The sequence below is a fragment of the Psychrosphaera aestuarii genome, from assembly GCF_017948405.1.
Classification (GTDB): Bacteria; Pseudomonadota; Gammaproteobacteria; order Enterobacterales; family Alteromonadaceae; genus Psychrosphaera; species Psychrosphaera aestuarii.
Genome location: NZ_CP072844.1, coordinates 1,787,819 through 1,845,489 on the forward strand (window position 1 = coordinate 1,787,819; position 57,671 = coordinate 1,845,489).

Below are 57,671 nucleotides of genomic sequence, written 5' to 3' on the forward strand. Positions count from 1 at the left end.
AAGGGTGGTCGGGATACTTTAGAGAGTTTATGTTCCATAGTATGTTAGCCCAACAAGGTTATGTCGTCATGGACATGGATTATCGTGCGTCTAAAGGTTACGGCCGAGACTGGCGTACAGCAATATACCGTCAAATGGGTACACCAGAAATCCAAGATTTGGTCGATGGTGTTGATTGGTTGGTTACGAATGCGAATGTCGATAGACAGCGCATTGGAACGTATGGCGGCTCATATGGTGGTTTCATGACGTTTATGGCGCTATTTAAAGAGCCTGAGTTATTCCAAGCAGGTGCTGCGTTAAGACCTGTATCTGACTGGGCTCATTATAATGATGGCTATACTTCTAACATTCTAAACAGACCTGTAGACGATATGATTGCGTACCGTCGTAGTTCACCAATATACTTTGCTGAAGGTTTACAGAAGCCACTGTTAATTAACGCCCCTATGGTAGACGATAATGTCTTTTTTGTTGATGTTGTTAGGCTTGTGCAACGTTTTATAGAGTTGGAAAAACAAGACTTTGAAACCGCTATCTACCCGGTTGAGCCGCATGGCTTTGTGCAACCGTCTAGTTGGTTAGATGAATACAGAAGAATCTATAAACTATTTGAACAAAATCTTTAGCAAATAGTCTTATTTAATATGGTTATAAAGCCCTTTGTGATAATTCATAAAGGGCTTTTTTATAGCCAGAAAAATCAATATACCCGTCACTACCCCAAAAGCATGAGCATCAACTGCGACAGCAGCGCCAATAAGCTCGGCGGTACTAGAAGCCGCCCCAAATGTATTTTCGTAAGCCACTTTTAATATTAGGCCTATTATTAATAACCAACCCGTTTTATCTCGCTTGCTGATATCAATTAATGCGCCAAATGCCAAAAGAAAGTGCAACACACCAGAAAATCCAGAATAACTGCCGGTTTGGCTAAAAAACGTGACAAGTAGACCAACACATACAACACCAATAATACTAAGAGCAGGAAGGGCATAAGGACGGTAGTGGTCGCCATGCAGCGCCCAGACCAAAAGTAACCCAGCTAAGTTCATATAAAGATGGGCGGTATTAGTATGCACCAATTGTCCGCTTATAATTCTCCACAACTGACCATCTTTAACTTCGGCAGGTATCAAAGCAAGTTGTGATTGGATATCGGGCGCTAAAAGTCCAAATAAAATTAATATGACTGAAATAAATATTGGTCCTTTAATAAAGAACCACTGTGTTGGAAAACCTAACAAAAATGACACCTCTTAAAATATTGCTTATTGATGGAAAACCCTGTGTGAAATAACTTAGGTTTTGGTAATATCATTCTATTCGTTATACATATGAGAGAGTTATGCGCATATTTAGTCTTATTCCTATATTGTTTGCAAGTTATGTTTTAGCCGATGAGCCGTCGCGTGCTGTTCCTGAAGCATTTACTGGATTAAATTATACAAAAAGCGCAACAACCAAAAACGCAATGGTTTCCGCTGCAAATCCCCATGCAGTTAATGCGGCTTTAGCAATGTTAAAGCAAGGTGGTACGGCAACGGACGCAGTCATAGCTGCACAACTTATGTTAACGTTGGTCGAGCCTCAGTCCTCAGGAATAGGCGGTGGCGCATTTATACTCGACTATAATGCCGAATCTAAACAACTAAAATCATATGATGGGCGTGAAACTGCACCACTCGCGGCTTCACCGTCGTTGTTTTTGGATAAAGATGGTAAACCGGTAAAGTGGATAGACGCGGTTGTTGGTGGTCGTTCAGTGGGTACTCCTGGCGTACTACGAATGTTGTCTGACCTTCATATTAAACGCGGAAACTTAGCTTGGGCTAAACTTTTTGAACCTACCATCGAACTTGCCGAGCGTGGTTTTATCGTAAGCCCGAGACTCGCGTCTCTAGTTAAAATGGAAATGAATCCTGGCTTAAAGAAGTTATCGCCTGCTAAAGAGTATTTTTATCCAAATGGTGTCGCAATAAAGGAAGGGCAATTATTAAAAAATAAGGAATACGCAAACACGCTAAGGCGTATAGCCAAAAATGGTGTTTCAGAGTTTTACAATGGCCAAACTGCAAAAGATATTGTTAATGCGGTGCAAACATCATCTATAGCACCTGGTTTATTAAGTCTGAAAGACCTAAATAGCTATAAATCTAAAGAACGAGACCCAGTTTGTGTTACTTATGACGCACAGGATACATTTGACATTTGTAGTATGGGACCACCAAGTTCAGGCGGGATCACAGTGCTGCAGATTTTAAAAATGTTAGAAGCCGTTGATTTTAAGGGACAAGCAATAGACAGCGCAGAAACGATTCATAAGTACACGCAAGCGGCCAAGCTTGCTTTTGCCGACAGAGATCGTTATATCGCCGATAGTGATTTTGTTTCTGTACCCGTTACTGAGATGTTAGATGAAAAGTATCTTTTAGAACGTGTAAAGCTTATTAAAGACGATACCGATTTGGGCATTGCTAAAGCGGGACAGTTTAACGCATCGTCGTTTGCTTCAAATGTATCTATTGAACAGCCTAATACAAGTCATATATCAATTGTCGATCAATTTGGAAACGCAATTTCTATGACAACCAGTATTGAAATGGGGTTTGGGTCAACAGTAATGACCAATGGTTTTTTACTTAATAATCAATTAACCGATTTTTCACTCAAACCAGAGTCTAATGGTAAACAAATAGCTAATCGAGTTGAAGCTGGAAAACGACCTAGAAGCTCGATGACACCAGTAATTGTTTTCAAGGATGGAGAAGTATTTGCGGTATTAGGTTCGCCTGGTGGTAGTCGAATAATTAACTACGTTGGATATGCTTTACTCGGTTTACTGGAATATGGCCTAGACATGAAGACCGTCGTCGAAATGCCGCGAGTTTCTAACCGAAACGGATACACATCTTTAGAAAACAGACCAAGCATGCATAACATTAAAATCGAATTAGAGAAGAAGGGCCACAAAGTAAAATTATTAAATCTAACTTCCGGTATTCATGGTGTATTAAAAAGTAAAGAAGGCTGGCAAGGCGCCGCAGACCCAAGAAGGGAAGGGACTGCAGAGGGATTTTAACTAAATCCTATTGGCGGGCGTATGGGTCGCCCGCTATTTTAGCAATTAACCATTTACCATCTACTTTTTCAAAATTGACTTGTCTTAAATCGTTTATCTTGTTGCCATGATAAAAACCAGAAAACAGAATATTTACCGTTGTTGTTTGTTGCGCGTCAGTTTCCACCTGGCTTAACGTTCTATCAATTTTTAAATCAACGCCGGGATCAAACTGTAGATTTAGAACATAACGAGCATAGCCTTTTGTACTGCCATAGGACTTTATGATTCTAGCGTGCTGTTCAGTAGAATACTTTAGTGCTAGTTCTAAGTTGTTGTTGTTATAAAGTGCATCAAAAAACGTCAACGCTCGGTATTCAGGCGCATTTGGATTGGCAAAAGCAGGGATGTTATCGCTCTTTTTTTCACAACCGACAGTAAATATTAAAACAAAAGCTAAAAGGCATTTTTTTATCACTTGTAGATATCCTTTATGATGGGACAGCTACAAGTGTAAACATAAAAATAGCCTATGGAAAGTCTTTGAGATTATTGAACAAGTTCTTCCTCATCAAATTCACCCGAAAAAAGTGGAGATGACAAATAACGCTCTGCCGAACTCGCTAATATCACTACAATGTTTTTATCTTTATTTTCTGGACGTTCAGCAATACGTTTTGCCGCAACAACAGCTGCACCCGAGGAGATACCAGCCAAAATACCTTCTTCTTTCATCAATCTATGTGCCATTGTCATTGAGTCGTCGTTGCTAACTTGCTCAACGCTATCTAGTAAAGACAAATCCAAATTTTTTGGGATAAAGCCAGCACCAATGCCTTGAATTTTATGAGGACCTGGTTTCAATTCCAAACCAGCTAGTTTTTGCGTAATAACTGGGGAGTCACTTGGCTCAACCGCGACTGATTTTACATCTAATCCTTTTTCTTTCTTTAAATATCTGGAAACACCAGTAATGGTTCCTCCCGTGCCAACGCCAGCTACAAAGAAGTCGATATTTCCTCCAGTGTCGTTAAAAACTTCAGGACCGGTTGTTTCAAAGTGTATTTGTGGATTTGCAGGGTTTTCAAATTGTTGAAGCAACACATACTTTTCTGGGTCGCTAGCAACAATTTCATTTGCCTTTGCGATTGCGCCACCCATGCCTTTTGGTCCTTCGGTGAGAACTAACTTCGCTCCCAAAGCCTTCAATAATTTACGTCTTTCTAAACTCATAGTCTCAGGCATAGTTAACGTAAGTTTATATCCTCGTGATGCCGCCACAAACGCTAAAGCAATACCAGTGTTACCAGAAGTAGGCTCTATTAGCTCTTTCCCTGGAGTTAATCGGCCATTTTTCTCAGCATCCCATATCATATTCGCACCAATACGACATTTGACACTAAAAGAAGGGTTTCTCGCTTCTATTTTTGCATAAACGTTACCTGAAGTGACGCGATTTAGTTTTACTAAAGGCGTATTGCCAATACTTTGAGAATTGTCAGTAAGTATTTGTGCCATAATTGTCCTAATTTAATAATACCTAATACTGCAAAGGTAGGCGCTTTCTAACCATTATAGAAATTATAATTGCTTATATAATATTACTTTTTAACAATCATTATTATTAATATTAATGCGTTGTTGATACTGGTCAGCTATGTTTTAGATGTTATATAAATATTCTAGTGGTACACTCACTTCAATATTTCTAATGACAAAAAAAAATAATGGCTCGTAGATTACCTCCACTTAATTCACTTAAAGCTTTTGAAGCAGCTGCACGTAACTTGAGTTTTACTAAAGCAGCGGAAGAGCTGTTTGTTACTCAAGCAGCGATTAGCCATCAAATTAAATTATTAGAAGATCATCTAAGTATAAAGTTGTTTATGCGAAGAAACCGTTCCCTTTTACTCACAGAAGAAGGGCAAAGTTACTATCTCGACATCAAAGATATTTTTGTTAATTTACATGATGCTACTGAACGTCTATTAAGCCGCGGCGCGAAAGGTTCAGTGAGTATTGCATTGACGCCTAGTTTCGCTATTCAATGGTTAGTACCTCGCCTTAGTGATTTTGCGGCGCATAATTCTGACATTGATGTAAGGATAAAAGCCCAAGATCATGACGATAACTCGTTAACGGATGATGTTGATGTCGCGATTTATTATGGCAAAGGACACTGGAGTGGAACCCATGCTGACAAACTACACACAGAATATCTAATACCTGTTTGCTCACCTCTGCTACTGTCACTAAACAACGGTCTTAAAACACTAGAAGATTTACGTAATTTTACCTTGCTACACGATACTACTAGAACTAACTGGAAAGATTACCTTAAGTCCGTAGGAGTTCAAGATATTAACGTTAACCAAGGGCCTATATTTTCGCATTCTTCTATGGTGTTACAAGCTGCTATTCATGGCCAAGGTATCGCGTTAGCACATAGCGTGTTAGCACAACCAGATATCGACTCTGGTCGCTTGGTAGTGCCATTTACACAGGCATTGATTAGCGAACGAGCCTATTATTTGGTTTGTCGAGACTCACAAATAGATAGCCCTAAAATAAAAATATTTAGAAATTGGTTATTGAATAAAGTAAAAAAAGAATCACAAGGTTTAGAGTTTGATAAGCATTGATAAAACGTCGTTAGAGAGAACGATATATACTCCTGAAAAAATAAAAGCGATTGTAATATTAGCTCACGGTGCAGGTGCCGGTAATCAGCACGAGTTTATAGTCACGCAAGCTATGTCCCTAGCTAAAAACGGTTTTCAAGTTTTCGCTTTTAATTTCCCTTATATGCAAATCAGTTATGAGCAATCTAAACGTCGACCGCCGAATAAAGCTGAAGTATTGACAGCTCATTTTGTCAACGAGGTTAAACTTGTAACAGCCTCCAACACAAATAATTACCCTGTTTACTTAGTTGGAAAAAGTATGGGAGGACGAATTGCAAGTATGGTTGCTACTAGTCCGGAAATTTCTATTAACGGTGTGATCGTACTCGGTTATCCTTTCATACCGCCCGGTAAACCTGAAAAACTCGAAGGGAGAACCGCACATTTTGAGCGTATGTTAACCCCCATGTTTATTATTCAAGGTGAGCGCGATACTTTTGGTGGAAGAGCGCTATTAAGCGAGGTTACTCTGCCAATAGACACAAAATTAGCGTGGATACCAGATGGTGATCACAGCTTTAAACCTAGAAAATCATCTGGTTATAATGAAGAGTCAAACAATATGCTTGTAACTTCACACATAGTAAGTTTTATTAATAGCGGTCTAAACAATGAAAATTGAAAACAGATTTATGTTTAATTTTGCTGTTTGCTTAGGCCTCTTAGTTGTTGTACTAGGAGCGTTTGGAGCGCATGCTCTAAAGGCTATATTGTCTCCGTATGAACTATCTGTTTGGCAAACAGCATTACAATATCAAATGTTTCATACGCCCGTTATATTAGGTCTATCATTTGTACCGACAAATAAGTACCTAGATAAAGCGCTAATGTGTTTTGTCAGCGGAATTATTATATTTTCCGGATCGCTATACATACTTGCGATAAGCGGTATAAAAATACTTGGAATGATTACGCCAATTGGTGGTGTTATCTTAATAGTAGCTTGGATACTTTTGTTTGTTGCGGCAAATTTAAATAAGACTACTTGATGGGCTAATATTCTCTATTAGCTTTTGATATAGACTCTGTAACTCCGTTGGTAAAATGCCAACGTCCTTAATTGTACTGTTAATTTCGTTTATGTTTCTAATTTTATGTTCGCCTCTCAACCATTGAGTTAATACCCACTCAGAAAGTATCAATGAAGCGACTATTTTTTTGGTCTTATTTGGCAAGCTACTAAGTGCTAAACGCCCTGATTTAACCTCAAAAAAACTTGTAGTACTTGATAGATATAACTTTGGGAGTTTCCATTTGGTTGCCAACTGCTTTGATGTTTTGAACCAAGATTGAGCGTCTGCTTGCCCAAACGCTGTATTTAGAGAAATGGTCATTTCGTCGTTGGCGCCCAATAACGTGGAAACGCTAGCGGCATAACGACTCTTTGGAATGAGCATCAAACCTTGAAATAAAACTCTAGCTAATAGCTCTACGTATTCAGGAATGTCGAAGCTAAAAGTCTTAGTGATAATATTGGCGACTTTTGCGAACATCTCTTCCTTGTTAATAATTTCATATTCCCCAAAAGCTAAATTTTGTGATTCTGCAACCTGCATTTCAGATATGCAAACAACAGGAAATATTCTTATCATACCTAATAAGGCAATAGCGTGCTTTACACTAGAAATTGGTTGCATTACACGAGTACTATGTTGAGCATACTGCATAACCAAACTAGAACGCATAGAGTCTTGTGATAAGTAATCTGCAATTAATTGGTTAGTTTCAGACAATAACGCCTTAGACGCACTTTCTAAATGTGATGGAGGCATATAACGAGTTTTGCTTTCGTATATTAGCGGCTTATTATCGATAGGCAGGTCTAATGTACATTGTAGCCAATTTGACGATATGCTCGTAAAGTCAATCGCCTGTTGCGGCAGAACAAATCGGATCATGTTTTGAGTTATCGACAGCCCTTTTGCTATTTGATAGATACCTTTTGATTTTATATAAGGAACACAATGAATATCTCTTTTAGCAACATTATTGATAAAGTCATCATTCACCCATTGTTGACCGACAATAACAGCAGTGCCGTTGGCAAGCACACATAGTTTTCCTGAAGCTAACAAAGGTAGCACTCCAATAAAATTATTTGTGTACATTGAGGTAAAGGGTTTAGGGCAAATATAATTCTTTAAAGTGAGGCTTCTCATTAGGGCATTATCAGCCGTTAATGCTGTCGAGCCAAACACACCAGAATTGGTTGTTATCGAGCTATTTAAACCGACTATCACAATGGACTGACATAATTGATTTTTACTACTAAACTCGTTGATGTTAGCAATTTGCGAAATAAGACGAAGAATGTCAGGCTCTTTGATATAAATGTTTTTGATTTGTTTAAAACAATGACTCGCTGCATGCTTAAAAGTATTTACATAGCGGTAAAAGAGACTAGGATTCTTTCGCACACTTAATAGATAGGGCGTTATTGTATATAAAATTAATAAACTGGCAGTAACTAACCGCCTTGCCGTAGTTTTACCGTAGCGACTATGCAAGCTCAATAGTGAAGTAATAAGAACAGTTTTTAAAATTGTGTTTGTTAAAAAGCTACGATGTTTGTCTCGTAAGTTGAGCAGTAATAATGTTGTATCAGTTGAAGTTTCCAAAGATAACGTTAACGACTCGAATAGATCGTATATAGCTTGTTGTAACCGTGCGGAGTCTTGCGTCTTGAATATAGTCGCACAGGCGCTCGCTCTTTCGATCAACGAGCGCACATCTGGTGTGGAGTGATTTAGTAATGGATTATCTATATTCAAAGTTTAATAGAGTCAAATTGTTCAAAGGCTGATATACCCCAAGCAATGAGCTTGCCATCTTTGAAAAGTAACGGTGTACATTCGTCCTTTGTCGTAATGCCATCTGACTTTTGGTGGTTCGTCCGATAGAACATAACTTGATAAGTTTCACTATCGAGTATTTTTGCTTCAGTTATATCAGGCGAGCCTAACGTTTTGATAATTTTTTCTTTAGTTAGAGGAACATCTATTGATAACTGATTAATGTACTTTTTGTTATAGGCTTGCCTATCGTCCCATCTCATCTGTTCTGGGTCGTCTTCATATAAAGTTAAAACGCCCGCAGCCAACACAGCATATAGACCAAACCCTATTAAAGAGTATTTAACTACTTTATTACTCATTTTGAATCCAAAAATATTAAAAAGCCTTTATCATTATAACGATAAAGGCCATTTGATTGTCAAAACTAACTTTGTAAAAATTTGTTGTTTTAAGTTTTAATTTTATAACAAGGTTCATAGTGTGAACCAGGTAACTTCATTCGACCTTGTTTAACAAACGCTTCTAGAAGTTTGTCCATCTTTTCCATAAGAACATTATCACCCGAAAGTTCAAACGGACCATGCTCTTTTACAGACAGCAGACCTTCTTCTTTAATATTTCCGGCAACGATACCAGAAAAAGCTCGGCGTAAATTTGCCGCCAATGACTCTACTGGTTGGTCTAAGTGTAAATTTAAACGCGCCATATTCTCGTGCGTAGGATCAAAGCTCTGCTGGAAAGGCTCAGGAATTTTTAATGTCCAATTGAATTGGTAGGCATCACCAATAGTCTTTCTGTGAATTCTAAGCGGTTCCATCTTAGATTTAATCAAAGACGCTACTTCAATTGCATCATTCGGAATGATTGTAAGTAAATCTCTAGCCTTTTTACCTAACACACTTTCAACAAAGTCAGCAATTTCTTCAAAATATGCAATTGATGATTTAGGTCCAGTTAAAATAATAGGTAATATCTGTTGTTCATTTTCAGGATTTAACATTAATCCAACAATGTATAACAATTCTTCGGCTGTTCCTGCACCACCAGGAAATATAACGATTGAGTGAGCTACGCGAACAAAGGCTTCTAAGCGCTTTTCGATATCAGGTAAAATCACTAATTCATTTACAATTGGGTTTGGTGCTTCCGCAGCGATGATACTAGGCTCAGTCAATCCTAAGTAGCGACCGTTTTTAATACGCTGTTTGGAATGGGCTAACGCGGCACCTTTCATTGGCCCCTTCATAGCGCCTGGGCCACAACCCGTACATATATTTAATCCACGGAGTCCAAGTTGATAACCAACTTCTTTTGTATAGTCATATTCCTCTGGGCCGATTGAGTGCCCACCCCAACAAACGACAAGGTTCGGCGCGTCAATAGGTTGCACTACACCCGCATTTCTAAGCATGTCAAAAACATTATTTGTTATTTGCTTATGCTCTGGAATATTCAGGGCAGGTTGGTGCTGATATTTGTTGGCGTTAAATAAAATATCTCGTATTACAGCTTGTAAGTGTTCTTGAATACCGACAATTATTTTGCCGTCAACAAATGCTGATTCAGGTGGATTGATTAATTCAATCTTTATTCCACGTTCTTTTGAAATTAAATGAATATCAAAGTCTTTATATTTATTATAGATTTCAGCGCTATCATCTGTTTCGCTGCCTACATTCAATACTGCAAGGGCACAACTTCTAAAAAGTCTATATAAATCACTGTTTGACGACTTCTCTAATTGTTTTACCTCGATTTGAGACAATAAATTCATTCCATCGAGCGGGCTTAATACTATCCGCATAACTACTCCTTTATTTTTTATAACAAACCTTATTACGTCCAGAATGTTTGGCTTCGTATAAGGCTTTGTCCGCTCGGTCAAAAGCGGTATGTACATTGTCAGCCGCTAAAAATGCGGTAAATCCAATAGATATTGTAATATTTAATGGCGTATCTTTAACTTTAAATGGTATTTTTTCAACCGCCATTCGTAATTTTTCTAGTGGTCCTGCCACTTTGTTCGGATCGCTGTTAATCATTATGACAACAAACTCTTCGCCGCCATAACGGGCTAAGAAATCAGTTTTCCGTAAGTTTTTTTGCAATGTGTTAGCCACAATTTTAAGTGTTTTATCACCGACACTGTGCCCGTAGTTGTCGTTTATTTTTTTAAAATGATCAATATCAATAACAGCAATAGTCAAAGGCTGAGGTTGTCTTAACCAACGTTGGTATTCCTCTTGTATACGGTTGTCGTATGCGCCTCTGTTTGGTAAGCCAGTTAAAGTATCTATACCGTTTCTTACCTTTTCTTCCAACCACTTGTTCCTGTAGTAGTCAGTCCGCTGCTCTAATCCGCCTAACTTTGCTTCCATTGCATTTAAAGACTTCTGTAATTTATCAGAACGCTGTTGTTCTATGTCATCTCGCTTTTTAATAGACGTATTTATTACAGAAAGTTTTTTGTCTATTACAACCTGTAGCTCGTTTAACGACGTCGCTGTGCTCGTGCTTTCCGAGAGCTCTTTTATCTGTTTGTCTATTTGTGAGTTAAGTGCCCGTAATTGCTTATCATAACCCTTTGAACTCTTAAGCGACTCAATTAAAGTAGTGTGTACATCTGCTAATGCTTTATTAATATTAACAATTAATGATTGCGTCTGAGTAAACTCTTCACTGAATCGTCCAACGACATCTTCGAAAAAACCAAGGCAAATATCTAACTTTTGTTCATCACTATTAGAAATACGTATTCTATCGCTGAATGAATCAAGGCTGGGCTTAATAACATCCTTTTGAGACAGCTGAACTAAACCAGATATTAACCTCTCTATCATGTTATTACTCAAGCCGGTGGTTTCTGGTTTACTAATTTTGGAATTTGAACCTGGGGCGTTAATAGAAATTAATATTTTAACAAGCTTTGTTATATTTGGCTGTATCTCTGTAAGGATGCTGGAGTCGGTTGCTTTAATTTTATTTAAAACCATTCTTAGGTTGCGGCGCAGGTCGGCGTCCATACCTTTTATCGATTGTAATGATTCGCCAATATCTAACATGTCTTGTTTGATATTACGTAGACACGTGGAAAACTCCGACTCAAACCCTTTTAAGCTCTGATTAACAGAAGTTATGTGTAAACTTAAGTCATCGCCCGTTGAGGTTTGTTTTATAGCTTTTCTTAAACCAGCTAATTTATGATCAAGCTCTTTTTGGTTCCCTTTAAGCAAAGTCCCGAATCGCTCAACAAGTTTAAAGGACTCAGTGAGGTTTTTATCGAGCGAAGCGTTTACATCAAGAAGTTTGGTCACTTCTGAATTTGATTTAGTACTCATATAGTCGCTTGTAATAGGTGAGTTTTAATATTTGGGATATGGAGTAACTATAATTGTAAATAAAAAAAAAAGCCATGTAACATGACTTTTTCTATTGGTCGTACAGCTTATTTGTCTAGATAACTTACTGTAACAAGTATCTTATTTTAACAGATAATAAGGCAACCAGTTCGGCTCTTGTTTGTACTCGTCGTTCATAATGACTCTCCATAAATAGCAATTTAGGCTTATATGTTCAAATATAAACCACAACACCAATTAATGAAAGCTGTTTTGTATGATTACAACTCGAATTACAGAAATTGGTTGCCTCGTCAGTATATACAGATCAAATAGCCAATAACCATCTACATTAAGAGGATGCAAACATAGTGTTGTACAACCTTATCGCTTGGCTGTCTGACATGTTTGCTAGATAATCGCAGATCTCTCGACGTTGCTCTGTTTGCGAATTTAACTGTTCAAAACGAACTAAGGTGGCAGAAGGTAAGAGACGTTGCGGATCAGAAAGAAACGCTAAAAACAGCTTAACCAACATTTGTTGGCCTTTAAACTCAGCTTGCTGAATTGCAGGTGTCTGAATAACATTGTTAAAAACAAATCGTTTTAATAGTTGTAAAATTGGCTCTGCCATTTCATTTAACGCGACGTTGTATTTAAGTAAAGGATCGATAAAGTCTTCTGATACTTGTTTTATTTCGATGCTGGTAATTAAATGATTAACTAAAGCGCCAATAGCATTTTTCCTCATAGACGGTGTACCGCTAAACAGCATGTTTGTTAATTGTTCAGCATGCTTTTTTGCCCATGGATTATCAATCGTTTTCAGTTCATATAAAACGTCCGTTTCCCATTGATGTTGTTGAACATTTTCAAGCACGATAGCATCTTCTAAATCATGCACGGCATAAGCAATATCATCGGCCGTTTCCATTAAGGACGAGTCAAAAGATTTATAAATAGTTTTCTTTTGTTGATAAGGGGTTTCTTTGGTTTTTGAAATGTTACTGGTTGTGCAAAACAAGTTTTTATCTTTGTCATTTAAAAGCGAAAATACCCAGTCTGCTACATCTTGATCGGCGCTAAATAGGCCTTTAGTTGGCTTCCATAGACTGGTATTCAAAAATGGAATGGACTTATCATTATTATGGTTAAAGTTTACGTTACTGCTTATAAATTGAGGATATTTTATAAGGCCTAAAACGGTTCTACGAGTCAGGTCCATGCCATGATGTTCAGTATACGGTTCTAGCTTAGAAACTATTCTTAGTGTTTGCCCGTTAGCTTCAAAGCCTCCAGCGTCAAACATCATATAATTTAGAGCAATTTCACCGCCGTGCCCAAAGGGTGGATGACCAATATCATGAGCAAGACAAATTGATTCTACTAATGCGTCGGGGGGTAAGATGTTTTGTAAAGTAGCGTTAGCTATGACTTGTTTACTTTGTTTTAATTGCGCCAGTAGGCCAGTGCCAATTTGTGCAACTTCTAGTGAGTGGGTGAGGCGAGTTCGGTAAAAATCATCTTGCCCGACGCCCACAATTTGAGTTTTGGCTTGTAACCTGCGAAAAGCAGCAGAATGTAAAATTCGAGCTTTGTCTCTTTGATAAGGCTCGCGGTGATCGTTTGGTCTTACGTTGTTGTTATGTGAGCGTCGTTCGGTCCAAGCTTTCATTTGTTTACTCATTACAAGGGTTGAGATATTTCATCAAAGCTGAGTGAAAAACTAGGTAAAAAAACGTCGATAAAATAACGTAATTCTTCAGTTTGATATTTCTCTAATGACTTCTCTATATTTTTTTTTGCTTTTTCAAATTCGTGATTTCCAGCGGCTATTTCTTCAATTGCTTTGATATAGCCACATACTACATCAGCAGACTTTACTATAAATGCGACGTCTTCTGGTATTTTGTGATGATCAATTAATGGTAGAAACTCTTCTTGAAATTCTTCAGGTAGCATGGATATGAGTGACTGCTCAGCAATGTTTTCTATTTTCTTGTATGCGCGAGCTATTTCCTCGTTGTGGTATTTAATAGGACTTGGAAGATCGCCCGTTAAAACCTCGCTAGCGTCATGGTACAAAGCGACAACGGCCACTTGATAAGGATCGAGATTGCCGCCAAACTTCTTGTTTTTTATTATTGCTAACATATGTGCAACAGTCGCAACTTGATGACTATGCTCTTGAACATTCTCCGGTGTCACGGTTCTCATTAATGGCCATCTAAAAATGAGTTTTAATCGTGACATGTTCGCAAAAAAGTGACTTTTTTCCATAACTTAACTTCTTCTTATAAATATGAGACAAGCATAGCAGTATTTTATTTTCAGTTCGATTGTCATTAGTTACATTTTGTTGCACAAAAATACATCTATAATTAAACACATGTGACATTGTATACGTAAGTGTGTTTGTAAATTAACCAAAGAGTATTTTATGCCTTTACCTCTAATAGCGTTGGCGACAGTCATTGGTACAGCATTAGCTAACGAAAATGCTAAAAAGTATTATCGCCGACTTGATGATCAACGTTCACAAGGTGACCATGATTTAAATCACCCGCGTACTGTTAAAATGCCATCAAGCTATTGTAGCGGAAACTACAGTAAAGAACCTGCTCCGGGAAGTGTAGTGTGCTGTGAAGTATTTAATGCATTAGATCACACCGGTGTATGGATCGACCGAGACACTATAATAGAATTTAGCAATTCAGGACTGGTAAAGGCCGTGTCAGCTGAGCGCTTTTTAAAAGAGCGTTCGGGAAATCACATTTACGTTGCCAATGATAAAACTGGTCAATCAATTCAGTTTGAGGGATTAGCCGATAGGGCAGTTAAGCGCGTGTTTACATATAATGAATATGATTTAGCAGAGAATAATTGTCATAACTTTGTATACCAATGTATAACAAATAGTGACGATAAAATAACTTTGTTTTCGTCGCTAACAAGCGCGATATCTAACCTAAGCGGTAGCCACGTTTACTGGGATAAAGTTAAGGTATAACGCGCTTAATTGCTATGCTAAAATATTAATAAATAATTTGATAATATTTTAGGTGTTTATGCACAATCCTTCAAAGTCTAATCTGGTCAGTCGTTTACTAACAATATTTATAGTTTCTACATTAGCGGCTTATCCATTCTTTAATCATCCTGATAAGGTTGATGAAGACCAACAAGATGAAATCGTGGCAGAGACCAATATCGTTTACGAAAATGAACATTTACCGGACTTTTCAGCAATTAGTGATGTTCGAGAAAAGAAAAAGGCATTTTTCTCGTACTTACAGCCTCTCGTAGAGCAAGTTAATTACGAAATAGAGCAGCAACGTGATTTTATTTTGAACTTGGATAAGATGCCGGTATCCAAAAACGAAAAAGCTAGACTAGCAAAAATATTAAAACGTTATGACGTTTCTAGTGATCTACCATTTGCTGAAATGAAAAAACGTTTATTGCGTAGAGCCGATACGTTACCCGTAGCGTTAGTATTAATGCAGGCTGCAAATGAGAGTGCATGGGGAACGTCAAGATTTGCGTTAGAGGCAAATAATCTTTTTGGCCAATGGTGCTTTAAGAAAGGTTGTGGTGTTATACCAACAGGTCGCCCAGAAGGGAAAACTTATGAAGTGCGCCTGTTTAAGCATCCGATAGCATCAATACGTAGTTATTTTAATAACCTTAACACGGGCCATGCTTATGTTTCTTTACGTACTGTACGAGAGCAACAACGAAATCAACAAGAAGAGTTAGACCCGTCAATCTTAGCAACGGGTTTATTAAAGTATTCTATTAGGCGCGAAGCTTATGTTGAAGAAATACAAACAATGATCCGTGTTAACAATAAGTATATAGATTAATTCATGAACAAAACCTTAATCAGCACACTATTGCTATTGGTTCTAGTTGTTCCGGTAGCAGCAGCTAATAATAAGTTTTTATCTCTAAGTTATGATGGTTTTTTTGACCGAATAGAAAAACTAGATAAACCTGAGTTTCAGAATGTGAAACTAGCTTTTTATCTCAAAGAGATGACAAGTGGCCAACCGTGTGAAATCAATTCGGTAAAACTAAAAACCAAACTAAAGTCATTAGATGTTTACTTCTATGAAGATGGAGAGGTCATTCTTCCTTTTGATAAGCAGTTTGATTTAGATAAGGCACAGGTTGTTATTAATAAAAAGAATGATGATAATTGTGGTTTAGATATGCGCTTAGAAAGTGTGTTGCTTTTTGGTGAAGAAGTGTCTGGTCAACAAATTCATAATATGACAAACACATTTGATGAAGCATTAAAAAAGCAAACTGGTATGATGTCTTTTTTAGCGCCTGACGTTGTCGGTCTTACGTTTCTTGGGAAAGCAGGTACCAAGCTGCAAATTCAAACCCCAGGCGTAGGCGTTTGCAATGATTTAGGTTGTACGATCACCAAAATAGAAATGACCGACCCTTCTAAGAAAGTACGCTTTAATGAAAGACCCAATAAAGTAGTACCTTACATAAAAAAATAGAGCTTACAAAAGCTCTATTTCTATATCTTCATTAGGTTGACTACAGCAAGTCAAGATCTCACCTTTGCGAACAAAGGCCAGTGGTTCATTTAAATATTCAACTGAACCACTTTTCAACTTACATCTACAAGCGCCACAAAAACCTTCTCGGCAATGATACAGCATGTCTACGCCATTAGACTGTAATGAATCGAGCAACGTTTTATCTGAGCTTGTATACTCAAAATCAGTATCAGCTTTGTCACTTCGAGTTACATGAACTTTTGCCATATAAAGAATTGTAATTGATGACTCAATTACAATTCAAAACCGTCAAACGCTGCCGCGTTTACTTCAGAGTCGATTTGACCCACCAAGTAAGAGCTAATTTCAGCTTCTTGTGGAGCAACTTGTACGTTATCTGATTCTAAGTATTTATTCATCCATGGCAATGGGTTGCTTTTTACATCAAACATAGTCGGCATACCAATAGCGGCCATACGATGATTTGCGATGTATTCAACATACTGACAAAGAATCTCTTCATTTAAACCTATCATTGAGCCATCTTTAAATAGGTAAGTCGCCCATTCTTTTTCTTGCTCAACTGCTTTAAGGAAGATTTGCTGTGCTTCAGCAAAACACTCAACACTGATTTCTTGCATTTCTGGATCGTCTTGCCCATCAGCCCACAAGTTAATGATGTGTTGCGTAGAGGTTAAATGAAGGTTTTCGTCACGCGCGATCAAGCGAATAATTTTTGAGTTGCCTTCCATGATTTCACGTTCTGCGAATGCAAAAGTACAAGCAAAGCTTACGTAAAAACGGATAGCTTCAAGCGCATTAATAGAATTTACAGCAAGATAAAGCTTTTTCTTTAATTCGCGAGTTGTAACATTATACTCAACGCCTTCAATAGTATGCTTGCCTTCACCTAGTGTTTGAAATAACTGTGTGTGAAATATTAAATCATCGTAATATTGAGATATATCAGTAGCACGCTTGAGTATCTCTTCATTTCTAACTATATCATCAAAGATCGGGCTAGGGTCGTTAAACAAATTTCGAAGGATGTGTGTATATGAACGTGAGTGAATAGTTTCACTAAAAGACCATGTTTCAATCCAAGTTTCTAATTCTGGTAAAGACGTTATTGGTAAAAGAGCTACGTTAGGGCTTCGACCTTGAACAGAATCTAACAGCGTTTGATACTTTAAATTAGAAATAAAGATATGTTTTTCACTTTCTGTCATAGACTGGAAATCGGCTCTGTCACGACTTACGTCAATCTCTTCTGGACGCCAGAAAAAAGAAAGTTGTTTTTCAATTAGCTTCTCGAAAATGGAATGACGTTGCTGGTCGTAACGAGCAACGTTGACCGTTTCGCCAAAAAACATCGGCTGCTCTAGTGGATTAACATCTTTTTGATTAAAAGTGGTATAACGCATTATCTTTACTCTATTTAATTAGGTTATGAATGGCGTGTAATTAAATTTTACACGCACCGCCTTCACAGTCTTCATCGTCTTCAATTACAACTGTTGTTGGAGGCTCTACCGATTTTGTTTTGCCACCATCAGTTACCGTACCAGCTTGGTCACGAGTGTTATGGTAGTAAAGTGTTTTTACGCCATATTTATAAGCCATCAACAAGTCTTTCAATAACTGCTGCATAGGCACTCTATGATCAGGGTAATTGCTTGGATCATAATTTGTGTTTGCAGATATCGTTTGGTCAATAAACTTCTGCATAATACCGACAAGCTGCAAATAACCAGTGTTATTTTCTAGGCTCCACAACAATTCATATTGGTCACGTAATGTAGCAATTTCTGGTACTACTTGCTTAAGAATACCGTCTTTACTTGCTTTTATAGAAATCAAACCACGCGGTGGCTCAATACCATTAGTAGCATTTGAAATCTGTGATGAAGTTTCAGAAGGCATCAATGCAGAAAGTGTAGAATTACGTAAACCATACTTAACCATGTCTGCGCGCAAGCCTTCCCAATCTAAATGTAAAGGCTCATCACAAAACTCATCTACTGCTTTTTTATAAGTATCTATTGGTAAGATACCTTGAGAATAGGTGGTCTCATTAAACTTAGGACAAGCCCCTTGCTCTTTTGCTAAAACATTCGATGCTTTTAATAGGTAATACTGAATGGCTTCAAAGGTTCTGTGCGTAAGGTTGTTGCCAGAACCATCCGAATACTTAGCACCATTCTTGGCTAGGTAGTAGGCCATATTAATAACGCCTATACCTAGAGTACGACGACCCATAGTTGCATTTTTAGCAGCAATTACTGGGTAATCTTGATAATCAAGTAAGTTATCTAAAGCACGAACAGCAAGTTCTGCCAACTCTTCTAATTCATCTAAAGAGTCAATGGCTCCTAAGTTAAATGCAGACAGTGTACACAAGGCAATCTCACCTTCTTCATCATTAATGTGCTGAAGCGGTTTAGTTGGCAATGCGATTTCTAAACAAAGGTTACTTTGTCTAACTGGCGCTAATTTAGGATTAAAAGGACTGTGTGTATTACAGTGATCGACGTTCTGTAAATAAATACGGCCTGTGCTAGCACGTTCGTTTAGGAACAAGCTAAATAACTCAATAGCTTTTATACGTTTCTTACGAATACTTTCATCGTTTTCGTATTTTACATATAACTCTTCGAACTTGTCCTGGTCTTCGAAGTAAGCATCGTATAAGCCAGGAACATCAGATGGACTGAACAACGTAATGTAATCATCTTTAATCAAACGAGAATACATAGTGCGGTTAAACTGTACGCCGTAATCTAAGTGGCGAACTCGGTTTTCTTCAACACCGCGGTTGTTTTTAAGTACTAAAAGAGACTCTACTTCTAAGTGCCAAAGTGGATAGAATAGGGTAGCGGCACCACCACGTACACCACCTTGCGAACAACTTTTAACGGCTGTTTGAAAATGTTTGTAAAAAGGGATACAGCCTGTATGGAAAGCCTCGCCGTTTCTAATAGAGCTACCTAGGGCTCTAATACGACCAGCATTGATACCAATACCAGCGCGTTGGCTTACATACTTTACTATAGCGGACGACGTTGCGTTAATTGAGTCCAAATTATCGCCAGCTTCAATTAGAACACACGAGCTAAATTGACGAGTTGGTGTGCGCACACCAGACATAATCGGTGTTGGTAAAGAAATTTTAAACTGTGAAGCAGCATCATAAAAACGACGAATGTAATCTAATCGAGTGTCTGCTGGATACTTAGCAAAAAGGCAAGCTGCTACAAGGACATATAGGAACTGTGCACTTTCATAAATTTCACCGGTAACTCGGTTTTGAACTAAGTATTTCCCTTCTAGTTGTTTTACCGCTGCATAGCTAAAATCAAGATCGCGGTTATGGACCATAAACTCGTCCATCGCATCGAATTCTGCTTCGGTAAAGTCTGCGAGCAAATGCTCGTCATAACGCTTATCTGCAACCATCTTTTTAACATGATCGTACAAACGAGGTGGCTCAAACTGACCATACGCTTTTTTACGTAGATGAAACACAGCTAAACGCGCTGACATATATTGATAGTCAGGGCTGGTTTCTGAAATCAGATCTGCGGCTGCTTTGATAATAGTTTCATGGATGTCTTCTGTTTTAATGCCGTCATAAAATTGTATATGAGAGCGAATTTCAACTTCAGATACAGATACATTATCTAGACCTTTAGCGGCCCAAGTAATGACTCTATGGATTTTATCTAAGTCGAGAGGTTCTTTAGAACCGTCTCGTTTGCTAACAGAAAGGCTGGTATTCATCTGGCCTGCTTGTCCTTTATTTTTATTGTATGCGCACGGATTATGCTAATCGTATTAACATTAACCAATTATTTTACCCATTGGATAAAAACACATCATATAGTGTTTTAATTATTACAGTGCCACAAGATAGAGTGTGTTGAGTCTCAATGCAACCCTAAATGTTGTGGTAAATATAGCCACTTTTTTACAGGGTAAGTGTTCCCTAACGCTATGACAATTACTGTCAAATACCGACAGAAAAAATCTAGTTAAAAACTAAAAAAAGATCTTTTTTTTTATTCGAAAAAATTCATAAAAAAGGGCTCAAAACGAGCCCACTTTAGTTACAGTTTTTCACAGTAGATTAAATAGTTTACATCTACTCCAGGTTTAATCTTAAACTGCTCGGTAAACGGATTAAAATGTACACCTACTGCTTCTTTTACCTTTACACCATGCCGTTCAGCCCATCCAATGAGTTGGGCTGGTTTTATAAACTTATCAAAGTCATGCGTTCCGTCAGGAACGATTTTTAATAACTTTTCTGCGGCAATAATCGCTAATAAATAACTCTTTAATGTTTTATCAAGCGTTGAGAAAAATACCTTTCCTCCAGGCTTACATAATGTAATCGCCGCACGGACAACAGACTCGGGATCAGGTACATGTTCGAGCATTTCCAGACAGGTAACTATGTCATACTTGTCTGGGTATTCATTTGCGAATTGTTCTGCGCTAGCTTTTATATACTCTACATTCGCTATTTTAGATTCCATAGCATGAAGTCGGGCAACATTTAGCGAGTCATCAGCGAGATCGATACCAGTGACATCAGCACCTAACTTAGCCAATTGCTCAGCAAAAATACCACCACCGCAACCAATATCTAAAACAACTTGTTGGTCGACACCATTTGTTTTTTCTTGGATATATGCAACACGAGTAGGGTTCAATAAATGTAGAGGTTTAAAGTCTCCTTCTTTATCCCACCAAGCCGCTGCTATAGAGTTAAACTTATTGATTTCACTATCATCAACATTAGTTACATTTTGAGGATTCTGTTCAGGCTTCATTTTGATCCATTAATTTATCGCCACCAGGGTAAGATGACACAACTAAAATTTATTATAAAGATGGATCAAGGATCTTTGAAGTAGAAAAATTTTGTTTTTGTATAAAAAAGTTATAGATTGATGTTTAATTAGATGTCGGACAAATTACTAATTTAAACTAGCCAGTTATCGTCATTGTGTTACAATCGCGAGCTGACTTTATAACAATAAAACTTCATTAAAGTAGTTGCAGGGAACAGTGCGTTTATGACAGATCTTGCCAACAATATTAGCCCGATTAATATTGAAGAAGAATTAAAAACCAGTTACCTAGATTATGCGATGAGCGTAATTGTAGGTCGTGCATTACCAGATGTTCGTGATGGATTAAAACCAGTACATCGACGTGTATTATTCGCAATGAATGAATTGCGCAATGACTGGAACAAGCCTTACAAAAAATCTGCTCGTGTAGTAGGTGATGTAATTGGTAAATACCATCCACATGGTGACAGCGCCGTATACGATACAATTGTACGTATGGCTCAGCCTTTCTCTTTACGTTATACATTAGTTGATGGCCAGGGTAACTTTGGTTCAATTGACGGTGATTCAGCGGCTGCCATGCGTTATACCGAAGTACGTATGGAAAAACTAGCTCACGAGCTATTAGCTGACTTAGAAAAAGAGACAGTTGATTTTGTTCCAAACTATGATGGTACCGAATTTATTCCAGCGGTGTTACCAACCAAGGTTCCTAACTTACTGATCAATGGTTCGTCTGGTATCGCTGTTGGTATGGCAACAAACATTCCTCCACACTCATTACGTGAAGTTGTTGATGCTACTTTAGCCTTATCACATAACCCTGACATGGACCTAGAAGAGTTGATGACTCATATTCCAGGCCCTGATTTCCCAACGGGTGCTATTATTAATGGCCGTAAAGGCATTGAAGAAGCATACCGTACCGGTCGTGGTAAAGTTTATATTCGCGCTAAAACAGAAATCGAAACGGATGAAAAAACGGGTAAAGATACAATCATTGTTAACGAAATACCTTATCAAGTTAACAAAGCCCGCTTAATTGAAAAAATTGCTGAATTAGTAAAAGATAAAAAGCTAGAGGGCATTTCTGCACTTCGTGACGAGTCTGATAAAGACGGTATGCGTATCGTTATTGAACTTAAACGTGGTGAGCCGACTGAAGTAATTCTAAATCACTTATTTGCATTGACTCAAATGCAAACCGTGTTTGGTATTAACATGGTTGCGCTTGACCATGGTCAGCCAAAGATATTCAACCTAAAAGAAATGCTTGAAGCCTTCTTGTCGCACAGACGTGAAGTTGTTACTCGCAGAACAGTATTTGACTTACGTAAAGCTCGTGATCGTGCACACATACTTGAAGCTCTAGCCATTGCATTAGCAAACATCGACGAAATTATTGAGCTAATTAAGACGTCTCCAACGCCAGCTGAAGCAAAAATTCGCTTAACTTCTCGTGGATGGAACTTAGGTTCTGTTGCAGCCATGTTAGAACGTGCAGGTGATGATGCAGCGCGTCCAGAGTGGCTAGAAGATGAGTTTGGTATTCGTGACGGTCAGTACTTTATGACTGAACAGCAAGCTCAAGCAATTTTAGAACTTAGACTTCATAAGTTAACCGGTCTCGAACACGAAAAGATCCTTGGTGAATATGCTGAGCTTTTAGAGCTAATAGCAGAATTACTTGAGATTTTAGGTAGTCCAGCACGTTTAATGGAAGTTATTCGTGAAGAAATCGAGTTAATACGTGCGACTTACGGTGATGAACGCTGTACAGAAATTCGTGATGCGTCACATGATATTAATTTAGAAGACCTAATTAACGAAGAAGATGTTGTTGTAACACTTTCTCATGAGGGTTATACCAAGTATCAGCCGTTAACAGACTATCAAGCTCAACGCCGTGGCGGTAGAGGTAAGTCTGCAACTAAAATGAAAGATGAAGATTTCATCGAGAAGTTATTAATTGCAAATACACACGATACTATTCTTTGTTTCTCTGACTTTGGTCGCTTGTATTGGTTAAAAGTTTATCAATTACCACTAGCAAGTCGTCAATCTCGTGGCCGTCCAATTGTAAATATTTTACCGTTAGACACAGATGAGAAAATTACGGCTATTTTGCCTGTACGTGAATTTGAAGAAGGTAAGTTTGTCTTCATGGCGACAGCCAACGGTACCGTTAAGAAAACAGCCTTAACAGAATACTCTCGACCTCGCTCAAACGGTATTATTGCCGTAAACTTGAATGAAGGCGATAAATTGATTGGCGTTGACATCACTAATGGTGAAGACGAAATTATGTTGTTCTCTCAAAACGGTAAAGTTGTTCGTTTCCATGAAAATCAAGTTCGTGGAATGGGACGTACAGCAACGGGTGTGCGTGGCATTAAGTTAACAGACGATGCGAAAGTAGTGTCACTTATTATCCCTAACCATGAGGATAACATCTTAACCATTACTGAAAACGGCTTCGGTAAACGTACACCACAGCATGAGTACCCGGCTAAGAGTCGAGCAACTCAAGGCGTTGTTTCTATTAAAGTTAGTGAACGTAATGGCTTGGTGGTAGGTGCAACTCAAGTTGCTGATAATCATGAAATAATGATCATCAGTAATAAGGGCACTTTAGTTAGAACAAGAGTCGAAGAAGTCTCTGTTGTTGGCCGAAACACACAAGGCGTTCGTTTAATTCGAACAATTGAAGGCGAACTTGTTGTTGGTCTAGCTCGTATTGAAGAAATCGAAGAAGAAGTTGAATTGGACGAAGATGGAAATCCAATCATTGCTGAAGGTGCAGACCTAGAGCAAGATTCAACGGAATCAAAGGTTGACTCATCAGAAGGCGAAGGCACCTCAAATGTTCCTGCCGACTCAAAAGATGCAGCTGAAGACGACGAAGTGTAAACAGTTACTTAAATATTTATATAAAAAGGCTCCTTAAAGGGGCCTTTTTTGTTTTTCATTTAGATATTTATTAAAATTGAGTGCGTTAAAACAACAAGGTGAGACTGTTCCATTTCGATTATGAAATTATATGTAAACCACCACAAAATTGAGTTGAGAAATTGGTTTCATAGAGTTAGAGTCTTTATTCAACTTTTCCGTTCATTTCTTTTGAGAACACTATGATTAAATATAACTTTTGCGCGGGTCCGGCAAAGCTTCCAGATGATGTTTTGAAAATTGCGCAAGCTGAGTTACTCGACTGGAGTAACACGGGTTGCTCAGTAATGGAAATGAGTCATCGTAGCAAAGAGTTTATTAACGTTTATAACGAAGCGGTCGAAGGCCTAACACGTTTACTCAATATCCCTGAAGACTATAGTGTTTTATTTATGCATGGTGGCGGTCGAGGCCAATTTTCAGCAGTACCATTAAACTTATTGAAGCAAGGTAGCAGTGATGGCGCCCATTATGTCACAACTGGTTCCTGGTCTGCAGATGCAGTTAAAGAAGCCGAGAAGTTTGGGCAAATAAAAGAAACAAAGCCGGTCATAAATAACAATAATCTTTATTCGGTTCTCCCTGTCGAACAATGGCAATTAGATGACGAAGTAGACTTTGTTCATTATTGTCCAAATGAGACAGTAGATGGTATCGAAGTATTCGAATCACCAAAAAAAGTATCGCGTAACTTATGTGTTGTTGCCGATATGTCATCGACTATTTTATCTCGTGTTATTGATGTTAATGATTTTGACCTGATTTATGCTGGTGCACAAAAAAACATTGGTCCGTCGGGACTTACCATTGTAATCATTAAAAACGCGTTACTAAAACGAAGCCAAAATAATGTTCCGTCCATTTTTAATTATGCGTTAACCGCTGAAAAAGAAAGTATGTTTAACACACCGCCTACGTTTGCCATTTATTTAGCAAACTTGGTATTCAAGTGGTTAATAGCCAAAGGCGGTGTTTCTGAAATAGAAAAAGTAAACATCGAAAAAGCAGCGCTGTTATACAAAGCAATTGATGACTCGCAGTTGTTTTATAGTAAAGTAGCAGCGCAAAACAGATCTAGAATGAATGTTACCTTTTTCCTAAAAAATACTGATTTAGAAAGTAAATTTTTAGAGCAAGCGGAGCAAGCTGGGCTTCTCGCATTAAAAGGCCACAGAAGTGTCGGTGGAATCCGCGCTAGCATATACAACGCTATGCCAATTGAAGGGGTTCAAGCTTTGGTAAACTTCATGAACAAATTCGAATCAGAAAATACCTAGTCTCAGGGAAATTATGTCTGCAGTTATTGAACAATTAGTTATGCCTCATATAAAAGAATTTCGAGGCGATGTTACCGTACCAGGCTCTAAAAGCTTATCAAATAGAGCATTGTTAATGGCGGCCTTGTGTGAGGGTGAAACGCGCATTACCAATTTATTAGACAGCGATGACATAAAGCACATGTTAGTGGCACTTGAACATCTCGGTGTAAAAACAAAACTGAGTGACGATAAGACAGAGTGCACTGTTATTGGTAATGGTGGTGTATTTAGACAACCAGACGCACCGCTGTTTTTAGGTAATGCAGGAACGGCTATGAGACCATTAGCCGCAATATTAGCTGTTAGCAATATATCTTCCACCTTGGCGGGTGAGCCACGTATGTTTGAGCGTCCAATTGAGCATTTAATTGACGCTATGCAGCCACTTGGCATAGACGTTAAATATATGAACGACCACGGTTTTCCACCGTTAGCTATTTCGCCATATGTTAAGTGCTTAGACGGTTCCGTCGATTTAGAGATAGACGGAAGTGTTTCAAGCCAATTTTTAACTGCGCTACTTATGGCAGCACCACTACTTAAGGTAAATGTTACTATTAAGATCATTGGGGAATTAGTTTCTAAACCTTATATCGATCTGACAATAGCGATTTTAGGTACATTTGGTGTTCATGTTAAAAATAATAATTTCTCGGAATTTGTTATTGATGACAACCAATGCTACGTGTCACCAAAAAAATACATGGTAGAAGGTGATGCCTCTTCAGCGTCTTACTTTTTGGCCGCCGGTGCGATATCAGGTGGTCCAGTTAATGTGTATGGTGTTGGGAAAAATAGTGTCCAGGGTGATATTCGATTTGCTGACGTACTAACCGATATGGGCGCAGAAATTACCTATTTTGATGATCACATCCGAGTTTCATCGAATAAAAACTTAGTCGCCGTTAACCAAGACATGAATCATATCCCCGACGCTGCGATGACGATTGCCACTACAGCTTTATTTTCTAAGGGTACAACCACGATTTCGAATATCTATAATTGGCGTGTAAAAGAAACAGATCGTTTATTTGCAATGGCGACCGAATTAAAAAAGGTAGGGGCTGATGTTGTTGAAGGCCACGACTTTATAACCATAACTCCGCCGTTAACGATACAACATGCCGATATCGACACTTATGATGATCATCGTATCGCTATGTGTTTTTCGTTGTTAGGGTTTGCTGCAAATAGCGTAACTATTAATAACCCTAAGGTTACGAGTAAAACTTTTCCGGATTATTTTGAACGGTTTACACAATTAATCATAAAGTAATAAAAGTGGCTGACCGGTAAAATTAAATTAATTTAAATTTACTCAGATTCAAGTATAATACCGCCCGCAATTTCAGCGAGTGGAGTATTTATGCAAGAATCAGTACCGGTCATCACTATAGATGGACCAAGCGGCGCAGGGAAAGGCACTGTATGTCGTCTATTGGCCTCTACACTAGGGTGGGAAATCTTAGATAGTGGCGCCATTTATAGAGTATTAGCCTTAGCTTCAATACACCACCAAGTCGATCCTTCTGACGAAGAAAGTTTAATTCCTTTAGCAGCACACCTAGATGTTCAATTCCTCTCGGCAGAAAACACCTCGAAAATAATTCTCGAGGGCGAAGAGGTTACTCTGTCCATCAGAAACGAAGAAGTAGGCGGCGTTGCATCTCAAATTGCTGCTTTACCAAGAGTAAGAGAGGCTTTATTAAGACGCCAACGAGCTTTTAAACAATTGCCAGGCTTGATTGCGGATGGACGTGATATGGGTACCGTTGTATTTCCAGAAGCTGAAGTAAAAGTGTTTTTGACCGCGAGCGCAGAAGAGCGTGCAGACAGAAGATTTAAAGAGTTGAAAGAAAAAGGCCACGATGTTAAAATCGGCGACCTTTTGAGCGATATCAAGGCTCGTGATGAACGAGACATGAACAGAAGTGTAGCGCCTATGGTGCCTGCAGAAGATGCAATATGCATTGACTCGACTTCTTTATCGCCACAAGAAGTATACGAACAACTTATTCAAGTAATTGAAAAAAAGTTCGAAATTTAATTTAGACAGCCTTGTTAGCATGGATGTAACAAGTTAAAAATCAACCCCTTTGTCGCAGGAACGCCGCACTGGAACTAATGAAGAAAACTCATGACAGAAAATTTTGCACAATTATTTGAAGAAAGCCTTCAAACTATCGAAACACGCCCTGGTTCAATCGTTAAAGGTACTATCGTATCTATCGAACGTGACCTTGTATTAGTTGACGCTGGCCTTAAGTCAGAATCAGCGATCCCTGCATCACAATTTAAAAACCACGCTGGTGAATTAGAAGTTAGCGTTGGTGACCAAGTAGACGTAGCTTTAGACTCAATCGAAGACGGTTTCGGTGAGACTATTCTTTCTCGTGAAAAAGCTAAGCGTTACGAAGCTTGGGTTCGTCTTGAAAAAGCTTGCGAAGAAGAAGAGATCGTTACAGGTCTTATCTCTGGTAAAGTTAAAGGTGGTTTCACTGTTGAAGTTGAAGGCATCCGTGCATTCCTACCTGGCTCTCTTGTAGACGTACGTCCTATTCGTGATACTTCTCACTTAGAAGGCAAAGAGTTAGAATTTAAAGTAATTAAGTTAGACCAGAAACGCAATAACGTTGTTGTTTCTCGTCGTGCGGTAATCGAGACTGAAAACTCAGCAGAACGCGAACAATTACTTGCTAACCTTGAAGAAGGTTCAGAAGTTAAAGGTATCGTTAAAAACCTTACAGACTACGGTGCATTCGTAGACTTAGGTGGTCTTGACGGTCTACTTCACATCACAGACATGGCTTGGAAACGCGTTAAGCACCCAAGTGAAATCGTTGCAGTTGGCGACGAAATCGATGTTAAAGTTCTTAAGTTTGACAAAGAGAAAAATCGTGTATCTCTTGGTCTTAAGCAACTTGGTTCAGATCCTTGGGGCGACATTGCTGCTCGTTACCCAGAGTCTTCACGTCTTAAAGGTCGTGTTACTAACCTTACAGACTACGGTTGTTTCGTTGAAATCGAAGACGGCATTGAAGGTCTTGTTCACGTTTCAGAAATGGATTGGACAAACAAAAACATCCACCCATCTAAAGTTGTTAGCTTAGGTGACGAAGTTGAAGTACTAGTTCTTGAAATTGATGAAGAACGTCGTCGTATTTCTCTTGGTCTTAAGCAATGTAAAGACAACCCATGGGAAGTATTCGCTAAGTCACACAACAAAGGTGACCGCGTTTCAGGTAACATCAAATCAATCACTGACTTTGGTATCTTCATCGGTCTTGACGGTGGCATCGACGGTCTTGTTCACTTATCTGACATTTCTTGGAATGCTTCTGGTGAAGATGCAGTTCGTGAATTCAAGAAAGGCGACGAAATCGAAGCTGTTGTTCTACAAGTAGACCCTGAGCGTGAGCGTATCTCTCTAGGTGTTAAGCAAATGGATTCTGATCCGTTCTCTGAATACTTAGAAGCGAACAAGAAAGGTTCTTTAGTTAAAGGTCTTATCAAAGACGTTGACGCTAAAGGAGCAACTGTTGAGCTAGGTACTGACGTAGAAGGTTATATCCGTGTTTCTGAAATTTCAGCAGAGCGCGTTGAAGATGCATCTTCTGTATTAACAGCTGGTTCTGAAGTTGAAGCTAAGTTTGTTGGCGTTGACCGTAAGAACCGTGTAATCAGCTTATCAATCAAAGCGATACACGAAGCTGAAGAGAAGCAAGTACTTGATAATCTTCAAAATCAAACTCCTGAATTCGAAAACGCGATGGCTGCTGCATTTAAAAATGCACAAAAAGACTAAGCTTTTGAATTTAAATGAGCTATAACTATAAGGGAGCTTAACTGCTCCCTTATTTTTATCTCAATTTTAGGTGAAATAGATGACTAAGTCAGAATTAATAGAAAAATTAGCAGAACAACACCCTCAACTTCCTCTAAAAGACGTAGAAACGGCTGTAAAGAGCATTATTGACAATATGGCAGAGTGTTTGTCTAGTGGTGATCGTATAGAAATACGTGGCTTTGGTAGTTTCTCATTACATTACCGTGCTCCAAGAGTAGGGCGTAACCCAAAATCAGGTGAGTCAGTGCAATTAGATGCCAAATACGTACCTCACTTTAAACCGGGTAAAGAATTACGAGAAAGAGTGGATTTTAAGTAATCGTTAATTGACTACTTGAATAACATACAATAGCCTTATACCCCTAATGTAAGGGGTAGGCTTTTGAGATTGATTTCGTTTCTATTTTTTATCGTTGCTATATTAATTGCTTTGGCGTTGGGAAGTGAAAATAGTCACTTGGTTGATATCAACCTGCTATTTGTCAAACTAACTTTGCCATTATCAATAGTATTAGCATCTTCGGTGCTTTTTGGTATTTTGTTGACACTTCTTAGTTTCGTTATTCGTAAGGTGGTAAAAAAAGCAAATGCTTGAATTACTGTTCTTACTTTTACCTATTGCAGTAGCCTATGGTTGGGTAATGGGAAAACACAATGCTAAGAAAGAAATGCTTCAGCAACAAAAGTCATTAAACAAAGCATTAAACTCCAGCGTTTCTTTGCTATTGAATAATAAAGAAGAACAGGCTTTCGATCGCCTCATTCAATATTTAGACGACACACCTGCAAATATTGAAAATTACCTAACGCTAGCAAAGCTATTCAGAAAAAAAGGTGAAATAGATAAGGCTATCTCTATTCATCAAGGCCTCGTCCAAACCGATCAGATACAGATTCCTAGTTATGAGCTTGAGATAATTAAACTTGAACTAGCGCAAGATTTCACTTCTGCTGGCATGCTTGAGCATTCACTAGAAACTTTACTCCCTTTGTTATCTTCCGAACATGCCAATGAAGCCTTGCTTATGATCCTTCATATTTACGAGCAAACACGAGAGTGGAAGCAGGGCATTGAAGCATACTTAAATACAAAACCAAGTATGTTATCGGATAATAGTCGACAAATGGTCAGTCATTTTTACTGTGAATTGGCAGATCAATCAGACAATATAAAATCAAAAAAACAGTTGTATAAGCGAGCAATTAAAGTCAATTCCAACTGTATCCGAAGTTTAGTTTCAATGGCTAAACTATATTTGTTATTGAATAACAAGCAGCAGTCGAGAGAATTAATAGTTCAAGTACTAGATAAAGAGCCTAGCTTCGCTCCGGCTTTATTTGACATTGCACCTGAATGTTTTGTAAATGAATTTGAGCAAGCAGCGTGGTTATACTGGTTAATAAAAGAAAAAAAGATAAATAGTGTTAATGCGCATAATCAAATGGCCGATTTTATAGCAAAAGAAAAGGGCGTTGAAGCCGCTCGCCAATATGTAATTGAACAACTTCAATATATTCCGAGCGTTAGAGGGTTTGGCAAGCTAATTGAACTTGAAAAAGAATTGTTTATGTCAGATGAGCATTATAAGCAACTTCAGCAGTTGATTAAGCGATATATTGAATTAAAGCCAAACTATGAATGTAAGTCATGCGGCTTTTCAACAAATAACTTCAGCTGGCGGTGTCCTGCTTGTAATAATTGGCAATCAATTAAACCGCTAACAGGTTTAGATGGGATATAAAAATTGGAGACAGTGTTGGATAACAAAATAGTAGTAGCATTAGACTTTGATAAACAATCAGACGCATTAGATCTGGTTTCACGCCTAGATCCAAACTTATGCAGATTAAAAGTAGGAAAAGAAATGTTCACGCATTTCGGGCCAGGGTTTGTAACTGAACTTCACAACCGTGGTTTTCAGGTATTTTTAGATTTGAAATTTCATGATATTCCTAACACAGTCGCAAAAGCAGTTAAAGCAGCTGCGGACCTGGGCGTTTGGATGGTTAACGTCCATGCTTCCGGTGGCACTAAAATGATGAAGGCAGCAAAAGAAATATTGGAGCCTTATGGTGAAAAAGCACCACTGTTAATCGCTGTTACAGTTTTAACAAGCATGGGTCAAGAAGACTTAACAGATTTAGGCATCGATAAAACCCCTGAACAGCAAGTTGAATTTCTGGCAGAATTAGCCTTTAACGCTGGGCTAGATGGCGTAGTGTGCTCAGCGCAAGAGGCAAAAATGCTAAAACAGAAGTTTGGCAGCAACTTTAAACTTGTAACGCCTGGTATTCGCACAGAAGAAGCGTCCACTGACGACCAAAAGCGTATAATGACACCTAAGAGTGCTGTTGCTGCAGGAGCCGACTATTTAGTTATAGGACGCGCTATTACTAAATCTATAGAACCCATCGAAACAATGAAGCGTATATATAACAGCATTTAAATTTAAGCTTGGTTTATACCAAGCTTTTTTGTTTTTTAGGTATATAGTTGTTAAAGAGCATAAATATCTAAAAGGATAAATGATGAAAAACATATTATTTTTGACATTTTTATTAGTGAGCTTAGCAATTGGTGGTTGCGCCTCTATGGGTGAAGGCTCCGTTGACGATAAAAGACAAATACTTTTAGACATGGAACGTGAAGTACTTTCTGAGTTATATCGTACAAAACCTGATACTCGTGCACAACTCGGCACAGCACCGGGTTATGCGGTGTTTAGTAATGCCAATATCAACCTATTATTTTTTGCAGCCGGTACTGGCTACGGATTAGTAAATGATAAAGTTACGGGCAAAACCACATATATGAACATGGCTGAAGGTGGCGTTGGCCTTGGCTTTGGTGTTAAAGACTATCGAATAGTAATGGTTTTCCATTCTGCTGACGCTATTAACGATTTTGTTACTAACGGCTGGACTTTTGGTGGCAACGCTGATGCGTCTGCAAAGGCAAGTGGTAAAGGTGGTTCGGTCGAAGGCGAGGCATATTATGGTGACGTTACCGTCTACACATTTACCGAAAATGGCTTAGCTCTACAGGCTATGGTTAAAGGAACAAAGTTTTGGGTAGACAAAGAACTTAATTAATCATAAATTGAGAGGATATGAGAAAATTATTACATATTATTGCGGCTGTTGGTTTTTCTATCCTCTTTAATCCGCAACTTTTAGCACAACCACTTAATATTAAAAAAGCGAATATCGTTTTTACCGGTGATATGCCGCTTATAGAAAATAAACTCCACGGCGATTATCGCAGGTTATCCTCTTTTTTGAATTTAGTTCGTTCTAAGCAAGGCCCTTCATTTTTTCTATTTGGTGGTGGCTCAATTGGTCCCAGCCCAATGTCTTCATTTGATAAAGGATCCCATATTATTGACATTCTTAATAGTTTGGAACCTGATGCTATGGGTGTGACGAAGCGAGAATTTAGTTACTCAGAAGATGAGCTTTCACAACGGGCATACGAAGCTGCATTTCCAATTATTGGCACAAACCTACTTGATCCAGCAACTAAAGAAAACCTAGACGGAATTCAGCGCTCATCCATTATTAAAAAGGGAAACGTTTCAATAGGGGTGTTATCCATCGTTAATAACTCGGTTATCGAAGAATATCTGTTAAAAAGGCTTACTATATTGCCAGTTAAAGAGGCAATTGAATCTGAAGCAAAAAAATTAAAGGCAAATGGTGCGGACGCTGTTGTACTTTTGTATTCCGTTCCTACACCAACAGTCGAAATGTTAATGAACGAAGAAGTTATCGACATCGCCTTTATGACTGACAAAGCTTATGCCCAAACCAACAACTATGAGCTGATAAATCACCCTAATCATTTCTACCTAAAATCACCGGGTGAATTGCTTTTAGTGAACTTAACGATCAATTCAAATGCAAAGGTAACAACCGAATTTAGTACCTTATTTTTAAATAACTTTCCAATAGATGATGATATTTCAAACCAGTCAGATTCGTATATAAACCGCTTAAACCGTTTACTTAATATAGATGTAGCGACTTTTGACAAAGCAGTCGACACTCGTAAACTGTCAATACGAACAGGCGAGACCGTGTTTGGCAATATGACCACAGATGCGATTAGATTGTACTTAAATACTGATATTGCAATAATTAATAGCGGGGTCATCCGGGGCGATCGTCAGTATAAAGCGAATACTACTTGGACGATGAGAGACATAGTGACTGAACTGCCATTTCGTAGTCAACTCGTTATTATCGAGGCTACTGGTCAGCAAATCCAGGATGTTTTGGAAAATGGCGTTTCCAAAATTGTTGACGTGAAAGGCCGATTCCCTCAAGTTTCTGGTATGTCCTTTGTGTTTGATAGAACTAAACCTATTGGCAGCAGAATTAAGAAAGTTACTGTTGCTGGAAAGCTTTTAGATGTGAATAAAACGTACTCAATAGGTACAACAAACTATCTTGCAAACGGTGGCGACGGATATGAAGCGTTTATTAGCGCCAATAAAATTACCAACGGGTCACGTGTGAGTCCTATGCTATCGCAAATTCTGATATTGCACATGAGAAAGCAAGAGGGGGTTCTACCCGAAATAGAAGGGCGTATACACGAGGTGGTTCGTGACTAATCCTATTGCAAGTAAAAATGATTTTGACTCTATTGAGATAGTAAACTCAGACTTAAATTATCACCCAAACGGAAAAAGAAAATCAATAAAAGCGACGTTACTGACTGGGCTATCTATATTCTTTGCGCTTTTTCTTGGACTAACGTTATTAACCTTCGTCCATTTAACGGAGTTTCGTTATGTACTAAAAAACATAACTGAAGAATCAATTCCTTCGGTAATACAAACAAGCCAGACTTATAGCCAAGTAAATAGCTTAATCTCTCTTACCGAGCGATTAATTAAAGTTAATTCGGAATCATCAAAACGAGCTACCACTGCACAAATTCAAGAGCAATTGTTAAAGCTAAAAGCTTTAAGCCTTAATAATAACGCCCAGAGCTACCTTGCTACTCAGTTAAAGGCATTAACTATTGAATTAGAAGAGCTAGATGACTTAATCGTGCAGCGACTAGAGAACAAGGCTAGCTTTGATGAAAAACTGGCTCAGTTATATTCAATATTTAATCAGATGCCATCTATTAAATTTCAAGATGATACAAGAACTAACATTGCTTTTAACATCGCTAATATTTTTGCGGTCAGTGGTCAACTAGCCTATGTAGACAGGCTTCACCTAGTAAGGCAACTCGAAGCTGAACTTAAAGATAATTTTGCCGAAATCGATAACATTCTGAATAATTCAGAAAATACAGATCAAGGATCAAATCGAAACTTGATAATGAAACTGAACCAGGTTTTGCTAGCGCCAGACGGATTAGTTCAAACCAGAATCAAGCAATTACGAATCGAAGGACGAAGTATTGGTCGCGGCAATTTTATGAGAAACTTAATCATAGATTACGCCAATCAAGCCGAGTACCAATCGTTTAACCTTAACACTCGAGTAATGACAGATACTAGAACGGCAACAGAAGCAATCTCTGCACAATTGACATTGGTAACTGTTGCCTTTGTAGTCTCATTAATAATATTTATTTTTATTGTTTACTATTTACAAAAGCAAGTCGTTGCTCGATTAATCAGACTTAATGTTAGCGTGAACAAACGCTTAAACGGCAGTACAGAAGATGTCGTTGATAACGGCACGGACGAGATTTCTGACATTGCTGAAACATTCAATATATTTGCGAACACCGTTGAGCTCCAAAAACAAACGCTTGAAGAGCTATCATCACAAGACGGATTGACAGGAATAAGTAATCGCCGTGCATTTGACGATCGTCTTACTAGTGAAATTTATGCTGCACAACGGCATAACTGTACGTTATCTTTACTAATAATAGATGTTGATTTCTTTAAGCCATATAACGATAACTATGGACATGCCAAAGGCGACGAATGCCTAAAACAAATTGCACAGATTTTGTCCAATGAAGTTTCCAGAGAAACAGACTTTATAGCAAGGTACGGTGGTGAAGAATTTGCCTGTATATTACCTATGACCGACGAGCAAGGCGCAACGCTAATGGCTAAAAAACTAATCAAGGCTGTATACAATGCTCAAATACCTCATTCGTTCAGTGAAATAGACGATCGCTTAACGATTAGCATTGGCATCGCTGTAAAAGCGTTTAAAGAAAAAACCTTAGTATCCGAAGTGCAATTTATTACAGAAGCGGACTCGGCTTTATATCAATCAAAACTCAAAGGCCGAAATAGATATACAGTTAACGTAGACAGTTTTTTAAGAGTTTAACGTTTTGTATTAGATTAGAGCGTGACGCACTATAAACTCATCTAGCTACCTTAATACGCATATGCGCATAATGTATATTATGTTAAATAGGATAAATAACTCATAATGGTGTGCTACATGGTGTGCTACGTTCACCAAATGGATTTAATCGGCAACAACTTCTGTTTCATTCACATACATGAAAATATCAGCTAGGCGCTACTTCAGTACTTCAGTTACTATACCCAGGTGCTATCGCTAATTGCGCAACACCGTTTAATGATGATCGGTTATGTAAATGTAATTGGTACTCCGGTGATGACAGCGATGCGTTATTGGTACAGTCAACATTCCAGCGTCGAAGAAGATAGCCCGCCATGGCAGCCCTCACCTTTAAGTTTAGTCGCCCATCTGTCATGCCGTAATCCATTTCAATAGCTGTTGTATGCTGAACGTTATTTGGGTGCGGGACAATCTCTAAGTCTAAAATTTGTTGCCATTGAATGTCTGAAGCCTTCCGTTCTGACTGCATGGTTTGATTCGAGCGAATAGAAACCTTGCTGATTCTGGTTAATACAAAGTCTCTAAAACTTTGAGACTTACGATCAAAAGCTCGTACGTGCCAGCGTAAACCATTGTCTATTATCGAATGAGGAACTACATCTCTAGCGTTTGAGCCACTTGATAAAGAAGTATAAATAATGTTAACCACATTTCCGTTTAACATAGCTTGAACAAGGCGAGCTATTACATTGATATTTGGAAAGTTCAAATAAGACGGCTGCTCGACGGGAAATGGCGTATTGCTTATAGCGTCAAAACCATCTGATATTTGATTTGCTAATTTTATTAATGTGCGCCTTGCATCATGTTCAAACAACGGTTTAAACGTATCAGCTTGAAAATACCGTTTAACTTGGTTGTCATAGTACAGGTTGTTTGATCCAAATTCTTTATATAGCGTAAAATCTCGCGTCGCGGCAGATAGACCGACTTCAAATTGTTGTATCAAATCATTGCGACATAAGTGCCCTTTGAAAAACAAAGAAAAATCTATAAAGGCTAAACGTTGCTTTTGAGCATGACTTAATTTGCTCAAGGCTTCATTAAATGTATTTGGATTGCTATCTTTAAACACAAACTCACTCTCGTTTAGAATAATTGAATTAATCTGACAATGCGCCGGATGTTTTATCATCACTCTTGTCTAACTGCATTATTACCATAAGTATACTTGTAAACAATACATCAGGCTCTTCATCACGATTTACTATGATGACGTGTGTATCGCGAAGTGAAATAAGTTTTTCGTTTGCAGTCGCTATCTCTGTTTTACCAAATTGAATGGTAAACGCGAGGTCAAAAAAGTTACCTTTAGCTGTTGCACCATTATACATTCCATCAACCACATAATATTGACGTGTCCATGACAACAGTTTACGTTTCACAGAATAGCTGCCAAAAATAGAAGTAACATCATAAGTAGAACGAATTGAAAAGCGACGCTTTTTTATTGTTGCTAATTCATTGTTTTCACGGAAAACACGCCACGTCGGTGAGAAAAAAAATGAGAATTCACCTTTTGCAGTAAAAAGGCTTTGTTCATGCTCATCATTGATGTCCATTTGACCGCGTAGGCTAAATAGTTTGTTACGTATCGTTAATATTTTACCCATCTTTCTATCCTTGAGTGGTTATTTTACAAAATTTCCATTTTATGTTTGTAATTTACAAACTTCGTTTACTGCACGCAATCAAAATATTATTCGGCTAACGCAATAATATAGTGCTCAGAGTTAAATTCTACGTTATCGCCAATGTTAAGCTTTTTACGCTTTTGAGTTTCCACATTACCGTTTACTTTTACCAAACCGTTTTCAATCACCATCTTAGCTTCACCGCCACTTGCTACTAAGCTTTCAAATTTAAGAAGCTTATTTAACTCTATTGGCGCCACATTAATGTATATTTTATTCATTGAAAATTCCGGTTAAGTAAAAGAAACGGCATTATACATACTATTACAACAAACTTTATTATTATCGTAACGGTCTAGCGTGAGCCGCCGATCTAAATATACTATTTAAAAACAACACATTTAAACCTTCAAGGTAGGCTCTCGACGTAGGCTCCTGTGTGTATCCGATAACCATACCATTACCCATTGGTTGATGTATAAGGAATGGTTTATACGCTAATTGCTTTTTATTTTCAGCCCATAAGTAGCCGCTAGCAAGCACGTTATCTGCATCAGCGAACCATGCTATATTTTTACCTGATGCAAGTTTGATCGGAGTAAAAATATCATTGCCATACGCTAACCCAACAACATTTGATTTAACACCGGCCGTTAACCAGTGTTCTTGATCAACCTCAACATTGGCTAATACACCCGCTACAAAGTCAGGTGATTCTTTATTATTCTCAGCCGATTCAATCAATTCTTTTTTACTGGTTAATAACACACCATTTACCATCGCATCTGGCTTATCATCTGCGTCAGGATATAAGCTTTCAGATTCTTTTACGGCCAGCTCCCTTTGCACATCAAGCAAACCAATTTCAGGATCAGCTGCAAACCTTGTTGCTCCAGATAACGTTATTAATACACCACCGCGTTTGACCCATTGCTTAATATTATTAGCACCAGCCTTCCCTAACACTGAATGGTAATAACCATTTGGTAAAATTAAAACTTGATAGTTATCTAAATTTGCCCAAGACAACATACTGGTTCTGATTGCTGTTACAGGATAATTAAATTCGCGCTCAATAACGAACCGTGTGTGACCTGTGCTTAATGAACTAACTGGCGAATCCCAGGCAATTGCAATGTTTGGCGCAACCATTTTCGGTGTTTTACCACTACCAAAGCTAGGGCCACTCGTTACCCAACTTGTATCAACACCATGTACAATTGCACCTGTCGCCGAAGCAATTTTTGCAACTATGTCGTTCAAGTCCTGATTATTCTTTCGACGTTCTATTATCAAAGAACCAGCGGGAAACGTCTTACCATTTTCCAATATAAAAGCTTGATCCGCCGATTTTATAGATAACCCTTTTCTTAATGCTGCTGTTAAAAAGCGTCCTGCAGCCATGTCGCCCCATGGAACTATAAAGCCAACTTTGCCATCTGGATTGGTAATATTCGCGACAAGCGGTGCATCTTCTGCCAACAAGGTTGTTTTAACGTTTGGAGTTTTGCCACACTTCTCGACATTAACGCCAAACATAAGTGGTAAAGACCAACCGGTAACATCATATATTTCGTTATCCAACTTTCTAGCACGCAGCCGTTCTTGTTCGGCGACAAATTCCGGTGACATATTTACTTGTTGCTCAAACGTTGTTTTTACAAAACGCCCCTTCGGTTGTGCAGAATCAATAAAGTAGCTTCCAGCCGGAAAAGACTTACCGCAAACGTCAAAGTTATCTAACGCGACTTGTACCTGCACATCATGTTCTGCCATTAGCGTAGCTAGTTTATGAGAACCGCTTCTGTTTTTCTGTTCGGAAAAAATATAAAAGCGCGCTTTTTTATCTTTTTTGCCTTGTTCAATAGCAGACTTTTGATAATCAACATAATCTGTAAGTAGTTTCTCGCGATTTAATGAAGCACCTTCTAATGTAGCAATGGAAGCAACAAAATGTCTTCTTACTGTGTTGCGATACGTCATTATCTCACCATCGCGTTTTTTAAATAGCTCTCCACGGGAGGAAGATACTTCGTAAGTAGACGCTGATGCCCCATAAAATGTAGGCCAACTGTCGCCGTAGCCGGGATAAAACGCATCAAAAATCTCTCGAGTGAAATAATCAAACCCCTCTTGATCGAAATGGCGTCCTATATTCTTACCAATTTCACCCATGTTGTTAACTTGTGTTTTGGTCATGTGCGGATTAATTGGTTTTGCCGCTGGCGCGAAGTAATAACTTTGATCACCGCCCATTTCATGCAAATCGATTACAACTAAAGGACGATATTTATTCATCATCGCTATTCGACCTTTGGTTTCCGGTTGGGTAATGGCTAACCAATCTCTATTCATATCAAATAAATAATGATTAGAACGACCACTTGGCCAAGGTTCATTATGCTCAGCACTCAACCTATCAGAGCTATGCTCTAAACCGACCGTCGCATAATAACGGCTCGTAAATCTGGTTCTGCCGTCGGGGTTTTGCAGAGGATCGATAAAAACAAGCGTGTTGTCTAAGATACTATTAACTGTTGCATCATTTTTTGCGGCCAATAAATGATATGCCGTCATCATAGCTGAGTCTGTGCCACTAATTTCATTACCATGAACGGAGTAACCTAGCCATACGGAGCCTGGAGTCTGTTTTATTAATGAATTATTTGCTTGACCATCGGACAGCTTTTGCATATCACTTGCAAATTGTTCTAAGTCGGCTAGGTGCTCGGGCTTACCGATTGCGGCGTAAATTAACTTACGGCCTTCCCACGTAGTGCCATATTGGTGCACTTTTATACGGTTAGGCGTAGCGTTAGCTAAAGCATCAAAATAACGTAACATATCGCTATGCGAAGAAATACGTTGACCAATAGAATAACCGAGTACTTGTTTTACTGTAGGTATGTCTTTTTTATATTCTGTGTTGGGCCACATCGGCGCTAAGGGCTCAGCGTTAATGAGTGGACTTGCTATTAACGTAAAAATACACGTCAATTTAAAACTTTTAAAAAACATTACTCTGCCTTTTTATAATTATTTGTTAAGTTGGACATTATTAAATTTGACCAGATTTGCAACAATTTGATATTAATAAAACTACCAAATGCTGTTATCCGCCGATAAATGCCTTTATTTTTAATTTATCTAAAGAGATGCTTATAAGTGTCGATACATTTGGGTAGACTACATACAGTTATTAAACAGGGACAGTTGTCTCCGCATATTTTTTGGAATTATTATGCTGAAGAAGTTCATATTCTCTTTACCGATCCAAACGAAGATCACGCTTACCCTCATTGGCGCGATTATTATTTCTACTAGTATAGTTAGCTATGTTGGTCATTCAAAAGCGCAGTCCATTATGTTGGAACGAATGGAAACATCAGAACTACCAAATCTAGTTCAACGAGTTCGTAATGCGATTGATGGCGAAACCGCTAAAATGAAAACAATTACGCGTGGTATCGCTACAAATCCATTTATTTTAAATTGGGTTAATGGCGGTTTAAGCAAAGATGGCGAAGAGACTTTAGTTAGATACTTAAAGAATATTCAAGCTGCCAATGGTCTTAGTAATGCGTCCTTTGCCAATAGAGACACAGCACAGTACTGGAATCAAGACGGCTTTTTAAGAGTACTACAAAATGACTCAGTTGATGGTTGGTTCTTTGCTTTCACTAATAGTAACCAGGCTGAATCTGCCAGTATTTACGCTTATCCGAATGGTGACGTAGATATGTTTGTTAACTTTCAAATGATTGGTGATAAGGGTATTTCTGGTGTATCTAAATCATTTAACGATATGGTTTCTTACTTAAATGCATTCAAAATAGAAGAAACTGGTTTTGTTTATTTAGTTGATAAAAATGGTTTAATGCAAATCCATAGGGATAAGGCCAAAGCAAGTAATCAAACATTACGCGAAGAATACAGCAATATAAAAACATCTACCCTATTACAAGAAAAAGATTTTGCCTTTGCAAACGATGGTAACTCAGTTGTAGCAACTAGCTATATCCCCTCTTTAGATTGGTATGTTGTTGCCGAAGTACCAACTGCTGAGCTTTATGCCGGATTAAATGAAAGCCGCGATCACATGGTAATGTGGTTTTTCATTGTGGTTCTTGCTTTAGGTTTTATTGCCCGTTATTTCTCAAAGATGTTAATGCTACCAATTTTAGCGTTAGCACGTGTATTTAAAAATCTAGGTGATGGTTCTGGAGACTTGTCGTATCGTATTAAACGTTACGGTAATGATGAAATTTCTGATTTAGCTCAAGGCTTTAATCAATTTCTAGACAAAATTCGCAATGTGATCGTGAATGTATCCAATACTTCTCTAGAATTAAAAGAAGCCTCAGAAACGGTTTCTCACGGTGCATTAGAAACCAAAACAAGCGCTGAACTCGAGCGAGACCAGTCTATTCATGCCGCAACTGCAATTAATCAAATGGGCATTACTATTGGCGACATCGCGAAAAGTGCCAACGTCGCTTCTGACGCTACAAATGCTGCAATGGAAAAAGCACAGGTTGCTCAAACTGTTGTTGGTGAGTCAGCCCAGTTCATCGATGTTATGGCAAAAGGTATGAAAGGTGTTTCAGGCACAATTGAATCATTAGCCGAAAAGAGTGGAAATATTAGTAGTGTTTTAGACGTTATCAGGGGTGTTTCTGAACAAACTAATCTTTTAGCGCTAAATGCAGCGATTGAAGCAGCTAGAGCTGGAGAACAAGGTCGTGGGTTTGCTGTTGTTGCTGATGAGGTTCGAAATTTAGCGAAACGAACCAGTGAGTCTACGGACGAAATTGCATCAATGATTTCACAATTACAAGCTGAATCAGAAATTGCTGTACAAGGTGTTAGAGAAAACAGGCAACTGGCTACGCAAGGTGCCGAATCTGCTCACGAAGCAAATGAGGCTTTAAAAGAAATAGCACTACAAATTGACACTTTATCAGGCCTAAATCTGCAAGTAGCAACGGCTACTGAAGAGCAACTTACGGTTGTTAACGAAATAAATGAACATGTTAAAACGGTGAGTCAAAATAGTGAAAAGTCAGCACTTAATGCGTCAGAAATGGCACATTCAAGTGACGAATTGAAGGCTTTAGCTGCGCAACTCGATAAAATGGTCGGTACCTTCAAAATCGATTAATGGCCGGTCTGCAACTCCTTTTGATCGTCTATACTTATTGTTGCGTAATAAGGGTTTAAGTTCATTTAAACCAACGTAGCAATAAGTATCGATAAATCAAAAAGGATGACTATGTTTACCAACAAATTACTTCCTGGTTCTAACTTCCCCGATATAGAAGTCAAACTATCTCCCTCAGAAACCTTTACACTAGGTTCAACCATAAACAAAGACGCTGATTGGCAGATGGTTATAGTTTATCGCGGCGCTCATTGCCCTTTGTGTACTAAATTTCTAAACACGCTGGAAGATTATAAATATTTGTTTCTTGATTTAGGTATTGAGCTTATTGCCGTTTCGGCTGATCGTCACAAACAATTAGAGCAACATAAAGCGGATTTAAATGTCGGATTCACCTTAGGTTATGGTTTAAGCCTTGCTGGTATGGATAAACTGGGCGTGTATCAGTCGGTACCGAGAAATGAACATGAGACTGATCACGTTTTTTCGGAGCCGGCGTTGTTCATTATAAACCGAGACAAAACAATTATCGCTGTTGATATAAGCAATAACCCTTTTTGTAGACCAGAAGTTAATACCTTGTATGAGGGTCTAAAATGGGTGAGAAATCCTGAAAACAATTACCCAATTCGTGGCACCCATAACGAGCCTGTTGTTAAAGATTGTTAAAGCCGATTTTTGTATTTAAAGATATTCACTAGACCAATAACTGCGAACGGTTTGTTGGTCTAAGCTTCCATTCTGGTAGCGAATGTACATTACCCACTCCATCACAGGCTCCGAACATAATCCTACAAGTAGAGTTGCTTGATAGTTTAATGCCTTATGTTCCTCGAAATGGATTGGAATACTCCCCATTTGCATGTTTGTTGCTTCTAGCCAAATCTTTTCGATTGGTTTAGTAGCAACTATTTCCATTTTAGTGATTTGTTCAGCTTTCAAAAAAGAGTGATCGAAAACAGCCCTACTATCAGTAAATATAAGCTGTAAACATTGAGTACCTTGTGAATGACAGGCATCTTCAATTGCTGGGTTATCAAATGGCTTACAACCCTTAACGAAAAAAACTAAGACACTGGTGAATAACAATATTTGTAGCAATGTTGGTTTTTTAATCACTTAGGTTCTCATAATGTTGATCTGGGACAATATAATCGCGTTGCTCGCTATGATTTTACTCACAAAGCCTTTATCATGCACGTGCGTAATAGTCCCTTTATGTAATTTTGGATAATTTACCGCCAAAATTTCAAAAAGAGTCTAATATTTATAACTTTAATAACACAATTTTCACGGGTAAGTGGAACCATACTATGACAACAACAAATATTGCTCACCCAGAGTACAACTACAAGGTTGTTAGGCAGTTCGCTTTAACAACTGTATTGTGGGGTATCATTGGTATGAGCGTAGGTGTATTGATTGCTGCGCAATTAATATGGCCTGCACTAAACTTTGATACACCTTGGTTAACATTCTCACGTTTACGTCCTTTACACACCAACGCAGTAATTTTTGCGTTTGGTACTAGTGCCCTATTCGCAACATCTTATTATGTTGTTCAACGTACTTGTAAAGTTCGACTTATCAGCGACAAAATCGCCGCATTTACCTTCTGGGGCTGGCAAGCAATTATTATATCTGCTGTCATCTCACTACCTTTAGGCTACACAACATCTAAAGAGTACGCAGAACTAGAATGGCCAATCGATATTGCTATTACGGTTGTTTGGGTTGCATATGCATATGTATTTTTAGGTACATTAGCTATTCGCAAAACAAGTCACATATATGTAGCAAACTGGTTCTATGCGGGCTTTATTGTCACTGTAGCGGTTCTTCATATTGTTAACAGCCAAGCAATGGCAGTAAACGAAATGAAATCATATTCTATGTATTCTGGCGCTGTCGATGCCATGATACAGTGGTGGTACGGACATAATGCGGTAGGCTTTCTATTAACAGCAGGCTTCTTAGGTATGATGTATTACTTTGTTCCTAAACAAGCCGAGCGCCCAGTTTATTCTTACCGCCTATCTGTTGTTCACTTCTGGGCTTTAGTTTCGTTATACATTTGGGCTGGTCCTCATCACTTACACTACACAGCACTGCCAGACTGGACACAGTCTGTTGGCATGGTTATGTCTGTTATTCTGTTTATTCCATCATGGGGTGGCATGATCAACGGTATCATGACGCTATCTGGTGCATGGCATAAGCTTAAAACTGACCCTGTGTTACGTTTCTTAATTGTTTCGTTATCTTTCTACGGTATGTCTACGTTTGAAGGTCCAATGATGGCAATTAAATCAGTTAACGCGCTTTCGCATTACACCGACTGGACTATTGGTCATGTTCACTCAGGCGCACTTGGTTGGGTTGCGATGATTTCAATTGGTGCTCTATATCACTTGATTCCACGCCTTTACGGTAAAACTCAAATGTTTGACCTTAAACTAGTTAATCACCACTTCTGGTTACATACAATCGGTGTAGTTCTGTACATTGTAGCTATGTGGATTTCTGGTGTTATGCAAGGTCTAATGTGGCGTGCTGTAAACGCTGATGGTACTTTAACCTACAGTTTCGTACAGAGCTTAGAAGCTTCAAAACCTTTCTATATTGTTCGATTCATTGGTGGCGTATTCATTGTTGCTGGTATGTTAGTCATGGCCTACAACGTTTATAAAACGGTTCGCGGTGCTAAAGCACAGCAAGAAGAATACCCAGTAGCGGCGTAAGGAGAAGTTATATAATGGCAACTAACCATCATGAGAAAATTGAGAAAAGCGTACCTCTTCTCGTTATCTTTACAATTATCGCTATTAGTTTTGGTGCATTAGTGGAAATTACTCCGCTGATGTTCCAAAAAGACACAACACAGCCAATCAAAAATTTACGTGCATTAACTGCATTAGAAATGGAAGGTCGCGACATATACATTCGTGAAGGATGTAATAACTGTCATAGCCAAATGATCCGTCCGTTTCGTGCTGAAGTTGAGCGTTATGGGCATTATTCAGTAGCTGGCGAATCAGTTTGGGATCACCCTTTCCTTTGGGGCTCTAAACGTACTGGTCCTGATTTAGCTCGTGTCGGTCAACGTTACAGTGACGACTGGCACTACGCTCACTTAATGAACCCAAGGGACGTTGTTCCTCAGTCAAACATGCCTTCTTTCCCTTGGTTAGATGAAAATGTACTGACTGGTGAGTACACAGCTAAAAAGTTTGAAGTATTTAACAAACTTACTGCTGGCAAAACGCATAAAGATGAAGATGGAAATTATATTCCTCTTTACTCTGCGGAAGATATAGCTGGAGCCCAAGCTGCAGTTCAAGGTAAGACCGAAATGCAAGCGCTTATCGCATACTTGCAACAATTAGGTACTCACCTTAAGTAGGCGTTATGGATTACGGTACTTATAGAGGCGTTTACACGCTAATTTTATTATTTTTATTTTTGGTTATCGTTTATTGGGCGTACAACAAAAATCGAAAAAAAGATTTTGATGATATTGCCCAGTCAATTTTAGAAGATGATGTAAACGATAGTCCGCGTAAAAAGGAATCATCAAATGATAATGACTGATTTTTGGAGCTGGTGGATAATTATCCTAACGGTATTCTCCATTGTAGCCTGTTTTGTGATCATCACGGCGAACCTTAAAAACTACACTCATGTAGAAGAAGGTGAGTCAATGGGCCACGAGTTCGATGGCATAGAAGAGTTAAATAACCCACTTCCTAAGTGGTGGACTTACCTATTCTACTTCATCTTAGTATGGTCTGTAGGTTACCTTGCCCTATTCCCTGGTCTAGGTAATTATGAAGGCTTACTTGGTTGGAAAAGTTCTAACCAAGGCATAACAACACTAGCAGAATCTAAAGCTTTATCTGAAAAAGCGAAAGCTGAAGGTTTACTGGTTGCTCTAGATCAGGAAGTTAGGACTGCAGACGAAGTTTATGGTCCTGTATTTAAAGCGCTAGCTGATAAGCCTATCTTAGATTTGGCTTACGACGATGAAGGTTTTAAAGTTGGTCAACGACTTTACTTGCAAAACTGTGCATTGTGTCACGGTTCTGATGCTCGAGGCTCAACTGGATTCCCTAACCTACGTGATAACGACTGGTTATATGGTGACTCGCCAGAAACTATAAAGGAAACTTTATTGTATGGACGTAAAGCAGCAATGCCGGCATGGGAAGCTGCTTTAGGCGACCAAGGTATCGAAGAGATGACAGCGTATGTACTTAAATTAGCAGGCCGTAAAGTTAACGATAAGTTAGCTGATGCGGGTGAAGCGAAGTTTGGGATGTGTGCAGCATGTCATGGTCCTGATGGTAAAGGTTCTTTGGCTCATAACTTACCTTTTGGTGCTCCTAACTTAACTGACAACATTTGGTTATATGGTGGCTCTAAGAAAGCGGTTGAAGAAACGCTTCGTTACGGTCGTAATGGTGTTATGCCAGCATGGAAAGATGTACTTGGCGAAGATAAAGTACATGTAATTTCTGCATATATTTATAATATTTCACACCCTGACAAATAATTTAGGGTAAAATAAAAGGCCTCTTCGGAGGCTTTTTTTATGTCTAATGAATAATGAGTAGTTTATGAAATCGAACAATACAGCTTGGTATAAAAACGGATGGGTATGGTTAATAATTGCACTTCCTGTTTCCTCAGTAATAGCGGGTATAGCTACAGTTATTATTACTAGTCAAAACCAACCCGAAATGGTGGTTGATGATTACTATAAAAAAGGCAAAGCAATAAACCAAGAACTAGTGTTGTACAAGGCTTTCAAAGATTCTGGAATTGAATTAAACGTTCGATTAAGTAATGACCGAATTGAGCTTAAATCGTCAGAATCGTTTTCCGCATTAAAAGTTAACTTGATTCATTCGACTCAAGGCAAGCGCGATCTTGAACTTGTAGTTACTCCAAACGCAACCGGCACATTTGGTAAAACATTAGATACCCACCTAACGGGTAAATGGACCATTTTTGTAGAGCCGATGGATGGCGCTTGGAAGGTTCAGCAAAAAATTGCTTTTCCTGCCAATGATTGGGTTAAATTAGAAGCGGAATAATACCATTGGATAGTTGTTTTCATTGCGGTTCTGATGTCCTCGTTACTGACGAGCCTCTATTTGTAAATGTTAATTCAGCTCCACAGCCGGTCTGCTGTCGAGGTTGTAAAGCCGTTGCTGAGCACATTGTTGGAAATGGTTTAAATAGCTATTATGAGTTTCGCTCTGAGCTCGCGTCAAAGCCAGCGGAGGATATAAGTAATAATCAATATGAAATTTATGCTGATGATGATTATCTTGAACTTATAGCAAAGCGTAACGGTCTAAATCACGAAATTACGCTATCGGTAGACAATATTCATTGTGCTGCTTGTGCTTGGTTAATAGAACAGTCTTTATACCAAATTGATGGTTTATTGAAGATTAGTGTTAATACAATTAGCCAGCGTGCCATTATTAGTTGGGACAACAAATTAACAAAGCTTTCAACTATTCTACAAAAATTTAATACCATCGGATATCCAGCCACTCCCTTTAAGGTATCTGATGTAGAACACTCAATTAAACAGAAAGAAAAACAATATATAAAACGCTTAGGCGTTGCCGGCTTATTTACAATGCAAGTTATGATGCTTGCTGTTGCTATGTATTTTGGCGCATTTGAAAGTATGGAAAGTCACCAAATCGGTTACTTTAAATGGATTAGTTTTTTACTTTCTATGCCTGTTGTTCTGTATTCAGCAGTTCCATTTTTAACCGGAGCGATAAAAGCATTACAAGCAAGAACTCTGAATATGGATGTACCGGTTTCTGTTGCTATATATGGTGCATTTATCGCTAGCCTTTATCAGTTAATAATTAACGGTCTTGACGGTGATAAAGGTGAAGTGTTTTTTGAAAGTATATCAATGTTTACCTTTTTATTACTAATAGGTAAATATTTAGAATTCAGGGCTAAAAGTAAAGCAATTTTATCCAATGCAAACCTATCAGCATCTTTACCTGAAACCGTTGTAAAAATCGTTAACTCTGAAGAACAAACTGTGTTACTCAAAGACGTAATAGTTGATGATGTTATCGTTGTAAAAGCCGGAGAGAAAATTGCAGTCGACGGTAATATTATCGAAGGTCAAACGCAGGTAAATGAATCAATTTTAACCGGTGAGTTTGCGCCAGTATTTAAGTCAACAGACGATACTGTGCTTGCAGGAAGTGTAAATTCAGACGGATTTATAAAAGTTCGGGTCACGGCCACTGGTTCTCAAACTGCTCTATCTGAAATAAATAAACTACAAGAAACATTTTCTGACTTTAAACCCAAATACAGTCAAATTGCAGATCGTGTAGCGCACTGGTTTGTTTTTGCACAACTCGTTATATCAGTATTTACCTACTGGTATTGGAGCGTAAATAGTCCAGCTGATGCACTTTGGATTTCATTATCGGTACTAGTCGCCACCTGCCCTTGTGCGTTAAGTCTAGCGACACCTACCGCATATACTTGCGTGCTTTCAACATTGTCGAAAACAGGTATATTAATAAAAGATGCCGTTGCTTTTGATCGACTCAATCAAATAGATACAATCATATTTGATAAAACAGGAACACTTTCCGAAGGCAAGTTTTCCATTATAGATGAACGCTGGTCGAGTGATCCTCTACCTGCGGGCTTAACTAAGTCTGATATTGCTAGTTACATATATAGTTTAGAAAAACAATCTGAACACCCCATTGCTAAGGCGTTTAATAAAGAGTCATTGGGTATAGTTGGCTTTGATACTAGCGCCAACCAAGTGTCAAATGTTCGGGTTGAAATGGGCAAAGGTATTTCCGGAGATGTTAACGGACATCTATTAAAGATAGGTAGCGCTGAATTTTGCAATACAAAAGTGAGTGACTTCAATATTCAAGTTGTTATAGATGATTGTGTTGTTGTTAGCTATCAAGCACAGGATAAATTGAAAACAGATGCATTGTCATCATTAACCGCGTTAAAAAATGACGGTAAGACATTGTTAATGCTAACGGGTGATTCTAGTACTAAAGCGGCACATTTAGTTCAAAACTTGCCACTTGATGAAGTGCAAACTGCTTGTTCACCAAAGCGTAAAGCTGAAATTATTAATACGCTTCAATCAAATGGTCATGCAACCTTGATGGTCGGTGATGGAATAAATGATGCTCCTGTTCTTGCCGGTTCGGACGTAAGTTTGGCAATGGGAAGCGGCGCAGATATTACTAAGCAGGCGGCTGATGTGATTGTGGTAAACAACTCGTTAAAAGCAGTCAACATACTGTTAAATAATGCAGCTAAGACAAGGCGAATCATTAAACAAAATTTATATTGGGCCCTGTTATACAACGTAAGTATATTGCCGGTGGCAATGCTTGGTCTTGTACCTCCATATATTGCAGTAATTGGTATGTCAGCTAGTTCGATTATTGTAGTTAGTAACTCGTTGAGGTTATTGAAATGAATATAATTTATTATCTTATTCCGGTTGCCATTTTGTTTATGGTGATCGGTGTTGTTGCGTTTTTTTGGGCAACTAAATCAGAACAGTTTGAAGACATGGAGAAGCAAGGTTTGTCGATACTAATGGATGATATGCCTTCGGGAAATAATCAATCGACAGAGTCAAAAGACGATACTAATTCAAATGCAAATGACCAAGAAAATTCACATGATAAAGAACCAAAGGGAAGCTTGTGAGTTTACTGCTTACCGCATTTCTCATGGGATTACTTGGTGTAGGTCACTGTGTTGCTATGTGTGGTTCGTTATCTATGGCGTTAGGCTTCTCGGTCCCGGCTAATAAAAGTTTTGTCCGTTATGCCAGTATTATTAGCCTGTCGCGAATTACTGGGTATGCATTGATAGGAATTATTGCTAACTACTTTACACAATCAATTTTTACTTTAACGAATGGCAACATATTATTTCTAAGCGTATTTGCTAGTTTGCTAATGATAGGTATAGGCCTGCATGTTGCCCAAATATCTAATGCTATTTTGAACATAGAATGGCTTGGTAAACATGCAAATCGTGTTATTGAGCCATTAAAGAAAAAAATATTACCGATAGACAGTTTATCTAAATGTTTCGCTTACGGCATTTTATGGGGTTTCTTACCCTGCGGATTAATATATACTGCTTTGAGCTTAGCAGTTGTTTCTGAAAGTCCAATTAACGCCGGGCTTATTATGTTTTGTTTTGGTCTAGGTACTTTGCCAGGGGTTGTCGGTATGACCGTATTTAATAGCAAAATAAGTATTTATTTAAGAAACGCTAATATACGCCTTTTTTTTGGGACTTTGATCATTATAATGGCGTTGTATCAACTTTACGTCACGTATCAAAAGTTAACGGGAATTGACTAATAATGACAGGCACAAAACAAAAACATAATTGTGGCGCGTTTAGCATTAGTTGCACTAACTGCAATCTCAATCAACTATGTATTCCATTTACACTAGATGACAATGAGTTACGTAAGTTAGACGACTTGATACAACGTAAAAAACCTTATCAAAAGAGCCAAACTCTATTTGACGCTGGACAACCTCTTAAAACACTATATGCAGTCCGCTCCGGTAGCTTTAAGTCGTACTTAGTTGATAATGATGGTACTGAGCAAATTACAGCATTTCACCTTCCTGGCGATATCATTGGGTTTGATGCTTTATCAACTAATAAACATATTACTTTTGCTCAGGCATTGGAAACCTCTATGGTGTGTGAAATTCCGTTCACGACCGTCGAAGACCTATCAGGTCATATGCCAAACTTAAGACAACAAATTACGCGTCTAATGAGTAGTGAGATATCTAACGATCAAGCGATGTTTATGTTGTTGAATAAAAAGTCTGCCGAACAGCGCATATGCAGTTTTATAGCGTCTCTTTCAAATCGTTTTAGTGAACGCAGTTTATCGTCAACCACCTTTCGATTACCTATGACTCGAGCCGAAATTGGAAATTACTTAGGGCTAACTGTTGAAACCGTTAGTCGTATTTTTAGTAAGCTACAGAAACTGGGTGTTATATCTATTGATGGAAAGTTTATTACAGTCTTAGATTTGCCTAAAGTTGAAAATTTAGTTAACTAATTGACTGGTTTATTGATTTAGGGCAATTTTATCGCGCACATTTTTCGTTATCTTTACTAAACTAAGTTTTAATAAGAAATAGTAAGGATAACTTATGAGTGATTTCAAAAATGTTTTAGTCGTTATCGATCCTACCGAAGATACACAAAAAGCGCTTTCTCGAGCATTAGAACTAGCAGAAAAACAGCCAATTCGTATTACTCTATTTCTTACTATTTATGATTTTTCCTATGAAATGACGACTATGTTGTCCTCTGATGAACGTCAACATATGCGAGATGCAGTAATTGCTGACCGAGAAAGTTGGTTACTGGACCTCATCACTCATAGCCCCACTATCCCTCATGATATAAAAACAAAAGTCGTTTGGCATAACCGACCATACGAAAGCATCATCCGGACGGTAATTGAAGGGAATTATGACCTAGTGATTAAAGGGACGCATAGCCATGACACGCTAAAATCGGTTATTTTCACGCCAACAGATTGGCATTTGTTACGTAAATGCCCTTGTGCATTGTTATTAGTTAAAGAGCACGAATGGCCTGAACACGGTAAAGTATTGGCTGCGGTAAGTGCTGGTACGGAAGATGACAAGCATCAAGAGTTAAACGATCGGATCATCGGTCACGGAAAGCACATTGCTGAACTACTGGAGTCCGATACTCATTTAATAAATGCTTATCCTCCAACCCCTGTCAATATCGCTGTCGAAATTCCAGAATTTGATCCAAACGAATATAATTCAACCATGAAACAACATCATTTAACGTCTATGGAGGCACTAGCAAATAAGCATGAAGTGCCTAATACACGCTGCCATGTCGTTGAAGGAATGGCCGAAGATGTCATCCCAAGAGTGGCTAACGACTTAGATGCTGAGCTTGTTGTAATGGGAACGGTTGGCAGACTCGGTATAACGGCCGCACTTATTGGTAACACGGCTGAGCATGTAATAGATAATATCAACTGCGATTTGCTTGCCATTAAGCCCTCAGACTTTGTTTGCCCAGTAAAACTTTAGCTTGCCTATCAATATTAGTGCAAAGGCTATGATTTATCGCTTTTGCACTCTCTTTACTATTTATTAAATGTTTAAGCATAGGTAAAATACGCGACCATTTATTATTTTGCAGTTCATTATCCATGACAGATTTAGATCCAAGAAAAGCTATTCACGAACAAAATAAACTTGAAAAAAGACTTCGAAGTCGAGTTGGCAAAGCAATAGCTGAGTATAATATGATTGAGGAGTCAGACGTTGTTATGGCTGCAATAAGTGGCGGTAAAGACTCGTTTGCAATGTTAGATATCCTGATTAGTTTGCAAAAGTCAGCGCCTATCGACTTTAAAATTATCGCAGTTAATCTAGACCAAAAACAGCCTGGTTTTCCAGAGCATATTCTGCCAGCTTACTTCGAGTCTTTAGACATACCTTACTATATTGTCGATAAAGACACGTATTCCATTGTAAAAGAAAAAGTACCGGAAGGAAAAACGACCTGCGGACTTTGTTCTCGTTTAAGACGAGGCACTTTATATTCTTTTGCAGAGTCCATTGGAGCAACAAAAATCGCGCTAGGTCATCATATGGACGACATTGTTGAAACTATGTTTTTAAACATGTTTCACGGCGCTAAATTAAAAGCAATGCCACCTAAATTACGTTCTGATGATAAACGTAACGTTGTAATTCGTCCGCTAGCTTTTTGTCGTGAAAAAGACTTGATCAAACTGGCTGAGCATAAAAACTACCCGATCATTCCTTGCAATTTGTGTGGTTCCCAAGAGAACTTACAAAGACAGTCAATTAAGGCGATGTTAACTGAGTGGGATAAACAAACTCCGGGGCGAATTGAAAACATATTTAGCTCGATAAAAAGCGTGAGTGTGAGTCAGTTAGCTGATGGTGATTTGTTTGACTTTAAAAACTTACCCATTGATAGAAGTGAAGAACGTAAAGCGTATGAATTTTCTGAGGCAACGGTATCTTCATCAAATATAGATGAGTCACTTATCATTGACGTAACTCATGTATAAATAAAAAAGGAGGCGAAAGCCTCCTTTTTCATAACAGTAATATTACTGCTCTGAATTACCCCAAGAGTCTCTTAAACCAACTGTTTTATTGAATATAAGTTGGCCCTGCTCGTTGGTTTTACCGTCAAAGCAGTAATAACCCAAGCGTTCAAACTGATAACCTTGTTGAGGTGCCGCGTTAACTAAACTTGGTTCGATATAACCTTGTCGAATGACTAACGACTCTGGATTTAACACTGTAGTGAAATCTTCTTCAGCCGCAGGATTAGGAACGGTAAATAAACGGTCGTAATCACGAATTTCCGCTTCAACCCCTTCTGATGCAGATACCCAGTGAATAACACCTTTAGCCTTGCGCCCATCTTCAGGTAACTTACCTAGTGTAGTCGGGTCATATTCGCAATATACGGTGGTCACGTTCCCAGCGTCGTCAGCATCAAAGCGGACAGCTTTTACATAATAAGCATTACGTAAGCGAACTTCTTTATCTATCACCAAGCGTTTGTATTTTTTATTTGCACTTTCACGGAAGTCCTCACGCTCAATGAAGATTTCTTTTGTAAATGGGATTTTACGCGTACCCATCTCTTCTTTATTTGGATGATTAGGCGCATCGATCCACTCGATATGATCTTCTGGCAAGTTTTCAATAACTAACTTAATAGGATCAACGACGGCCATAGCGCGAGGTGCAGATTCATTTAAGTCTTCACGTATACAAGCTTCTAACATGCCCATCTCAACCATGTTATCGACCTTCGTCACACCAATACGTTTACAAAACTCACGAATAGAGCCTGGTGTATACCCTCGACGTTTTAAGCCAGCTATGGTCGGCATACGCGGGTCGTTCCAGCCTTCTACATGATTGTCGGTCACAAGAGTGTTCAATTTACGCTTACTCATAAGCGTATATTCAAGATTCAGCCTTGAAAATTCATATTGATGCGGGCGAGAGTCGATACTTATATTGTCTAATACCCAGTCATATAAACGTCGGTTATCTTGAAACTCTAATGTACATAACGAATGTGTAATATTCTCTATCGCGTCCGATATACAGTGTGTAAAGTCATACATTGGATAAATGCACCACTTGTCACCAGTTTGGTGGTGATGAGCAAACCGAATTCGGTAAATAACAGGATCACGCATACAAATGAAGCTTGAACTCATATCAATCTTAGCGCGTAAACAACACTCACCCTCTTTAAACTTACCGTCTCGCATGTCATGAAACAGCTTTAAATTCTCTTCAGGACTAGTATCACGATAAGGGCTATTTTCACCCGGAGACTTTAACGTGCCTCTCATTTCTCGAATTTTTTCTTGGCTTGAAAACTCTACGTAAGCTAAGCCTTTATTAATTAGTTCTTCGGCATAACCAAAAAGTTGATCAAAATAGTTAGACGAATAACAAATATCACCATCCCATTGAAAACCAAGCCAGTTTACGTCTTCTTTAATCGCATTAACGTAATCAATATCTTCTTTCTCTGGATTAGTATCATCAAACCTTAGATTACAAAGCCCTTTATAATCTTGTGCAATACCAAAATTTAGTACAATCGACTTGGCATGACCAATATGAAGAAAACCATTTGGCTCTGGAGGAAATCGAGTGTGCGTAGTCTCATACTTTCCGTCTGCTAAATCCGCATTAATAATGTTGCGAATAAAATTCGATGGGCGATTTTCTGTGTCCGCCATTTATAAACCCTTATAAAACTATTAATTAATTTGAGTATACCACTATGGTCTGCGGTTACACCAAGCAAAATGCCATCAATCGAATACTTTTAAAGCAAATAAATCTCTAATGGAACACAATGAGTAAATACCCTAATATTTGGCGGATATCACCAAACTTTAAGTATTGTCTAAAGTGTAGTAATGCAATAAATTGACCTGAAACCCTTATAATAAAGGAATCTCACAAGTGGCACAGAGATTGATATCTATTATGTAAACCTACATTCAAATATCACGGAAATATAAAATGTTAAAAAATTCATTATTAGTAAGTTGCTTAATTTCACCTCTTCTATTATCAAGCAATTACGCTCAAGCCCACAATGATGGCTTAGTAAATAAACAATGTGATGTTACTTTTCAGAATAAAGTATCAATCACCCCTTACCACATCTTAGTCATTAAAAACAATCAAACCCTTTACGACATTTATAACAACGAAACTATATTCTATAAGGGCGAAAAGCTAGAGCTAAGCGTAAGCGATTCATCGTTAATAAAAGAATTCTCTACTGAGACTCGTTCATTAATTCCTACTATTACTGAAATAGCATTGGAAGCAGTTGGTATCGCTTTTGACGGTATCAATGCTGGTCTTGGTCAGTTTGGCGATTCAACGAAACTTGATGCGAAATTAGCAAATGTAAAACAGCGACTTGAGAACAAATTTGCACAGCAGGACGGCTATTATACTTTTGATGAAGGTCAATTTAATATGGACTTTGCTGATGAAGAGTTAGATAGAGCTATTGAAGAAGTGGTTGAACAAGCACTTCCGTCGTTGATAGGCGGTGTTTTACAATTAATAGGCACTTCAATTGCCAGTGGTGATACCGACTTTAGTGAACTAGAAAACCTCGAAAAAAATATTGAAGCAGAAATTGAAGCTAGAGCTACTCAATTAGAAGCAAAAGCCGATGTGGTCTGTCAAAAAGTAGATGCTTTAGCAGCCCTAGAAAATCGTATTCAAAAAGCACACAAAAGCTTACGCGACTTCGACTTGATTGAAGTGAGCCACACAAAGTAGCAACTTACCATCGGAATATTTCTACTTAAGTAAACATTAAGCCATATAACAAAGGTTAGTACAAAATACCGGCCTTTGTTATATACCAAATCGAGTACCAAACTCACTGTAAAGTATATTTACTGCTAACAATATTAAAATCAGTCCCATAACTCGATCAAAAATATACGCATTCCGACTAAACAAATCTCGTACGTACGGACGACTTAAAACAAGTGACAGTCCACAAAACCAAGCCGCTGTTGCAAAAGCCAAATAGACACCATAAGCACCTTTAATGATCATCGGTGTATCAATAGACACAACAACAGTAAATAAAGATAAGAAAAACAAAGTAGCCTTAGGGTTTAAACCATTGGTCATGAACCCTAGTAAAAATGCCTTTTTATCAGACAGTTGAGGGTTACTCGACTCTTTAATAGCTGCAGTTGATACTAGGGCCTGTGACTGCACTGCTCCAATACCAAGATAAATCAAAAAACTTGCAGCAATAATAATTAATAAGTCATATAACCAAGGCGTTGCATTAATAATTAGACCAATGCCCGCTAAAGCGTATGCAACGTGAACAAAAATAGCACTACCAACACCTACAGAGGTTATCAATGCTGTCCGCTTGCCATATTGAATCGAATGTTTCATAACAATTGCAAAGTCAGGACCTGGGCTTGCAACTGCAAATAAATGTGCAAGCGCAATAGTTAAAAATTCGATTGAGTATTCAGTGAAATCCATGTCAAAACTCCAAAATAATAATGCCTAATTTGCTTAAAGAAGCCTATTTAAAAAGGCCTGCAATAATCTGAATAGGATGTTTGAGTGTTTGTTGGGCTAATCGTTTACTTTGACAGCGGCAAGAAAAGCCAGTGGCTAATACCGTATCATGTTCACTATTTTTAAGAACTGGCGCCCAGCTAATGTCAAAGAGTTCCTTTGATACTGTTTGGTTTGCTTTTTCATGCCCAAACGTTCCGGCCATACCACAACATCCCGTATTCACTGGTTTAGCGGCAAGCCCTAACCTTTCAAAAATAATTGGCCAATGCGAAGGAGCATCTGCGATTAAAGACTTTTCTGTACAATGAGACAACACAGTGTATTTCGTTACTGAATCATTCAATGCCATTTTAACTTTATCTGCAACAGCTTTACTCAATGCCTGTTTTGATAACCATTCGCCTAA

55 protein-coding genes (2 of these 55 running past the window's edge) are annotated in these 57,671 nt (G+C 38.4%); 34 read left to right on the plus strand and 21 right to left on the minus strand.

Annotated features, from left to right (window positions below):
• A protein-coding gene (locus J9318_RS08160; protein ID WP_210559452.1) for a S9 family peptidase crosses the window boundary here: on the plus strand, window positions 1–629 show its 3' portion. Its footprint begins 1,801 nt before the window's first position; 629 of the gene's 2,430 nt are visible here — the last part of the coding sequence; the start codon falls outside the window, past its left edge; its stop codon occupies window positions 627–629.
• A gap of 9 nt (window positions 630–638) precedes the next feature.
• On the opposite strand, the gene rrtA is transcribed toward J9318_RS08160, so the two are convergent.
• Window positions 639–1,247 carry a rhombosortase gene (rrtA, locus tag J9318_RS08165; RefSeq protein WP_210559453.1) on the minus strand — a complete coding sequence of 203 codons (609 nt, stop codon included), beginning with the start codon at window positions 1,245–1,247 and terminating at the stop codon, window positions 639–641.
• A 101-nt stretch (window positions 1,248–1,348) separates the two neighbouring features.
• On the opposite strand from rrtA, the gene ggt reads away from it, so the two are divergent.
• A complete protein-coding gene (ggt, locus tag J9318_RS08170) occupies window positions 1,349–3,082 on the plus strand; it encodes a gamma-glutamyltransferase (RefSeq protein ID WP_210559454.1) in 1,734 nt (577 codons plus the stop codon).
• A 7-nt stretch (window positions 3,083–3,089) separates the two neighbouring features.
• On the opposite strand, the gene J9318_RS08175 is transcribed toward ggt, so the two are convergent.
• Together J9318_RS08175 and cysK are read right to left on the minus strand one after the other, a co-directional pair.
• Complete coding sequence (locus J9318_RS08175) at window positions 3,090–3,539, minus strand: hypothetical protein (RefSeq protein WP_210559455.1); 450 nt, start codon at window positions 3,537–3,539, stop codon at window positions 3,090–3,092.
• Between the two features lie 71 nt (window positions 3,540–3,610).
• Window positions 3,611–4,579, minus strand: a complete 969-nt coding sequence (gene cysK / locus J9318_RS08180; RefSeq protein ID WP_210559456.1) for a cysteine synthase A — start codon at window positions 4,577–4,579, stop codon at window positions 3,611–3,613.
• A gap of 209 nt (window positions 4,580–4,788) precedes the next feature.
• Here cysK and J9318_RS08185 point away from each other — a divergent pair, with 209 nt between their 5' ends.
• Genes J9318_RS08185 through J9318_RS08195 form a run of 3 tightly spaced genes read left to right on the plus strand, consistent with a single transcriptional unit; the run spans window position 4,789 to window position 6,734 of the window.
• Entirely contained in the window at window positions 4,789–5,703 is a 915-nt protein-coding gene (locus J9318_RS08185; RefSeq protein ID WP_210559457.1) for a transcriptional regulator GcvA, read from the plus strand.
• Window positions 5,690–6,367: an alpha/beta fold hydrolase gene (locus tag J9318_RS08190; RefSeq protein WP_210559458.1), complete on the plus strand. Its 678-nt coding sequence runs from the start codon at window positions 5,690–5,692 to the stop codon at window positions 6,365–6,367. The genes J9318_RS08185 and J9318_RS08190 overlap by 14 nt, the downstream gene beginning before the upstream one ends.
• Entirely contained in the window at window positions 6,357–6,734 is a 378-nt protein-coding gene (locus J9318_RS08195; RefSeq protein ID WP_244731606.1) for a DUF423 domain-containing protein, read from the plus strand. The genes J9318_RS08190 and J9318_RS08195 overlap by 11 nt, the downstream gene beginning before the upstream one ends.
• Here J9318_RS08195 and J9318_RS08200 read toward each other — a convergent pair.
• From J9318_RS08200 to yfbR, 6 genes are all read right to left on the minus strand, one after another.
• Window positions 6,717–8,516: a hypothetical protein gene (locus J9318_RS08200; RefSeq protein ID WP_210559459.1), complete on the minus strand. Its 1,800-nt coding sequence runs from the start codon at window positions 8,514–8,516 to the stop codon at window positions 6,717–6,719. The two genes, J9318_RS08195 and J9318_RS08200, sit on opposite strands and share 18 nt — an antisense overlap.
• A complete protein-coding gene (locus J9318_RS08205) occupies window positions 8,513–8,899 on the minus strand; it encodes a DUF3192 domain-containing protein (protein WP_210559460.1) in 387 nt (128 codons plus the stop codon). The genes J9318_RS08200 and J9318_RS08205 overlap by 4 nt, the downstream gene beginning before the upstream one ends.
• Window positions 8,900–8,988: 89 nt before the next feature.
• The gene (gene ppnN, locus J9318_RS08210) at window positions 8,989–10,344 is read right to left on the minus strand and encodes a nucleotide 5'-monophosphate nucleosidase PpnN (protein WP_210559461.1); all 1,356 of its coding nucleotides are present in this window, start codon (window positions 10,342–10,344) and stop codon (window positions 8,989–8,991) included.
• Between the two features lie 10 nt (window positions 10,345–10,354).
• Window positions 10,355–11,878, minus strand: a complete 1,524-nt coding sequence (locus tag J9318_RS08215) for a GGDEF domain-containing protein (RefSeq protein ID WP_210559462.1) — start codon at window positions 11,876–11,878, stop codon at window positions 10,355–10,357.
• 352 nt (window positions 11,879–12,230) lie between these two features.
• Window positions 12,231–13,553: an anti-phage deoxyguanosine triphosphatase gene (locus J9318_RS08220; RefSeq protein WP_210559463.1), complete on the minus strand. Its 1,323-nt coding sequence runs from the start codon at window positions 13,551–13,553 to the stop codon at window positions 12,231–12,233.
• An 11-nt stretch (window positions 13,554–13,564) separates the two neighbouring features.
• The gene (gene yfbR / locus J9318_RS08225) at window positions 13,565–14,158 is read right to left on the minus strand and encodes a 5'-deoxynucleotidase (RefSeq protein WP_210559464.1); all 594 of its coding nucleotides are present in this window, start codon (window positions 14,156–14,158) and stop codon (window positions 13,565–13,567) included.
• Between the two features lie 160 nt (window positions 14,159–14,318).
• On the opposite strand from yfbR, the gene J9318_RS08230 reads away from it, so the two are divergent.
• Genes J9318_RS08230 through J9318_RS08240 form a run of 3 tightly spaced genes read left to right on the plus strand, consistent with a single transcriptional unit; the run spans window position 14,319 to window position 16,395 of the window.
• Entirely contained in the window at window positions 14,319–14,888 is a 570-nt protein-coding gene (locus tag J9318_RS08230) for a hypothetical protein (protein WP_210559465.1), read from the plus strand.
• Between the two features lie 58 nt (window positions 14,889–14,946).
• Window positions 14,947–15,744, plus strand: a complete 798-nt coding sequence (locus J9318_RS08235; RefSeq protein WP_210559466.1) for a glucosaminidase domain-containing protein — start codon at window positions 14,947–14,949, stop codon at window positions 15,742–15,744.
• A gap of 3 nt (window positions 15,745–15,747) precedes the next feature.
• Window positions 15,748–16,395 carry a DUF2987 domain-containing protein gene (locus tag J9318_RS08240; protein WP_210559467.1) on the plus strand — a complete coding sequence of 216 codons (648 nt, stop codon included), beginning with the start codon at window positions 15,748–15,750 and terminating at the stop codon, window positions 16,393–16,395.
• A 3-nt stretch (window positions 16,396–16,398) separates the two neighbouring features.
• On the opposite strand, the gene yfaE is transcribed toward J9318_RS08240, so the two are convergent.
• The 4 genes from yfaE to ubiG all read right to left on the minus strand — a co-directional run bounded on the left by yfaE (window position 16,399) and on the right by ubiG (window position 21,233).
• Window positions 16,399–16,665, minus strand: coding sequence for a class I ribonucleotide reductase maintenance protein YfaE (gene yfaE / locus J9318_RS08245; RefSeq protein ID WP_210559468.1), 267 nt, complete (start codon window positions 16,663–16,665; stop codon window positions 16,399–16,401).
• A 26-nt stretch (window positions 16,666–16,691) separates the two neighbouring features.
• Window positions 16,692–17,822 carry a class Ia ribonucleoside-diphosphate reductase subunit beta gene (gene nrdB, locus J9318_RS08250; RefSeq protein WP_210559469.1) on the minus strand — a complete coding sequence of 377 codons (1,131 nt, stop codon included), beginning with the start codon at window positions 17,820–17,822 and terminating at the stop codon, window positions 16,692–16,694.
• A gap of 40 nt (window positions 17,823–17,862) precedes the next feature.
• Window positions 17,863–20,178 (minus strand): class 1a ribonucleoside-diphosphate reductase subunit alpha, encoded by a 2,316-nt coding sequence (nrdA, locus tag J9318_RS08255; protein ID WP_210559470.1) that lies wholly within the window; start codon window positions 20,176–20,178, stop codon window positions 17,863–17,865.
• A 326-nt stretch (window positions 20,179–20,504) separates the two neighbouring features.
• A complete protein-coding gene (gene ubiG, locus J9318_RS08260; protein WP_210559471.1) occupies window positions 20,505–21,233 on the minus strand; it encodes a bifunctional 2-polyprenyl-6-hydroxyphenol methylase/3-demethylubiquinol 3-O-methyltransferase UbiG in 729 nt (242 codons plus the stop codon).
• A 246-nt stretch (window positions 21,234–21,479) separates the two neighbouring features.
• Here ubiG and gyrA point away from each other — a divergent pair, with 246 nt between their 5' ends.
• From gyrA to J9318_RS08320, 12 genes are all read left to right on the plus strand, one after another.
• On the plus strand, window positions 21,480–24,167 hold the full coding sequence (gene gyrA, locus J9318_RS08265; RefSeq protein WP_210559472.1) for a DNA topoisomerase (ATP-hydrolyzing) subunit A: 2,688 nt from the start codon (window positions 21,480–21,482) through the stop codon (window positions 24,165–24,167).
• Between the two features lie 221 nt (window positions 24,168–24,388).
• Window positions 24,389–25,483 carry a 3-phosphoserine/phosphohydroxythreonine transaminase gene (serC, locus tag J9318_RS08270; protein ID WP_210559473.1) on the plus strand — a complete coding sequence of 365 codons (1,095 nt, stop codon included), beginning with the start codon at window positions 24,389–24,391 and terminating at the stop codon, window positions 25,481–25,483.
• Window positions 25,484–25,508: 25 nt separating this feature from the next.
• The gene (aroA, locus tag J9318_RS08275; RefSeq protein ID WP_210562413.1) at window positions 25,509–26,801 is read left to right on the plus strand and encodes a 3-phosphoshikimate 1-carboxyvinyltransferase; all 1,293 of its coding nucleotides are present in this window, start codon (window positions 25,509–25,511) and stop codon (window positions 26,799–26,801) included.
• Window positions 26,802–26,891: 90 nt separating this feature from the next.
• On the plus strand, window positions 26,892–27,572 hold the full coding sequence (gene cmk / locus J9318_RS08280; protein ID WP_210559474.1) for a (d)CMP kinase: 681 nt from the start codon (window positions 26,892–26,894) through the stop codon (window positions 27,570–27,572).
• A 90-nt stretch (window positions 27,573–27,662) separates the two neighbouring features.
• A complete protein-coding gene (gene rpsA, locus J9318_RS08285; protein ID WP_210559475.1) occupies window positions 27,663–29,330 on the plus strand; it encodes a 30S ribosomal protein S1 in 1,668 nt (555 codons plus the stop codon).
• Between the two features lie 79 nt (window positions 29,331–29,409).
• Entirely contained in the window at window positions 29,410–29,691 is a 282-nt protein-coding gene (locus tag J9318_RS08290; RefSeq protein WP_210559476.1) for an integration host factor subunit beta, read from the plus strand.
• Between the two features lie 174 nt (window positions 29,692–29,865).
• Window positions 29,866–29,967: a hypothetical protein gene (locus tag J9318_RS14150; RefSeq protein WP_425314333.1), complete on the plus strand. Its 102-nt coding sequence runs from the start codon at window positions 29,866–29,868 to the stop codon at window positions 29,965–29,967.
• Entirely contained in the window at window positions 29,960–31,114 is a 1,155-nt protein-coding gene (locus J9318_RS08300; RefSeq protein ID WP_210559478.1) for a hypothetical protein, read from the plus strand. The genes J9318_RS14150 and J9318_RS08300 overlap by 8 nt, the downstream gene beginning before the upstream one ends.
• A 12-nt stretch (window positions 31,115–31,126) precedes the next feature.
• On the plus strand, window positions 31,127–31,819 hold the full coding sequence (gene pyrF, locus J9318_RS08305; RefSeq protein WP_210559479.1) for an orotidine-5'-phosphate decarboxylase: 693 nt from the start codon (window positions 31,127–31,129) through the stop codon (window positions 31,817–31,819).
• An 82-nt stretch (window positions 31,820–31,901) separates the two neighbouring features.
• A complete protein-coding gene (locus tag J9318_RS08310) occupies window positions 31,902–32,465 on the plus strand; it encodes a lipid-binding SYLF domain-containing protein (protein WP_210559480.1) in 564 nt (187 codons plus the stop codon).
• Window positions 32,466–32,482: 17 nt separating this feature from the next.
• The gene (locus tag J9318_RS08315; RefSeq protein WP_210559481.1) at window positions 32,483–33,988 is read left to right on the plus strand and encodes a bifunctional metallophosphatase/5'-nucleotidase; all 1,506 of its coding nucleotides are present in this window, start codon (window positions 32,483–32,485) and stop codon (window positions 33,986–33,988) included.
• Entirely contained in the window at window positions 33,981–35,687 is a 1,707-nt protein-coding gene (locus tag J9318_RS08320) for a GGDEF domain-containing protein (protein WP_210559482.1), read from the plus strand. Before J9318_RS08315 ends, J9318_RS08320 begins: the two co-directional genes overlap by 8 nt.
• A gap of 211 nt (window positions 35,688–35,898) precedes the next feature.
• Here the strand turns inward: J9318_RS08320 and J9318_RS08325 are convergent, their stop codons facing one another.
• The 4 genes from J9318_RS08325 to J9318_RS08340 form a co-directional block, all read right to left on the minus strand.
• A complete protein-coding gene (locus tag J9318_RS08325; RefSeq protein ID WP_210559483.1) occupies window positions 35,899–36,864 on the minus strand; it encodes a WYL domain-containing protein in 966 nt (321 codons plus the stop codon).
• Window positions 36,833–37,342 (minus strand): LURP-one-related/scramblase family protein, encoded by a 510-nt coding sequence (locus J9318_RS08330; protein ID WP_210559484.1) that lies wholly within the window; start codon window positions 37,340–37,342, stop codon window positions 36,833–36,835. The genes J9318_RS08325 and J9318_RS08330 overlap by 32 nt, the downstream gene beginning before the upstream one ends.
• A gap of 86 nt (window positions 37,343–37,428) precedes the next feature.
• Complete coding sequence (locus tag J9318_RS08335; RefSeq protein WP_210559485.1) at window positions 37,429–37,644, minus strand: RNA-binding S4 domain-containing protein; 216 nt, start codon at window positions 37,642–37,644, stop codon at window positions 37,429–37,431.
• A gap of 61 nt (window positions 37,645–37,705) precedes the next feature.
• Entirely contained in the window at window positions 37,706–40,381 is a 2,676-nt protein-coding gene (locus J9318_RS08340; RefSeq protein ID WP_210559486.1) for a M14 family metallopeptidase, read from the minus strand.
• Window positions 40,382–40,604: 223 nt separating this feature from the next.
• Between J9318_RS08340 and J9318_RS08345 the strand changes: the two genes are divergently transcribed.
• Complete coding sequence (locus J9318_RS08345; RefSeq protein WP_210559487.1) at window positions 40,605–42,524, plus strand: methyl-accepting chemotaxis protein; 1,920 nt, start codon at window positions 40,605–40,607, stop codon at window positions 42,522–42,524.
• 111 nt (window positions 42,525–42,635) lie between these two features.
• Entirely contained in the window at window positions 42,636–43,193 is a 558-nt protein-coding gene (locus J9318_RS08350; protein WP_210559488.1) for a redoxin domain-containing protein, read from the plus strand.
• Window positions 43,194–43,208: 15 nt separating this feature from the next.
• Here J9318_RS08350 and J9318_RS08355 read toward each other — a convergent pair whose 3' ends face one another.
• On the minus strand, window positions 43,209–43,643 hold the full coding sequence (locus tag J9318_RS08355; RefSeq protein ID WP_210559489.1) for a hypothetical protein: 435 nt from the start codon (window positions 43,641–43,643) through the stop codon (window positions 43,209–43,211).
• Window positions 43,644–43,837: 194 nt separating this feature from the next.
• Here J9318_RS08355 and ccoN point away from each other — a divergent pair, with 194 nt between their 5' ends.
• The 11 genes from ccoN (at window position 43,838) to ttcA (ending at window position 53,709) form a co-directional block, all read left to right on the plus strand.
• The gene (ccoN, locus tag J9318_RS08360; RefSeq protein WP_210559490.1) at window positions 43,838–45,265 is read left to right on the plus strand and encodes a cytochrome-c oxidase, cbb3-type subunit I; all 1,428 of its coding nucleotides are present in this window, start codon (window positions 43,838–43,840) and stop codon (window positions 45,263–45,265) included.
• A 14-nt stretch (window positions 45,266–45,279) separates the two neighbouring features.
• Window positions 45,280–45,927, plus strand: a complete 648-nt coding sequence (gene ccoO, locus J9318_RS08365) for a cytochrome-c oxidase, cbb3-type subunit II (RefSeq protein ID WP_210559491.1) — start codon at window positions 45,280–45,282, stop codon at window positions 45,925–45,927.
• Between the two features lie 5 nt (window positions 45,928–45,932).
• Window positions 45,933–46,115 (plus strand): cbb3-type cytochrome oxidase subunit 3, encoded by a 183-nt coding sequence (locus tag J9318_RS08370; protein ID WP_210559492.1) that lies wholly within the window; start codon window positions 45,933–45,935, stop codon window positions 46,113–46,115.
• Window positions 46,108–47,076: a c-type cytochrome gene (locus J9318_RS08375; RefSeq protein ID WP_210562414.1), complete on the plus strand. Its 969-nt coding sequence runs from the start codon at window positions 46,108–46,110 to the stop codon at window positions 47,074–47,076. The genes J9318_RS08370 and J9318_RS08375 overlap by 8 nt, the downstream gene beginning before the upstream one ends.
• Window positions 47,077–47,140: 64 nt before the next feature.
• Window positions 47,141–47,620 carry a FixH family protein gene (locus J9318_RS08380; protein WP_210559493.1) on the plus strand — a complete coding sequence of 160 codons (480 nt, stop codon included), beginning with the start codon at window positions 47,141–47,143 and terminating at the stop codon, window positions 47,618–47,620.
• A gap of 5 nt (window positions 47,621–47,625) precedes the next feature.
• On the plus strand, window positions 47,626–50,037 hold the full coding sequence (locus tag J9318_RS08385; RefSeq protein ID WP_210559494.1) for a heavy metal translocating P-type ATPase: 2,412 nt from the start codon (window positions 47,626–47,628) through the stop codon (window positions 50,035–50,037).
• Complete coding sequence (ccoS, locus tag J9318_RS08390; RefSeq protein ID WP_210559495.1) at window positions 50,034–50,273, plus strand: cbb3-type cytochrome oxidase assembly protein CcoS; 240 nt, start codon at window positions 50,034–50,036, stop codon at window positions 50,271–50,273. The genes J9318_RS08385 and ccoS overlap by 4 nt, the downstream gene beginning before the upstream one ends.
• Window positions 50,270–50,941: a sulfite exporter TauE/SafE family protein gene (locus J9318_RS08395; protein WP_210559496.1), complete on the plus strand. Its 672-nt coding sequence runs from the start codon at window positions 50,270–50,272 to the stop codon at window positions 50,939–50,941. The genes ccoS and J9318_RS08395 overlap by 4 nt, the downstream gene beginning before the upstream one ends.
• 2 nt (window positions 50,942–50,943) lie before the next feature.
• Complete coding sequence (gene fnr / locus J9318_RS08400) at window positions 50,944–51,669, plus strand: fumarate/nitrate reduction transcriptional regulator Fnr (RefSeq protein ID WP_210559497.1); 726 nt, start codon at window positions 50,944–50,946, stop codon at window positions 51,667–51,669.
• A 94-nt stretch (window positions 51,670–51,763) separates the two neighbouring features.
• Window positions 51,764–52,693, plus strand: coding sequence for a universal stress protein UspE (gene uspE, locus J9318_RS08405; protein WP_210559498.1), 930 nt, complete (start codon window positions 51,764–51,766; stop codon window positions 52,691–52,693).
• A gap of 122 nt (window positions 52,694–52,815) precedes the next feature.
• On the plus strand, window positions 52,816–53,709 hold the full coding sequence (gene ttcA, locus J9318_RS08410) for a tRNA 2-thiocytidine(32) synthetase TtcA (protein WP_210559499.1): 894 nt from the start codon (window positions 52,816–52,818) through the stop codon (window positions 53,707–53,709).
• A 42-nt stretch (window positions 53,710–53,751) separates the two neighbouring features.
• Here the strand turns inward: ttcA and glnS are convergent, their stop codons facing one another.
• Window positions 53,752–55,419, minus strand: a complete 1,668-nt coding sequence (gene glnS, locus J9318_RS08415; protein WP_210559500.1) for a glutamine--tRNA ligase — start codon at window positions 55,417–55,419, stop codon at window positions 53,752–53,754.
• 289 nt (window positions 55,420–55,708) lie between these two features.
• Here glnS and J9318_RS08420 point away from each other — a divergent pair, with 289 nt between their 5' ends.
• On the plus strand, window positions 55,709–56,488 hold the full coding sequence (locus tag J9318_RS08420; protein ID WP_210559501.1) for a DUF2884 family protein: 780 nt from the start codon (window positions 55,709–55,711) through the stop codon (window positions 56,486–56,488).
• 78 nt (window positions 56,489–56,566) lie between these two features.
• Here J9318_RS08420 and J9318_RS08425 read toward each other — a convergent pair whose 3' ends face one another.
• Together J9318_RS08425 and ydiJ are read right to left on the minus strand one after the other, a co-directional pair.
• Window positions 56,567–57,223, minus strand: a complete 657-nt coding sequence (locus tag J9318_RS08425; protein WP_210559502.1) for a LysE family translocator — start codon at window positions 57,221–57,223, stop codon at window positions 56,567–56,569.
• A 43-nt stretch (window positions 57,224–57,266) separates the two neighbouring features.
• Window positions 57,267–57,671: the end of a D-2-hydroxyglutarate dehydrogenase YdiJ gene (ydiJ, locus tag J9318_RS08430; RefSeq protein ID WP_210559503.1), read on the minus strand. 2,667 nt of this gene lie beyond the right edge of the window; only the last 405 of its 3,072 coding nucleotides appear in the window; the start codon falls outside the window, past its right edge; its stop codon occupies window positions 57,267–57,269.

What these genes read in the sequence shown, in the direction of transcription:
- ggt (WP_210559454.1), top strand. Translation starts at nt 1,349, where the DNA reads ATGCGCATATTTAGTCTTATTCCTATATTGTTTGCAAGTTATGTTTTA.
- cysK (WP_210559456.1), bottom strand. Translation starts at nt 4,579, where the DNA reads ATGGCACAAATACTTACTGACAATTCTCAAAGTATTGGCAATACGCCT.
- J9318_RS08185 (WP_210559457.1), top strand. Translation starts at nt 4,789, where the DNA reads ATGGCTCGTAGATTACCTCCACTTAATTCACTTAAAGCTTTTGAAGCA.
- J9318_RS08195 (WP_244731606.1), top strand. Translation starts at nt 6,357, where the DNA reads ATGAAAATTGAAAACAGATTTATGTTTAATTTTGCTGTTTGCTTAGGC.
- J9318_RS08205 (WP_210559460.1), bottom strand. Translation starts at nt 8,899, where the DNA reads ATGAGTAATAAAGTAGTTAAATACTCTTTAATAGGGTTTGGTCTATAT.
- ppnN (WP_210559461.1), bottom strand. Translation starts at nt 10,344, where the DNA reads ATGCGGATAGTATTAAGCCCGCTCGATGGAATGAATTTATTGTCTCAA.
- J9318_RS08215 (WP_210559462.1), bottom strand. Translation starts at nt 11,878, where the DNA reads ATGAGTACTAAATCAAATTCAGAAGTGACCAAACTTCTTGATGTAAAC.
- J9318_RS08220 (WP_210559463.1), bottom strand. Translation starts at nt 13,553, where the DNA reads ATGAAAGCTTGGACCGAACGACGCTCACATAACAACAACGTAAGACCA.
- yfbR (WP_210559464.1), bottom strand. Translation starts at nt 14,158, where the DNA reads ATGGAAAAAAGTCACTTTTTTGCGAACATGTCACGATTAAAACTCATT.
- J9318_RS08230 (WP_210559465.1), top strand. Translation starts at nt 14,319, where the DNA reads ATGCCTTTACCTCTAATAGCGTTGGCGACAGTCATTGGTACAGCATTA.
- J9318_RS08235 (WP_210559466.1), top strand. Translation starts at nt 14,947, where the DNA reads ATGCACAATCCTTCAAAGTCTAATCTGGTCAGTCGTTTACTAACAATA.
- J9318_RS08240 (WP_210559467.1), top strand. Translation starts at nt 15,748, where the DNA reads ATGAACAAAACCTTAATCAGCACACTATTGCTATTGGTTCTAGTTGTT.
- yfaE (WP_210559468.1), bottom strand. Translation starts at nt 16,665, where the DNA reads ATGGCAAAAGTTCATGTAACTCGAAGTGACAAAGCTGATACTGATTTT.
- nrdB (WP_210559469.1), bottom strand. Translation starts at nt 17,822, where the DNA reads ATGCGTTATACCACTTTTAATCAAAAAGATGTTAATCCACTAGAGCAG.
- nrdA (WP_210559470.1), bottom strand. Translation starts at nt 20,178, where the DNA reads ATGAATACCAGCCTTTCTGTTAGCAAACGAGACGGTTCTAAAGAACCT.
- ubiG (WP_210559471.1), bottom strand. Translation starts at nt 21,233, where the DNA reads ATGAAGCCTGAACAGAATCCTCAAAATGTAACTAATGTTGATGATAGT.
- gyrA (WP_210559472.1), top strand. Translation starts at nt 21,480, where the DNA reads ATGACAGATCTTGCCAACAATATTAGCCCGATTAATATTGAAGAAGAA.
- serC (WP_210559473.1), top strand. Translation starts at nt 24,389, where the DNA reads ATGATTAAATATAACTTTTGCGCGGGTCCGGCAAAGCTTCCAGATGAT.
- cmk (WP_210559474.1), top strand. Translation starts at nt 26,892, where the DNA reads ATGCAAGAATCAGTACCGGTCATCACTATAGATGGACCAAGCGGCGCA.
- rpsA (WP_210559475.1), top strand. Translation starts at nt 27,663, where the DNA reads ATGACAGAAAATTTTGCACAATTATTTGAAGAAAGCCTTCAAACTATC.
- J9318_RS08290 (WP_210559476.1), top strand. Translation starts at nt 29,410, where the DNA reads ATGACTAAGTCAGAATTAATAGAAAAATTAGCAGAACAACACCCTCAA.
- J9318_RS08300 (WP_210559478.1), top strand. Translation starts at nt 29,960, where the DNA reads ATGCTTGAATTACTGTTCTTACTTTTACCTATTGCAGTAGCCTATGGT.
- J9318_RS08310 (WP_210559480.1), top strand. Translation starts at nt 31,902, where the DNA reads ATGAAAAACATATTATTTTTGACATTTTTATTAGTGAGCTTAGCAATT.
- J9318_RS08315 (WP_210559481.1), top strand. Translation starts at nt 32,483, where the DNA reads ATGAGAAAATTATTACATATTATTGCGGCTGTTGGTTTTTCTATCCTC.
- J9318_RS08325 (WP_210559483.1), bottom strand. Translation starts at nt 36,864, where the DNA reads ATGATAAAACATCCGGCGCATTGTCAGATTAATTCAATTATTCTAAAC.
- J9318_RS08330 (WP_210559484.1), bottom strand. Translation starts at nt 37,342, where the DNA reads ATGGGTAAAATATTAACGATACGTAACAAACTATTTAGCCTACGCGGT.
- J9318_RS08335 (WP_210559485.1), bottom strand. Translation starts at nt 37,644, where the DNA reads ATGAATAAAATATACATTAATGTGGCGCCAATAGAGTTAAATAAGCTT.
- J9318_RS08340 (WP_210559486.1), bottom strand. Translation starts at nt 40,381, where the DNA reads ATGTTTTTTAAAAGTTTTAAATTGACGTGTATTTTTACGTTAATAGCA.
- J9318_RS08345 (WP_210559487.1), top strand. Translation starts at nt 40,605, where the DNA reads ATGCTGAAGAAGTTCATATTCTCTTTACCGATCCAAACGAAGATCACG.
- J9318_RS08350 (WP_210559488.1), top strand. Translation starts at nt 42,636, where the DNA reads ATGTTTACCAACAAATTACTTCCTGGTTCTAACTTCCCCGATATAGAA.
- ccoN (WP_210559490.1), top strand. Translation starts at nt 43,838, where the DNA reads ATGACAACAACAAATATTGCTCACCCAGAGTACAACTACAAGGTTGTT.
- ccoO (WP_210559491.1), top strand. Translation starts at nt 45,280, where the DNA reads ATGGCAACTAACCATCATGAGAAAATTGAGAAAAGCGTACCTCTTCTC.
- J9318_RS08370 (WP_210559492.1), top strand. Translation starts at nt 45,933, where the DNA reads ATGGATTACGGTACTTATAGAGGCGTTTACACGCTAATTTTATTATTT.
- J9318_RS08375 (WP_210562414.1), top strand. Translation starts at nt 46,108, where the DNA reads ATGACTGATTTTTGGAGCTGGTGGATAATTATCCTAACGGTATTCTCC.
- J9318_RS08380 (WP_210559493.1), top strand. Translation starts at nt 47,141, where the DNA reads ATGAAATCGAACAATACAGCTTGGTATAAAAACGGATGGGTATGGTTA.
- ccoS (WP_210559495.1), top strand. Translation starts at nt 50,034, where the DNA reads ATGAATATAATTTATTATCTTATTCCGGTTGCCATTTTGTTTATGGTG.
- fnr (WP_210559497.1), top strand. Translation starts at nt 50,944, where the DNA reads ATGACAGGCACAAAACAAAAACATAATTGTGGCGCGTTTAGCATTAGT.
- uspE (WP_210559498.1), top strand. Translation starts at nt 51,764, where the DNA reads ATGAGTGATTTCAAAAATGTTTTAGTCGTTATCGATCCTACCGAAGAT.
- ttcA (WP_210559499.1), top strand. Translation starts at nt 52,816, where the DNA reads ATGACAGATTTAGATCCAAGAAAAGCTATTCACGAACAAAATAAACTT.
- glnS (WP_210559500.1), bottom strand. Translation starts at nt 55,419, where the DNA reads ATGGCGGACACAGAAAATCGCCCATCGAATTTTATTCGCAACATTATT.
- J9318_RS08420 (WP_210559501.1), top strand. Translation starts at nt 55,709, where the DNA reads ATGTTAAAAAATTCATTATTAGTAAGTTGCTTAATTTCACCTCTTCTA.
- J9318_RS08425 (WP_210559502.1), bottom strand. Translation starts at nt 57,223, where the DNA reads ATGGATTTCACTGAATACTCAATCGAATTTTTAACTATTGCGCTTGCA.